Raw genomic sequence first — 54565 nt, 5'->3', positions numbered from 1 at the left:
GGAAATCCAACGGTACATTCATGAACTCGGGAATGAGGGACGACTCATTTCCATGCAAATGGAAGAACTTGTGGGTACAACGGAAGAAGAAGCCTGGTTATTGTATAAAGACTATGCCCGTGACGACAGTGATGACAAAATCCGTGAAATTATCGTGGGACTGAAAAGATTGTCGGACGATGAGTTGCTGGATGCACATCATATTGTCCGTCTGCTCGGCTATCCTTCATCAGCGGCTACTTCAGAGGATTCGGTTGCCCCTCGTGGATTCCGGGTATTAAATAAGATCCCCCGCCTGCCCAATGTCATTATCCATAATCTGGTGGATCAATTCGAACAATTGCCTCATGTTATTATGGCTACAATTGAAGAACTGGACGAAGTGGACGGTATTGGTGAAGTTCGTGCCCGGACCATTAAGGAAGGCCTCAAACGTTTGCAGGAGCAAATGTTTATCGACAGACAGATGTAAGGGTTTGCCTATATAAAGGCTTGAAATGGATGAGGTGAAACAACGATGCTAACCAGATTCATTCCGAATCTCTTTACCCTGGGTAATCTGTTTCTTGGAATGATGGCAATTTTGCTTGCGATTGATGGAAATTACAGTTTGGCTGCCATTATGGTCATTGTAGCGATGCTACTGGATGGTCTGGATGGCCGAGTGGCACGTGCACTTAATGCTCAAAGTGAATTCGGTAAGGAACTGGATTCCTTGTCTGACATGGTTTCCTTTGGTGCAGCACCAGCCCTGATCATATTTATGGTGTCGTTTCAAGATTCAATGCCGATCCTCGCCTGGATCGCAACAGCGGCTTTTCCGATCTGTGGAGCCATTCGTCTTGCACGGTTTAACGTTCGTCCGGGTATTCCCGGATACTTCACAGGTCTGCCGATACCGGCAGCCGGCGGGGTACTGGCCACACTGTCCTTGTTCAATAAGGATATTGGCCCAGTTAGCATGATGATTGCTACATTGCTGTTATCGTATCTGATGGTGAGTTCGCTTAAATATCCCAATTTCAAAAAGGTCGGGTTGCCACGCAAGGCAATCTGGATTGCACCATGGGTTGTGTTATTTGCCATAGCCGTAGCCGTTATTTTCCCAGAGCAGTTATCCAAATTGATCTTTATTCCGCTGGTGTTATACGCCTTGTATGGAATGAAGCATAATGTGCGAACAGCGGCCTCGCGTAGTCGGGCGAAAAAGCGCAAGGATGAGAAATCCTCCCGTCCTTCCGATCGTTAAGTCGCCTTGGGGACAACACTATACAAAGAAAGCACGTACTCTCCTGAACTGGAGAATGCGTGCTTTTTGTTTATTCAGATCTATTTACGGTAAAAGAAACCCTTACGGACGACATACATATCTTCTTACGACAGATTAAACATCCCTAACGTTGAACACTTCTGTGATTCGTGATTTACGACCTCTTCCATGTTAATGTCCAGCAGATTGCAGAGAGCCGACATGTAGAACAGGTTCCGCCCTAGCTCAGAGCTGATGACCTCTCTGCAGTTCTCACACAACTCACCTTCCACATGCGTTTCCAGCAGGCCCTTGGTTTGAGCGATATCGCTCTCCGGGGCATATTTCTGCTTGGTGGCGTGCAGCTCGATGCAGCCGCATTCGGTAATGGCTTTGGACACGGCACGGTTAACAGACGCTCCGGCTTGTCCCGTTTTGGACAGTACATCAATCAGGCTGCGATGACGCAACAACAGTTCAGAAACTTGATCCTGGAAAGCCTGTAAACTTAGCGTACTCATTTTGCCACTCACCTCGGGATATGAATTGAATTCATTATATGCCAATAATTTACCTACTTTCAACTGACGATTGCAACATTTCCAAAAAGTTCTTCCAGATGGGATTAGTAATTCAGGAATTGGATCATACTGGATATAAAGATCAAGATACATTGAAGGAGGTGCAGGGACTAATGTGGAAAAAAGGCATTTTAACTTTTACAGGATTGTGCGGTGCATGGTTCGGCTACACGGCATATCATCTGGCAGGAAAATCGGTCCCATGGATGGCGGAGTGGATTCAGTCAGCAGGATTACTGGGAGCTGGTATATCGACGCTGCTGGGAGCTGTAATGTTTATGGCTGTATGTAATATTGGTGGAACATTGATGGCAGACAGGCTGCATAGTGGAATTAATTCATTGGCAAAAGTACCTATGAACGAATTGGCTGCAGGTGCTGCAGGTACAGTTGCAGGATTGCTCGTGGCCTTGTTGCTCTACCCTGTTGTGGGATGGATGGGGACGGCAGGAGAAGTGCTGCAAGTGGCGCTGACGGTGATTAGTGCTTATTCCGGTTATGCCCTTGCCATGGCGAAGAAAGACGATCTAGGGGCCTTCTGGATGACTGGACGATGGGGTCATCCCGAGGTGGACGAGGACAGACGGATGGAAGAACATAAAATTCTGGATACCAGTGTTATTATCGATGGGCGTATCGCTGATATATGCAAAACCGGATTTATTGAAGGCACGATCGTAATTCCGGAATTTGTTCTGGAGGAGTTACAGCATATTGCCGATTCATCGGATCTGCTCAAGCGGAACAGAGGACGGCGTGGACTGGACATTTTGAACAAAATCCAGAAGGAACTTGATGTAAAAGTCCTGATCTACGAGGGGGATTTCGAGGAAATCTCCGAGGTGGACAGCAAACTGGTTAAACTGGCTAAAGTGCTTCAGGGCAAAGTGGTCACCAATGACTTTAACCTGAACAAAGTGTGCGAACTCCAGGGTGTATCTGTGTTGAATATTAATGATCTCGCCAATGCGGTTAAGCCGGTTGTTCTGCCAGGTGAGGAGATCATGGTGCAGATCATCAAGGATGGCAAGGAGCATGGTCAAGGTGTAGCCTATCTGGATGATGGCACAATGATCGTTGTGGAGGGCGGACGCGAGTATATCGGCATGATGATGGAAGTGCTGGTGACCAGTGTGTTGCAGACTTCAGCGGGACGAATGATTTTTGCCAAGCCGAAACTGTTGGAAAAAGCCCAATAAAGCGGTATGATGGGTAGTGTATCGTTGAATGATATTGTATATCTTTGGACGATAAACTGACAGACAAGGCAGGGATTGCGGCATGGATAAAGGGTGGGGCGTTGTCATTGTGGCAGCAGGTCGCGGAACCCGGATGGGGACGACCGAGAGCAAACAGTTTCTGTTGCTGCAGGACAAGCCCGTTTTCATACATACGCTTGAGGTATTTGCTGCGCTGGACGAGATCCGCGAGATGGTGCTGGTCACAGGAACCGCAGATGTTGAACGCTGCCAGGATTGGGTAAAAGAATACCAACTGGATTCACGTGTCCGTGTTATCCCCGGAGGGAAAGAGAGACAACATTCTGTCCATAAAGGCCTTGAGGCACTTGGGACGGATTGGGTTCTCGTTCACGACGGGGTACGTCCTTTTGTGAACCATGAGCAGATCAAGGGATGCATGGCGGCCGCCATAGCCGGTGGTGGAGCAGCTGTACTGGCGGTTCCCGTGAAGGATACGATCAAACAAGTGAATGCGGAAGGAGTCGTTACGGCGACGCCAGACCGCAGCAGTCTGTGGAGCATTCAAACCCCGCAGGCTTTTCGTCTTTCTTCCCTGCTCTCCGCCTACGAATCAGCTGAGCAGGACGGATTTCTGGGAACAGATGATGCCATGCTGGCTGAACGTCAGGGAATGTCGGTCAAGGTTGTGGAAGGCAATTATACCAATATCAAATTAACAACGCCGGAAGATTTGAAATATGCTGCGTTTTTGCTGGGGGGAGAGAAGAAGCGATGATACGTGTAGGACAGGGATTTGATGTACATCAGCTGGTAGAGGGACGCCCGTGTATTATTGGCGGAGTAACGATTCCTTATGAAAAAGGCCTGCTGGGTCACTCGGACGCAGACGTGCTGTTGCACGCGATCAGTGATGCCATTTTGGGTGCACTGGCACTTGGGGATATTGGCAAGCACTTCCCGGATACCGATCCGGAATTCAAAGATGCCGACAGCCTGAAATTGCTGGAGCATGTATGGCAGCTTGTGAAGGATCGCGGGTATAAGCTAGGGAATATCGATTCAACGATTATTGCCCAGAAGCCAAAGATGGCTCCTTATATCCCACAGATGGCTGAGGTTATTGCCAAGGCACTGGAAGCGGATGTAACACAGGTGAACGTGAAAGCAACAACGACAGAGCAACTGGGATTCCCGGGACGGGGAGAGGGCATTGCCGCTCAATCCGTTGTTTGCCTTGTACGTGTGTGATATCATCAATCAATTAGTGACGGAGGGGATCATATGAGCACGGATATTCGTGTGCGTTACGCGCCGAGCCCAACGGGACACCTGCATATCGGGAATGCCCGTACGGCGTTGTTTAACTATTTATATGCCAAACATAATAACGGTAAATTCATTATTCGTATTGAAGATACGGACGTGAAACGGAATATTGCCGGTGGTGAAGAAAGCCAGCTGAAATACCTGAAATGGCTCGGAATTGAGTGGGACGAAAGTATTGACGTGGGCGGAGAATACGGACCATACCGTCAAACGGAACGTCTGGACCTCTATCGTAAATATACGCAGGAATTGCTGGATAAAGGTCTGGCTTACCGTTGCTTCTGCACGGAAGAAGAATTGGAGCAAGAGCGCGAGGAACAGTCTTCACGTGGAGAAACACCGCGTTATTCTGGCAAACACCGTGACCTGACTCCAGAGCAAATTAGTGCGTTTGAAGCGGAAGGCCGCGTAGCGAGTATTCGTTTCCGTGTGCCGGAAGAGCGCACATATACGTTTGATGATATGGTTAAAGGCACAATCTCGTTCAACAGCAAGGAATCCGGTGACTTCGTCATTGTGAAAAAAGACGGCATTCCCACATACAACTATGCCGTTGCTGTGGATGATCACTTGATGAAGATCTCCCATGTCCTGCGTGGGGAAGATCACATCTCAAACACGCCGCGTCAACTGATGATCTATGAAGCGCTTGGCTGGGAGCCACCGCAATTCGGTCATATGACGTTGATCGTGAATGAAAATCACAAGAAGCTGAGTAAACGGGATGAGTCCGTTATCCAGTTTATTGAGCAGTATGATCAGCTCGGCTATTTGCCTGAAGCGATGTTTAACTTTATTTCCTTACTCGGCTGGTCGCCGGAAGGGGAAGAAGAGATCTTCTCGCAAGAGCAACTGATCTCCATTTTTGATACGAAACGTTTGTCCAAGAGCCCTGCGGTATTTGATACCCACAAGCTGGCTCACTTGAACAATCACTATATCAAACATGCTGACCCGGAACGTATTGCCGAAATGGCCATTCCGCATCTGCAAAAGGCTGGACGTATTTCTTCCGAGCTGTCTGCTGAACAAAAAGAATGGGCTTATACTCTGGTACACCTGTACCAAGAGCAGATGAATTCTGCCTCCGATATTGTCGAATTGTCGGAAGTATTCTTCCGTTCCAATCTGGAGCTTGAAAGTGAAGGAGAAGCAGTGCTTGCGGAGGAGCAGGTGCCAACTGTACTGAAGGCATTTGCGGATAAAGTACAGGCGAGCGAAGAGTTTACTCCAAGCAAAATGGCTGGATTGATCAAGGAAGTACAGAAAGAAACCGGCTTTAAGGGCAAACAGCTCTTTATGCCAATTCGTGTAGCCTTGACTGGACAGACGCATGGACGGGATCTGAACCAAACGATCGTGCTTCTGGGTCGTGATACGGTGATCGAACGTTTGCTTGCACAAGTAAAATAATCTTAGTCGAAGACATTCCGTTTATTTGGAATCTGAACACAGTCCTACGATGGATAGATTACGTAGGAGGCTGTTGTCAGTCTGAGGCCTTTTCGCTATAATAACAACACAACGAATAATTGATATGATGTATCTAATAGAACAGCAAAGATCGGGAGGAGTAGACTGACCCGGACAGATTCAGAGAGGATGGTCCCGTAGCAAAGAGAGATTTCTTTGGATGCGGTGGCTGTGAACCATCCACTGTCCATCAGTCGAAATGCGCCCGTGAGCTGCACAGCCGAATCCGGCCCCGCCTTTGTCGATCATGACATGGGAAAACGTTAGGATAGGTTGTGACGATTGGTTTCCGTTACCAAACCGCTTGAGGGCTCATTCTATTTAAGAATGGACCGAGCAGAGTGGGACCGCGATAAACGCCTCTGCAGCTAAATGCTGCAGGGGCGTTTTTTTGTTTAGGCGAGTGTGCAGTACACTACCAAGGAACGCGCCGTCCGGTAAGCCGGAGGACGGGAACCTGAACAAGAGGGGAACGAGCATGTTCAAGAAGATCAGATCAGATATCCAGGCGGTGTTTGAAAACGATCCGGCGGCCCGAGGTTGGTTTGAGGTGGTATTCACCTACTCAGGGCTGCATGCGATATGGGCACACCGGATCGCTCATTTTTTATACAAGCGAAGATGGTTCTCGGTTGCCCGGTTCATTTCGCAGGTTAGCCGTTTTATGACAGGAATTGAGATACATCCTGGAGCTACGATCGGAAATCGGTTGTTTATTGACCACGGAATGGGCGTCGTTATTGGAGAAACATGTGAGATTGGCGATGATGTCGTTATCTATCAGGGGGTTACCCTGGGCGGAACAGGGAAAGAAAAAGGAAAGAGACATCCGACCATTGGTAATAATGTGGTTATCTCATCCGGAGCCAAGGTGCTGGGTTCATTTAGCGTGGGGGATCAATGTAACATTGGTGCGAACTCTGTTGTGCTTAAGGAGGTCCCTTCCAATAGTACCGTAGTAGGTATACCGGGCAGAATTGTTAAACAGGATGGCCGACGGGTAGATCGCCTCAGTCAGCAATTGCCCGATCCGGTCGTTGACTCCTTGCGCGGTATGCAAAAAGAACTCGAACGATTGCAAGAAGAAGTACGTACACTGCAAAATGCCCGTGAAAATGAGACTGTGCGTGATACGTGATACAATAAATAAAGGCAGTATAGGATGAAAGGATAAGTGACCATGACGCTTCAGATTTATAATACGATGAGTCGTACCAAAGAGGAATTTGTTCCTCAAGAGCCAGGGAAAGTAAAAATGTATGTCTGCGGACCAACGGTATATGACTACATTCATATCGGGAATGCACGCCCGGTTATCTTTTTCGACACGGTTCGTGGATACCTGGAACAGACAGGGCATGATGTGAACTATGTGGTGAACTTCACGGATGTGGACGATAAGTTGATTCGCAAAGCAGAACAACTTGGAACAGACGTTCCTCACGTGGCTGAGAAATTTATAGCTGCCTATTATGAAGACATTGAGGGATTGGGTATTCCCAAGGCAAGCAGCAATCCGAGAGTAACGGAAAACATGCCGCTGATCATTGATTTTATCCGTGAGCTGGTTGAAAAAGGATTTGCGTATGAAAATGGCGGCGACGTCTATTATCGCACAGGCAAATTCAGCGAATATGGCAAACTTTCGAAACAAAACCTGCAGGAGCTGCAATTTGGAATCCGTGTGGGTGTGGACGAGCGCAAAGAGCATCCCGAAGATTTTGTGCTCTGGAAGGCTGCCAAACCAGGTGAGATCTATTGGTCCAGTCCTTGGGGCGATGGTCGACCAGGCTGGCATATTGAGTGCTCCGCCATGGCTAGGGAGTACCTTGGGGATACACTGGACATTCACGGGGGCGGACAGGATTTGCAGTTCCCGCACCATGAGTGCGAATGCGCCCAATCCGAGGTATTAACAGGTAAACCACTTGCGAACTACTGGATGCATAATGGATTCATCCGGATTGATAACGAGAAGATGTCGAAATCACTCGGTAATGGTGTTCTGGTTAAAGACTTGCGGAATCAATATAAACGCGAAGCGATTCGTTATTTCATGTTGTCTACCCACTATCGCAATCCATTGAACTTCACGGATGATACGATGGAGCAGGCACAGAACAGTGTGGACCGGATTGCAAATGCGGTAGGTAACCTGAACCATCGTCTGAATGCAGTAACTGTTGATCAGGACATCACAGCAGAGTTTGCGGCAAGACTCGACCAAATTCGTCAGCAGTATCACGAGAAGATGCAGGATGATTTCAATACTCCTGATGCAATTACTGCGATGTTTGAGTGGGCAGGGGAAGCCAACCAACTGTTGCAGCAAGAAGTGGTTAATGCGGCAGACATTCGTGCACTCCTCGAATTGTTCAGTGAATTGAATGCTGTACTGCGCATTTATACTGACGCAGAGCCAGAACTTCTGGATGAGGAAGTAGAACGTCTGATTGAAGAGCGTGTAGAAGCGCGCAAGTCCAAAAACTGGGCAAGAGCGGATGAAATTCGTGATGAATTGTCTGCACGTGGCATTCTGCTTGAAGATACGGCGCAGGGCATGAGATGGCGGCGCAAATGAGCGAAGGACATCCAAATACACCAAAACAACGGGACCAGGTCACAGAGGGAGGGTGGTTCCCTTATCCTCCTTCCAGACCTGCGAGGTTGATTCCACCTATTGCACTGGCCTATATTGGTGATGCGGTATATGAGGTAGCTGTTCGTCAATATCTGTTGTCGAAGGCAAACATGCGTCCCAATCATTTGCACCGTAGTGCAACCGGGTTGGTATCAGCGAAGGCACAGAGCCGCATACTTACAACGATTGAGGATGAACTGACAGAGGAAGAACGGGATATCGTCCGGCAAGGGCGGAATGCCAAGTCGGGTAGTGTACCCAAAAATGCAGATGTATTGGAGTACAGACATGCTACGGCTTTTGAATGTCTCATTGGTTACCTCTATAGCAGTGGTCATCATGATCGCATGATTGAACTGATCGGGCTTGGCATTGAGCACGCGGAACAACAATCGCCATCACCGACAAAAAAATAGAAATTTCAACAAAACAACGCATTACAGAGAGGATCGAACAACGATGGAAGAAGAATGGATCGCCGGTAAACACTCCGTGACGGAGGCGCTGCGTTCAGGCCGGACCATTAATAAAATATGGATTGCCGATACAGCACAGAAACATCTGACTCAACCTATTATCTCGGAAGCTAAAAAACTAGGTATTGTCATTCAACACGTGGACAAGCGTAAGTTGGATCAAACGGTACCAGGCATTCAGCATCAGGGGGTAGTTGCACAAGCTGCACCTTACGCTTATGTGGAGGTAGAAGATATTCTTGCCGCAGCAAAAGCGAAGAATGAGCATCCTTTCCTGATTCTGCTGGATGAGATTGAAGATCCTCATAACCTGGGGTCGATTTTGCGGACAGCAGATTGCACGGGTGCGCATGGCGTCATTGTACCCAAACGTCGCTCGGCAGCGGTAACCGTGACCGTATCCAAAACATCAGCAGGCGCTGTGGAGTACGTGCCAGTGGCTCGGGTAAGTAATCTTGGACAGACCATTGATCGCCTCAAAGAGGAAGGTGTATGGGTTGTAGGGACAGATGTCACGGCTCATGAAGGTGTCTTTGGTAATGGAGTCTTTACTGGCCCTGTGGCATTGGTAATCGGAAATGAGAACAAGGGAATGGGACGACTTATTCGTGAGAAATGCGATGTGCTTATCAAACTACCAATGCAAGGTCAGATTAATTCCCTGAATGCTTCCGTGGCAGCGGGGGTTGTCATGTACGAAGTGCTCCGCTCGCGTCAAGCGCAGGAATAGAAGGTATGGCTGATTCCCGTGATGTGCTTCTTGTAGACGGGTACAACATGATTGGCGACTGGCCGGAATTAACCAAACTGGCGGAAAGTGGGCTCGAAGAGGCACGTAACAGGCTTCTCTTTCGTCTTGCAGACTACCAGGCTTTCTCCGGCCGTCGAGTCATTGTTGTGTTTGACGCCTACCTCGTGCCTGGACTCGGTAAATCCTTTACTCAGAGCAAAGTGCAGATCTATTTTACAAAGGAAAAAGAGACGGCAGACGAATGCATTGAGAGACTCGTTCGGGAACTAAGCATGCGAAGACGCCAAATCTATGTGGCTACGAGCGATATGGTAGAGCAACATGTCATTTTTGGACAGGGAGCGCTACGTGTATCTGCAAGGGAGTTGCTAATTGAAGTTGAGCAGAACGAAAAAGAATTAAAAAAACGACTGGAAGAAGATCAGGCGAAGACCACGCGTAACACACTCGGGGGTAAGTTAAGTCCCGATGTATTGAAAGAGTTTGAGCGATGGCGCCGGGAATAACAGCACGTTTTTACAAAATTTAGAATATTGAAACTCTTGACATTTATGTTATTGATGTTCTTTTTTAGGCAGAGCGTGGTTGACGGTGTGAGGTACCATCATATATACTGATCCTATATTTCATAGAGTAGAGTAACGGGGTACCTTGCGTTGCAGCCGGAGGGATTGTCTGTGAGTGTCGACCTCAAAGATATCATGTTATCTAAGTATGATTACCAAAGTGACGAAGACATTGTCGAAGCTTTCCGTGAAGGCGAAAGCGAAGCGTTAGAGTTTCTAATTAACAAATATCGTAACTTTGTACGCGCCAAGGCAAGATCTTATTTTCTGATTGGGGCAGACCGGGAAGATATTATTCAAGAAGGAATGATTGGCCTCTACAAATCCATTCGAGATTTCAAAGGGGACAAACTGGCTTCGTTCAAGGCTTTTGCCGAACTGTGTATTACAAGACAGATCATCACGGCGATTAAGACAGCAACACGTCAGAAGCATATTCCGCTTAATTCTTATGTATCTCTGGACAAGCCTATTTATGACGAAGAGTCTGATCGTACGTTACTCGATGTGATTTGTGGAACCCAGGTCAGTGATCCGGAAGAACTTATCATCAATCAGGAAGAGTTTGTGGGCCTGGAAGATAAAATGTCCGAGATTCTGAGTGATCTGGAACGTAAAGTATTGATGTTGTATCTGGACGGGAGATCTTATCAAGAGATTGCAGTAGATTTGGACAGACATGTGAAGTCCATTGATAATGCACTTCAGCGCGTCAAGCGCAAGCTTGAAAAGTACCTGGAAGTTCGAGATAATTAAACACATGTTGTCGTTGACGGAAAAGGCTCGGTGTTTGAGTCTTTTTTTAGTGTCTCAAGTTTATAAAATCTAAGAATGTTTATACTAGTAATCGCTCGGTCCAAGCAGGAGAAGAGAAAAACAGAGATGAGAAACGAATGTACGTTGACGGAAGTAATACCCAATGAATGAAAGACTATTCTTTCATTGACATGGTTATACCCTTGTGATAAAGTGTTTTAGGTAGGCCTAAATTTATGGCTTTTTTTCAGGATCAATTTAGAGACTCTGCTTGAATGTGGAAGTCTTCGGGAGGTGTACATCATGCGGGTAATTATTACTTTGGCTTGTACTAACTGCAAACAAAGAAATTACACTACGACAAAAAACAAGCGTAATCACCCCGACCGCATGGAGATGAAGAAATTTTGCAAGTTTTGTAACGAGCAGACTTCTCATCGCGAAACCAGATAGTTTTTGGAGGTGTCGGCGTGAAACGAAGTTTCAAATCTCTGATTTCCTTTTTCTCAGAAAGCTGGGCTGAACTTAAAAAAGTTCGCTGGCCTAATCGTAAAGAGCTGACCAACTACACATTGATCGTACTTGGTACTGTTGTGGTTATGACGCTGTTTTTTTGGGTCATTGACATTGGCATCTCCTTTGTGATCGAAGCGATTATTTAAGAAGGGTTCCGGTGGCTTGATATGGAAAAAAGATGGTACGTCGTTCATACCTATTCAGGGTATGAGAACAAGGTCAAAGCCAATTTGGAAAAACGCGTAGAGTCTATGGGCATGGAAGACAAGATATTCCGCGTTCTTGTTCCTATGGAAGAAGAAGTGGTAAACAAGGACGGTAAGAAAAAAACCGTTATGCGTAAAGTTTACCCCGGTTATGTCTTGGTGGAAATGGTACAGACGGATGATTCTTGGTATGTTGTTCGCAACACACCAGGGGTTACAGGATTTGTCGGTTCGACAGGTTCTGGGTCCAAACCAACTGCATTGTTGCCTGAAGAAGTGGAACAAATTCTGAAGCACATGGGAATGGTTGAACCTAAGCCGAAAATTGAGTTCGATATTAAGGAATCCGTGCGTATTAAAGTCGGTCCTTTTGCGAATTTCGTAGGCTCCGTGGAAGAGATTTTGGTAGAGAAAAGCAAGTTGAAAGTGCACGTGAACATGTTTGGACGGGAAACACCACTTGAGTTGGAATACACGCAAGTGGAGAAGATATAGTTTCTTCAAGTTTCTTGTGGGAGGGTTGAAAAACCCGTTAACCACTATTTTGCAAGGAGGTGTCAATCATGGCGAAAAAAGTTATTAAAATGGTAAAACTGCAGATTCCAGCAGGTAAAGCAAACCCAGCACCACCAGTAGGTCCAGCTTTGGGTCAAGCAGGTGTCAACATCATGGCATTCTGTAAAGAATTCAACGCTCGTACAGCTGATCAAGCGGGATTGATTATTCCAGTTGAAATTTCTGTATTCGAGGACCGTTCCTTTACTTTCATCACTAAAACTCCACCAGCAGCAGTTCTGTTGAAAGTGGCAGCTAAAGTTGAAAAAGGATCCGGCGAACCGAACAAGAAAAAAGTTGCTACTGTTAAACGTGATGCGGTACGTCAAATCGCAGAAACAAAAATGCCTGACCTGAATGCAGCAGACGTTGAGTCCGCTATGCGTATGGTCGAAGGTACTGCCCGCAGCATGGGTATCACCATCGAAGACTAATTTTCATAAGAAACATGGCTTCGTAAAACCGGTCGATTCGCGACCGGTTGATGTGGGAGGTATATCCGCTAACACCACAAAGGAGGAATAAAACATGGCTAAACACGGTAAAAAATACCTGGAAGCTGCTAAGCTGATTGACAGCGAAGCAACTTACGAGCCTTCAGAAGCTGTAGAGCTTGTGAAAAAGGCAGCTACTGCAAAATTCGATGAAACAATCGAAGCAGCAGTTCGTTTGGGTGTAGACCCTCGTAAGCAAGACCAGGCTGTACGTGGTGTTGTTGTCTTGCCACACGGCACAGGTAAAACACAACGCGTATTGGTATTTGCAAAAGGTGACAAAGCGAAAGAAGCGGAAGCGGCTGGCGCGGACTATGTTGGTGATGCAGACATGATCAACAAAATCCAACAAGGCTGGTTCGAATTCGACGTCTGCGTAGCGACACCAGATATGATGAGTGAAGTAGGTAAATTGGGCCGATTGCTCGGCGGTAAAGGTCTGATGCCTAACCCTAAAGCCGGAACGGTAACTTTCGATGTAACTAAGGCTGTTCAAGAAATTAAAGCCGGTAAAATCGAATATCGTCTGGATCGTGCAGGTCAAATTCATGCACCGATTGGTAAAGCTTCTTTCTCTTCTGAGCAACTTAATGAGAACTTCAAAGCTCTCATGGAAGCTCTGAATCGTGCTAAACCAGCGGCAGCAAAAGGTGTTTATCTGAAGAATGTTAGTCTTTCTTCCACGATGGGCCCTGGCGCACGCGTGAACGCAGCAGCTTTTAGATAATATCTCTTGACAGGCTTGTCCTGTTTTTGATAAGATATAAAAGTTGTGAGTCCGAGTGACTGACCGTTGACATTTGAATATGCTTGCCGTAGACAGTAGGTGCCATTTGGCTTAATTTCCTGCCGAGGTGTGATTATAGAACTTAGAACGATGCAAATCGATGATGAGTATATATCAAGCCTTCGTGATTCTACGGAGGCTTTTCTTAATGGGATAAATTTGATCAGGAGGTGTACAGATTGGCAAACGCAAAAGTGATTCAAGCAAAACAAGAATCCGTTGATGCAGTAACAGCAAAATTGCGCGAGAGCGTTACAACTGTTGTTGTTGACTATCGCGGATTGAACGTTGCCCAAGTAACTGAGTTGCGTAAGCAACTTCGTGAAGCAGGGATCGAATTCCAAGTGCTGAAAAACTCGTTGCTTCGCCGTGCAGCTGCAGCAGCAGAACTGACAGAACTTGAAAATGTTCTTACAGGTCCTACTGCAATTGCATTCAGCGTAAATGACGTTGTGGCTCCAGCTAAAATTCTGAACGACTTCGCGAAAAAGAACGATGCACTGGAATTGAAAGGTGCAGTCGTAGAAGGTCGCGTAATCGGAGTAGAAGAAGTTAAGGCATTGGCAGAACTGCCATCCCGCGATGGACTCCTCTCCATGCTCCTCAGCGTGCTTCAAGCGCCAGTGCGCAACTTCGCGCTTGCGGTTAAAGCAGTTGCAGAAAAAGAAGAACAAGGCGCGTAAGCAACTTGATCTGAATGCTGCTTAGGCGGCAAATGAATTAAAAAAAATAATATTATATATGGAGGTTCACTCATGAGTAAAGAGCAAATCTTGGAAGCAATCAAAGGCATGACTGTACTGGAATTGAACGATCTTGTTAAAGCAATCGAAGAAGAATTCGGCGTAACTGCTGCAGCTCCAGTAGCTGCTGCAGGTGCAGTAGCTTCTGCTGAAGCTGAGCAATCCGAGTTCGACGTAATCTTGACTAGCGCTGGTGCTTCCAAAATCAACGTTATCAAAGCAGTTCGCGAAATCACAGGTCTTGGCCTGAAAGAAGCAAAAGAATTGGTTGACAACGCTCCAAAAGCATTGAAAGAAAAAGTTGCTAAAGAAGAAGCAGAAGCGGTTAAAGCTAAGCTTGAAGAAGCAGGCGCTTCAGTTGAAGTTAAATAATTTAGCTATTACAAGCTAAATGAACAAAACAACAAACCCCTTGACTTATATCAAGGGGTTTGTTGCTGTAATTGTAAATGGAAAGTGAGTGAGGGCATGTCCAATCATTATTATTCGGACAAACCACAAGTGGCGCATGATCGCAGAGCAACTGAAGTGGTTCTTCGCGGATTCAGTCTGCGATTCGTGACGGATGCCGGTGTGTTTTCCAAAAACGGAATCGATTATGGCAGCAGAGTATTGATTGATGCGATAGAGTTGCCATCAGGGGCTCATGTTCTCGATGTGGGCTGTGGATACGGGCCAATGGGTCTTACAGCAGCCAAACTTGTACCGGATGGGCATGTCACCATGATCGATATCAACGAGAGAGCCGTTGAACTTTCCAGGGAAAATGCAAAAGCGAACGGAATTAACAATGTTACGGTATTGCAAAGTAATCTACTGGCTGAAGTAAAAAAGCAAGATTTTGACGTTATCCTAACCAACCCGCCTATACGGGCTGGGAAAGAGACGGTTCATACTATTTTCGAACAGGCACATCGCCATCTGAAGGTAGGCGGTTCGTTGTGGATTGTCATTCAGAAGAAACAAGGAGCCCCGTCAGCGAAAGCAAAATTGGAATCTTTGTTTGGAAGAGTGGAAGAAGTGACGAAGGATAAAGGCTATCGGATTTTCAAAGCGGTGAAATCGGAAGAGGTATCTACTAAAAGCTGAATCCGAGTTTGTAAAGTAAGCAGGGGATCATTTTTTTTGCAATAGGACTATTGACTTGAAATTCAGGTCGTGGTATAGTTGTAAAATGTCAGTATTAAGATGCCCTACTTGGCTTTAGCTAACTAAAAATGTCAACCTTTTTTTACGCCGAACGGGCTTATTATGCCTACGTTTGGCGTATAATATGTACATTTTGGGCAAACTGGGGATAAGAATGATTTGGAAAGACATCCGCCGATCAAAGTTGCTCTTTTTTCGAACGACATTTCGAGTAAGGGCTTTTCTTTATTTGTGGATGCATTGCTTTGCTCTGTATGTGTACCATTATAAGGTTACAAACAGAGGTTCGCAACGAAATTTTTAAAGTGAGTAGACATTGAGGGGTGAGTTTAAGTTGGCAGGACATCTTGTTCAATATGGTCGACGCACTCGGCGCAGTTATGCACGAATTAACGAGATACTCGAAGTTCCGAACCTGATTGAAATCCAACAAAAATCCTATGATTGGTTTTTGGAGGAAGGGTTGCGCGAAATGTTCCAGGATATCTCGCCGATCCAGGATTTTACAGGTAACTTGATTTTGGAATTTATCGATTACAGTCTCGGTGAACCGAAGTATACAGTAGACGACGCAAAAGAGCGTGACGTTACGTATGCAGCACCGCTTCGGGTCAAAGTCCGGCTCATTAATAAGGAAACCGGCGAAGTCAAAGAGCAGGAAGTATTCATGGGAGATTTCCCGCTGATGACCAACACGGGCACATTTATTATTAATGGTGCGGAACGGGTTATTGTCAGCCAGTTGGTTCGCTCTCCTAGCGTTTACTTCAGTACCAAAGTAGATAAAAACGCCAAAAAAACGTATACCGCTACAGTTATTCCTAACCGCGGCGCTTGGTTGGAACTGGAGATGGACGCGAAGGATGTTGTTTACGTCCGGATCGACCGTACACGTAAAATACCGGTTACGGTTCTCCTGCGTTCACTTGGTTTTGGCACAGATGCTGAGATTCTGGATCTGCTCGGTAATGACGAATATATCCGCAACACACTGGACAAAGATAACACGGATTCCACGGAGAAAGCACTCATTGAGATCTATGAGCGTCTTCGTCCGGGCGAGCCGCCAACGCTGGATAATGCGAAAAGCTTGCTCGTAGCACGTTTCTTTGATCCAAAACGTTATGACCTGGCTAATGTAGGTCGTTACAAAATGAACAAAAAGCTTCACATCAAAAACCGTTTGTTTAACCAGCGTTTGGCTGAATCACTTGTTGACGCTGAAACAGGCGAGATTATTGCTGAAGCAGGTCAAATGGTGGATCGTCGCTTGTTGGATGAAATCATGCCGTATCTGGAGAAGAGCGTTGGTTTCCGCACGTACCACGTGGGTAACGGTGTTCTGGATGCTAATGATGTTCCTATGCAAACGATCGATGTATTTTCACCAACAGAAGATGGTAAAGTAGTCAAACTGATTGCCAATGGAATCATTGACAAGTCCGTTAAAAACGTGACACCGGCGGATATCATTTCGTCCATCAGTTATTTCCTTAACCTTCTGCAGGGAATTGGTAGCACGGATGATATCGATCATCTGGGTAACCGTCGTTTGCGTTCGGTGGGTGAACTCCTGCAGAACCAGTTCCGTATTGGTTTGTCCCGTATGGAACGTGTGGTTCGTGAGAGAATGTCCATTCAGGATGCTAACGTAATTACACCACAGGCCTTGATTAACATACGTCCTGTTATTGCATCCATTAAAGAGTTCTTTGGTAGCTCTCAGTTGTCACAGTTTATGGATCAAACGAACCCGCTGGGTGAGTTGACACATAAACGTCGTTTGTCCGCACTCGGACCCGGTGGTTTGACGCGTGAGCGCGCAGGCATGGAAGTGCGTGACGTCCATCCATCCCACTATGGCCGTATGTGTCCAATCGAGACGCCAGAGGGACCAAACATCGGTTTGATCAACTCCTTGTCTACGTTCGCCCGTGTGAATGAATATGGCTTTATTGAAGCTCCATATCGTTGGGTTGATCCGAAGACAGGTATTGTAACCGAGCAAATTGATTACCTGACAGCGGACGAAGAGGACAACTATGTTATCGCGCAAGCGAATGCGAAGCTGAATGAAGATAGTACATTTGAAGAAGAAGCGATCATTGTACGTTATAACAAACAGTCGGATAACATCCTTACGATGCCGAGTGAGCGCGTTGACTACATGGACGTATCTCCTAAGCAAGTTGTATCCGTCGCTACAGCGCTTATTCCGTTCCTTGAGAACGATGACTCCAACCGTGCGCTCATGGGATCAAACATGCAGCGGCAGGCCGTTCCACTTTTGATTCCTAAAGCACCACTTGTGGGAACAGGTATGGAACACAAAGCCGCGAAAGATTCCGGTGTATGTATTGTCTCCGATTATGACGGAATTATTGAACGATCTACTGCGAACGAGATTTGGGTCCGTCGTGTTGAAGAAGTGGACGGTCAGGAAGTTAAAGGCGATATCGTTAAATATAAATTACACAAATTTATGCGTTCGAACCAAGGAACATGCATTAACCAGCGTCCGATTGTTAAAAGAGGTGCGGCTGTCAAAGCTGGCGATATCCTCGCTGATGGTCCTTCAACGGAAATGGGTGAATTGGCTCTGGGACGTAACGTTGTTGTTGCCTTCATGACTTGGGAAGGTTACAACTACGAGGATGCGATCTTGCTCAGTGAAAAACTCGTTAAGGAAGATGTATACACATCCATCCATATCGAGGAGTATGAGTCAGAAGCACGTGATACCAAGCTTGGACCTGAAGAGATCACACGTGATATCCCTAACGTTGGGGAAGAAGCGTTGCGTAACTTGGATGAGCGCGGTATTATCCGCATCGGTGCTGAGATCAGTGCTGGCGACATTCTGGTTGGTAAAGTAACACCTAAGGGTGTAACAGAGCTGACAGCAGAAGAACGTCTCTTGCATGCGATCTTTGGTGAGAAAGCACGTGAAGTACGTGATACTTCCTTGCGTGTACCACATGGTACTGACGGTATCGTAGTAGACGTGAAAGTATTTACCCGTGAAAACGGTGATGAGCTGCCTCCAGGTGTTAACCAACTCGTTCGTGTATATATCGCTCAAAAACGGAAAATTTCCGAGGGTGATAAAATGGCCGGACGTCACGGTAACAAAGGGGTCGTGGCCCGCATCTTGCCGGAAGAAGATATGCCTTTCCTGCCAGACGGTACACCGGTTCAGATCGTTCTTAACCCACTGGGCGTACCTTCCCGGATGAATATCGGTCAAGTACTCGAGGTTCACTTGGGTATGGCGGCGATGCAACTGGGTATTCACGTAGCAACTCCTGTATTCGACGGAGCGAAGGAGTATGACGTCTTCGATACGATGGAAGAAGCGGGTATGCAACGTAATGGTAAAACTGTCCTGTATGATGGTCGTACAGGTGAAGAGTTTGAACGTGAAGTTACCGTAGGTGTCATGCACATGATCAAACTGGCACACATGGTTGATGATAAAATCCATGCCCGTTCCACGGGTCCTTACTCACTTGTTACGCAACAGCCATTGGGCGGTAAAGCCCAATTTGGTGGACAGCGTTTCGGGGAGATGGAAGTATGGGCGCTTGAGGCATACGGTGCTGCTTATACGCTGCAAGAAATCTTGACTGTTAAATCCGATGACGTTGTTGGTCGGGTTAAAACGTATGAATCCATTGTCAAAGGTGAGAATGTTCCGGAACCAGGTGTTCCTGAATCATTCAAAGTATTGATCAAAGAGCTGCAAAGCTTGGGTATGGACGTTAAGATTTTGAGTGAAGATGAGCAAGAGATTGAAATGAGAGAAATGGACGATGAAGATGACGCTGCGAGCGATAAGCTCAGCCTCAACCTTGAGGGTACAGAGGTCGGAGCGGAATAAACCGCTTCGAGCGCATGATGACCGGCGTTTTTCATCAGGCTCACGTCTTGCTCCGGCTTCGGCCGGAGTGGGCGTAACCTAGATTACAGGAATTGGTTAAGGAGGGTTGCTCCTTGTTGGACGTCAACAATTTCGAATACATGAAGATCGGGCTTGCTTCCCCAGAGAAAATTCGTTCTTGGTCCCGCGGAGAAGTGAAAAAACCGGAAACGATCAACTATCGTACGTTGAAACCGGAAAAAGAAGGGCTGTTCTGCGAAAAGATTTTTGGCCCTACAAAAGACTGGGAATGTCATTGCGGTAAATACAAACGCGTCCGTTATAAAGGCGTTGTCTGTGATCGTTGTGGCGTTGAAGTAACACGTGCGAAAGTACGCCGCGAACGGATGGGCCACATTGAGCTCGCTGCTCCGGTATCGCATATCTGGTACTTCAAAGGTATTCCGAGCCGTATGGGTCTTGCTCTGGATATGTCTCCAAGATCTCTTGAAGAGATTATTTATTTTGCATCATATGTTGTAACTGATCCAGGAGAAACTCCACTGGAGAAAAAACAGCTGTTGTCCGAGAAAGAATACCGCAGCTACCGTGAAAAATACGGTTATGGTTTCCATGCTGGCATGGGCGCAGAAGCGGTTAAAAAATTACTTCAAGACCTTGACATAGACAAAGAGCTCGAGTTCCTGAAAGAAGAGCTCCGGACTGCGCAAGGACAACGTCGTAATCGTGCAATCAAACGTCTGGAAGTTATCGAAGCATTCCGCAACTCCGGCAACAAGCCAGAGTGGATGATCATGGATGTACTTCCTGTTATCCCGCCGGAACTTCGTCCAATGGTACAGTTGGATGGTGGACGTTTTGCAACGTCTGACCTGAATGACTTGTACCGTCGTGTAATCAACCGGAATAACCGTCTGAAACGTCTGCTTGATCTGGGCGCGCCAGATATTATCGTGCAAAATGAAAAACGGATGTTGCAGGAAGCTGTTGACGCATTGATCGATAATGGTCGTCGTGGCCGCCCGGTAACGGGTCCTGGTAACCGTCCATTGAAATCTCTCAGCCACATGCTGAAAGGTAAACAAGGACGTTTCCGTCAAAACTTGCTCGGTAAACGGGTTGACTATTCTGGTCGTTCCGTTATCGTTGTTGGACCTTACCTGAAAATGTATCAGTGTGGTCTGCCAAAAGATATGGCACTTGAATTGTTCAAGCCTTTTGTTATGAAAGAGCTTGTAAATAAAGGGCTTGCCCACAACATCAAGAGCGCGAAACGTAAAGTTGAGCGTGTAAGTCCTGAAGTATGGGATGTTCTTGAAGAAGTAATCAAGGAGCATCCGGTTCTGTTGAACCGTGCCCCTACGCTTCACAGACTCGGTATTCAAGCATTTGAACCGATTCTCGTTGAAGGTAAAGCAATTCGTCTTCACCCGCTCGTATGTACGGCATACAATGCCGACTTTGACGGTGACCAAATGGCCGTGCACGTTCCGTTGTCCGCTGAAGCTCAAGCGGAAGCACGTATCCTGATGCTTGCATCGGGTAACATTTTGAACCCGAAAGACGGTAAACCGGTTGTTACTCCTTCCCAGGATATGGTGCTTGGTTCTTACTACCTCACTATGGATAACAAGGAAGAAAAGGGCACAGGTATGATCTTGCGTACAGTTAACGAAGCTGTATCGGCATACCAACGTGGTACTGCTGGTCTGCATGCGCGTGTAGCTATTCCGGTTAAGGCGCTTGGTAAAACAAGCTTCACGGAAGAACAACAAGAAGGAATGTTGCTGACAACTGTCGGTAAAATTATCTTCAATGAAATTTTCCCGGCAAGCTTCCCGTATATCAATGATGCGACTCGTGCTAACCTGTACCAAGGTACTGCAGATCACTCATTTGTATATGAAAAAGGTGCTGATCTCAGAGAAGCTATTATGAATGCCCCTCTGGCTGGCGGTGTCGGTAAAGAATACCTCGGCTCCATCATTGCACGTTGTTTTGAAATTTATCACACAACGGAAACAGCCGTTATTTTGGATAAAATCAAACAACTTGGTTTCACATACTCTACACGTGCCGGTATTACGGTTGCGGTATCTGATGTTATCGTTCCACCTGAGAAGTTTGAAATTCTTAGACAATCTGAGGAAAAAGCACAAATCGTTACGAATCAGTACCGTCGTGGTCTGATTACGAATGAGGAGCGCTATGACCGTATCATTGATATCTGGTCAAAATCCAAAGATGACATCACTGAGATTCTGATGAAGTCCATGGATCGTTACAACTCGATCATGATGATGGTAGACTCCAAAGCACGGGGTAACAAATCGCAAATCACCCAATTGGGCGGTATGCGTGGTCTGATGGCCAACCCATCCGGTCGAATTATCGAACTCCCAATCAAATCGAACTTCCGTGAAGGTCTGACGGTACTCGAGTACTTTATCTCCACTCACGGAGCGCGTAAAGGTTTGGCGGATACAGCCCTGCGTACAGCCGATTCAGGTTACCTGACTCGTCGTCTCGTAGACGTAGCCCAAGACGTAATCGTGCGTGATGATGATTGTGGTACAGATAAAGGCTTTACGGTGAGTCGTATTCAGGATGGTAAAGAGGTTATCGAAGACCTCTACGACCGTATTGAAGGCAGATACTGCTTCGAGACTCTTCGTCATCCGGAAACGAAAGAAATCATTGTAGGTCGCAATGAATTGATTGACTCCGATAAAGCAGAAGCGATTATCAAAGCAGGTATTACTAAATTGCAAATCCGCTCCGTCCTCAGCTGCCGTGCAAGTCATGGTGTCTGCAAGAAGTGTTATGGTCGCAACCTCGCGACTGGTAAACACGTGGAGATTGGTGAAGCAGTTGGTATTATCGCAGCACAGTCCATTGGTGAGCCAGGAACACAGCTTACAATGCGTACGTTCCATACCGGTGGTGTAGCCGGAGACGATATTACGCAAGGTTTGCCACGTATCCAGGAGTTGTTCGAAGCTCGTAATCCTAAGGGTCAAGCAACGATCAGTGAAATCGATGGTGTGGTTAAAGAGATTCGCGAAGCGAAAGATCGTCGTGAAATCGAAATTCAAGGTGAAGCGGAATCCAAAGTATACGCCGTTACCTACGGTTCCCGTGTGCGCGTAAGCGAAGGCGCGGAAGTTGAAGCGGGTGACGAGTTGACAGACGGTTCCATTGATCCAAAAGAGATGTTACGGATTAAAGGTATACGTGGTGTACAAAACTACATTCTGCAGGAAGTACAACGCGTATATCGTAACCAAGGCGTAGAAATTAACGATAAGCACGTTGAAGTTATGATCCGTCAAATGCTGCGTAAAATCCGTATCGTAGATGCAGGAGATACAACGCTGTTGCCAGGATCGTTCGTGGATATGCATGAGTACGAAAGAGCTAACAAAATTGCGATTCTTAGTGATAAAGAGCCGGCGGTTGCTAAACCAATCCTGCTCGGTATTACGAAAGCATCCCTAGAAACAGACTCCTTCCTCTCGGCGGCTTCGTTCCAAGAAACTACACGTGTATTGACAGATGCAGCGATCAAAGGTAAAGTCGATCAGTTGCTCGGTCTGAAGGAAAATGTAATCATCGGTAAATTGATTCCTGCAGGTACAGGTATGCACCGTTACCGCAGCATCAAATTTGCTGAGCCAGAAGATGGCCAATCTTCAGTAGAAGAACTTGAGCCAGTTTCGGTTGATTAAATATATTTCTCCTCATTAGAGGAGAGTGAAAGTTTTGTGCGTCAGGAGACGGACGTTTGTATGATACAGGCGGACGAATCCTGATGCACGTAAACTTTTAAAAAATGTTTTAGGATTAGCATTGACAATGCTTGCGCTAGATGCTAATATATCAAAGGTGCGTGGGCAGCTGATTGTACATGGTTCTATTCGGAGGAATACACAATGTCTAATGAAAAAGCCTTGCAAGATGCTCATGTCAAAATAGGTACCAAACAGACCATGCGGATGGTGCAGACAGGTATGGCTTCTGAAGTCTATGTCGCAGAAGATAGTGATCCGCAGCTTACTTCCAAAATCATTGCTTTGTGTGAACAACACAATGTAAAATGCACGAAAGTGGATACAATGAAAAATCTCGGCAAGGCTTGCGGGATTGGAGTAGGAGCAGCTATGGCTGCTGTCGTAAAATCATAGGGTAAGGAACGTTTTTGTCCGAGAACTTTTAAGGATTCTCCAAGGCAAAAACTTTTCATTTGTCTTTTTATGAACCGCCTGGGTCTGTGGACTTAGTGCAAAGAGGTTTGTAAAGAAACATGAATATTTGAGGAAGGGGGTGGCAATCACATGCCAACTATTAACCAACTGGTTCGTAAAGGACGTCAAGCAAAAGTTGAGAAGTCAAAATCTCCAGCTTTGCAAAAAGGATTCAACGCTTTGAAACGTGAATCTACTAACATCAGTGCCCCACAAAAACGTGGTGTCTGCACTCGTGTAGGTACAATGACTCCACGTAAACCAAACTCTGCACTTCGTAAGTATGCCCGTGTTCGTTTGACGAACCGTCTCGAGGTTACTGCTTATATCCCGGGAATCGGACATAACCTTCAAGAGCACAGTGTGGTATTGATCCGCGGAGGTAAAGTTAAAGACCTTGCAGGAGTTCGTTATCACATCGTTCGTGGAGCTCTCGATACTGCTGGTGTAAACAACCGTATGCAAGCTCGTTCGAAATACGGCGCTAAGCGTCCAAAAGCTAAAAAAGCCTAAACTATTATAGGCAGATAGCCTGAAAGCCTTCTGGTCTAAGTCTGGAAGGTACAGGATCTGCTGAACAAGAAAGAAAGGGGGATATCCATGCCACGCAAAGGTCCAGTTACGAAAAGAGACGTTCTGCCTGATCCGTTATATAACAGCAAGTTGGTTACTCGTTTAATCAACCGCATCATGATCGGCGGAAAACGCGGTGTTGCTCAAAGCATTCTGTATAATGCGTTCAAGTTGATTCAAGAACGTACGGGTAATGACCCTATGGAAGTATTTGAAGCAGCAATCAAGAACATCATGCCAGTCCTGGAAGTTAAAGCTCGCCGTGTCGGCGGTGCCAACTACCAAGTACCAATCGAGGTGAAACCAGAGAGACGTACTGCTCTGGGATTACGTTGGCTCGTGAACTACTCCCGCAACCGCGGTGAGAAAACAATGGAAGAGCGTTTGGCGGCTGAGATCATCGACGCTTCCAACAACACAGGCGCTTCCGTTAAAAAACGTGAAGATACGCACAAAATGGCTGAAGCGAACAAAGCGTTTGCTCACTACCGTTGGTAGGATTCAGTTCACAATAAAAAAACTTCAATTTTGAAGGGAGACCCATTTCATGGCTAGAGAGTTCTCCTTAAAAAATACACGTAATATCGGGATCATGGCTCATATTGATGCGGGTAAAACCACGACAACTGAGCGGATCCTGTTTTACACAGGACGTACGCACAAAATCGGTGAAGTACACGAAGGCGCTGCGACAATGGACTGGATGGAACAGGAACAGGAGCGCGGAATTACGATTACTTCCGCTGCAACTACCGCTGCTTGGAAAGGCCACCGCGTTAATATTATTGATACCCCGGGACACGTTGACTTCACTGTTGAAGTTGAACGTTCCCTTCGTGTATTGGACGGAGCAGTTGGTGTATTCAGTGCGAAAGAAGGCGTTGAGCCTCAGTCCGAAACCGTATGGAGACAGGCTGACAAGTACGGCGTACCTCGTATCGCATATGTAAACAAAATGGATATCATCGGTGCTGACTTCCTGAACGTTGTATCTGACATGCGTGATCGCCTTCAAGCGAACGCTGTTGCGATTCAACTTCCAATCGGCGCTGAAAATGATTTCAAAGGTATCATCGATATCGTTGCACAAAGAGCTCATATGTACAAAGATGACCTTGGTCAAGATATCGAAGAAACCGACATTCCTGCAGAGTTTGCAGATCAAGTTGAAGAACTTCGCAACGAGTTGATTGAGCGCGTTGCTGAACTGGATGAAGATTTGACAATGAAATACCTGGAAGGCGAAGAGATCACAATTGATGAGATCAAAACCGTACTCCGTAAAGGTGTTGTAGATGTTAAGATCTTCCCAGTTATCTGTGGATCCTCATATCGTAACAAAGGTGTTCAACTGATGTTGGATGCTGTTATCGACTACTTGCCAGCTCCAACAGATGTTGCATCGATCACGGGACATCTTGAAGATGGAACTGAAGCAATTCGTAAGTCATCCGATGAAGAGCCATTCTCCGCATTGGCATTCAAAATTATGACTGACCCTTACGTTGGTAAATTGACATTCTTCCGCGTATACTCTGGTGTTCTTCAATCCGGATCATATGTATTGAATGCCACTAAAAACAAACGTGAGCGTATCGGTCGTATCCTTCAAATGCATGCGAACAGCCGTCAAGAAATCACTGTAGTTTACTCCGGTGATATTGCAGCTGCCGTAGGTTTGAAAGATACAGGTACAGGTGATACACTATGTGATGAGAAAAATCCGGTTATCCTGGAGTCAATGAACTTCCCTGATCCGGTTATCGAAATCGCTGTTGAACCTAAAACCAAAGCTGACCAGGATAAACTGGGTGTTGCTCTCGGTAAGTTGACTGAAGAGGATCCAACTCTTCGTGCTCATACTGACGAAGAAACAGGCCAAACGATCTTGGCAGGTATGGGTGAGCTTCACCTTGATATCATCATCGACCGTATGCGTCGTGAGTTCAAGGTTGAAACTACTGTGGGTAAACCACAAGTAGCTTACCGTGAAACATTCCGTGCTCCAGCGCGCGTTGAAGGTAAATTCGTACGTCAATCCGGTGGTCGTGGTCAATACGGTCACGTATGGGTTGAATTCGAACCTCTCGAGCCGGGTACAGGCAGCCAGTTCGAAAGTAAGGTTGTCGGTGGTTCCGTACCAAGAGAATACATTCAACCTGCACTGTCAGGGATTGAAGAGCAAATGAAAAACGGCGTTATTGCAGGCTTCCCGCTTGTTGACGTTAAGGCTACAATCGTAGACGGATCTTACCATGATGTCGATTCCAATGAGATGGCATTTAAAATTGCCGGATCTATGGCGCTTAAAGCGGCTAAAGACAAGTGTAAACCAGTTCTGCTTGAGCCTATCATGAAAGTAGAAGTAACTGTTCCAGAAGAGTACATGGGTGACGTAATGGGTATGTTGAACTCCCGTCGTGGCCGCATCGAAGGTATGGATTCCCGTAGTGGAGCTCAAATCATCCGTGCTAAGGTACCTCTGTCTGAAATGTTTGGTTACTCTACAACTCTTCGTTCCGGTACTCAAGGACGCGGCGTATTCTCCATGGAACTCTCTCACTATGAAGAAGTTCCTAAGAGCATCGCTGAAGAAATCGTTGCCAAAACAAAAGGCACCGAGTAGTTTTCTCACACTGGATGCAAGTGCATAAGAATTAAATTCGGAGCACTTCATTCAGTGAAAACATAAAATTATAATTTTAAGGAGGCCACGTTCAAATGGCAAAGGCTAAATACGAACGTAATAAACCCCACGTTAACATCGGTACTATTGGTCACGTCGATCACGGTAAAACAACTCTGACTGCTGCAATCACAACTGTATTGTCCAAAACTTACGGTGGTGCTGCAATTGCATTCGACCAAATCGACAAAGCTCCAGAAGAGCGCGAACGCGGTATCACAATCTCCACATCACACGTTGAGTACGAAACTGACACTCGTCACTACGCTCACGTTGACTGCCCAGGTCACGCCGACTATGTTAAAAACATGATCACTGGCGCGGCTCAAATGGATGGAGCTATCTTGGTAGTATCCGCAGCAGACGGCCCAATGCCACAAACTCGTGAGCACATCTTGCTCTCCCGTCAAGTAGGCGTACCTTACATTGTTGTGTTCTTGAACAAATGTGACATGGTTGAAGACGAAGAGTTGTTGGAATTGGTTGAGATGGAAGTTCGCGACCTTCTTAACGAATATGAGTTCCCAGGTGACGATACTCCAATCACTCGTGGATCCGCTCGTGAAGCTCTGGCAAACCCAGATGGCGAATGGGCTCAAAAAATCGTTGAGATGTTCAAAGAGATCGACACTTACATCCCACTGCCTGAGCGTCAAACTGACAAGCCTTTCTTGATGCCTGTCGAGGACGTATTCTCCATCACTGGTCGTGGTACTGTTGCTACTGGCCGTGTAGAGCGTGGTACTGTTAAAGTCGGCGAAGAGATCGAAATCGTTGGTATCACTGAAGAAACTAAAAAATCCGTTGTAACAGGCGTTGAGATGTTCCGTAAATTGTTGGATTCCGCTCAAGCGGGTGACAACATCGGTGCATTGTTGCGTGGTGTTGACCGTACTCAAATCGAGCGTGGTCAAGTACTTGCAAAACCAGGTTCTGTTAAGCCACACACAGAATTCACAGCTCAAATCTACGTTCTGACTAAAGAAGAGGGCGGACGTCACAAACCATTCTTCACTGGTTACCGTCCACAGTTCTACTTCCGTACAACTGACGTAACAGGCATCATCAACTTGCCTGAAGGTACTGAAATGGTAATGCCTGGTGATAACATCACTGTTACTGTTTCCCTGATCTCCCCAATCGCGATTGAAGAAGGAACTAAATTCTCCATTCGTGAAGGCGGACGTACAGTAGGTGCCGGTTCCGTAGCATCTATCCAAAAATAATTTGGCTTAACGCTGAATAAAGCATATGTAACAGTGTACTGGAACGAGTAACATTGTATTGTAACGAAGCTTCGGAAGAGTTCTTTATCCGACATCGGATAGAGAACTCTTTTATTATGTTTAAAGTTCGGAACCTGCGTCATACGAAATGAACATCATTTACGTGTTTAGAAGGATTGGCAAGGCAGCCTGGATATTGAAGATTAACACTGCAATAAACGAAGTCATTTCATCAGAAAAGATAAGTTTAAATGTTTTTCTTAAATATGCTTGCAATACGCCTATCTTTTCTATATAATAATGAATGTTGTTCTGTGACGTTGCGATGATGTGAGAGGTTACTGGCACACCCGGCCCCTTTGCCATGGGAGAGTGGCTAGAAAATTTTCACGGAGTATGTCCGATAAAAAATTGGGCGATAGAAGGAGGGACTAAAATGGCAAAGCAAAAAATTCGTATTCGTTTGAAAGCTTACGACCACAGAATTCTTGATCAATCCGCGGAGAAAATTGTTGAAACAGCAAAACGTTCGGGTGCTGGTGTATCCGGTCCGATTCCGCTTCCTACTGAAAAACAAATCATTACTATTCTTCGTGCGGTGCACAAGTACAAGGATTCTCGGGAACAATTCGAACAACGTACACATAAACGTTTGATCGACATCGTTAACCCGACTCCACAAACTGTGGATGCCTTGATGCGCTTGGATCTGCCGTCCGGTGTAGATATCGAAATTAAATTGTAATATAAGCTACAACAAAGACCATGTATAAAGGAAAAGAGGTGTCAACATGAAAGCAATCTTAGGAAAAAAACTCGGAATGACTCAAGTATTTACTCCTGAAGGTAACGTCGTTCCAGTAACGGTTATCGAAGCAGGCCCTTGTGTTGTTTTGCAAAAGAAAGACATTGAGAACGATGGCTACGAAGCAATTCAAATCGGTTACTCCGATAAGAAAGAGAAAAATGCTAACAAGCCAGAAGCAGGTCACGCTAAAAAAGCGAACACTGCCCCTAAGCGCTACGTTCGTGAAGTTCGCGGTATCAACATCGCAGAATATGAAGTTGGCCAAGAACTGAAAGCTGACATTTTCGCTGAAGGCGAATTCGTTGACGTAACGGGTATTTCTAAAGGTAAAGGTTTTGCCGGCGTTATCAAACGTTGGGGACAAAGCACTGGACCTATGTCACACGGTTCGCGTTACCACCGTGGCCCTGGTTCAATGGGTTCGATCCAAGCTAACCGCGTTCCTAAAGGCAAACGCCTGCCAGGACACATGGGACATGATACTATTACAATCCAACGTCTTGAAGTAGTTAAAGTAGACGCTGAGCGTAACGTGTTGCTCGTGAAAGGTTCCATTCCTGGACCGAAAAACAGTCTCATTAGAGTTAAAGAAACGGTGAAAAAATAACCACTGAAGAAAGGAGGAACACAAAATGCCAAAAGTATCAGTTTACAATGTAGATGGTAGCCAAGTAGGCGAAGTTGAATTGAACGATGCGGTTTTCGGAATTGAGCCGAACCAACACGTTCTGTACGATGCAGTTCTTATGCAACGCGCTTCCCTTCGTCAAGGTACCCACAAAGTAAAAGGACGTTCTGAAGTTCGTGGCGGTGGACGTAAGCCTTGGAAACAAAAAGGTACAGGTCGCGCTCGTCAAGGTTCAATTCGTTCACCACAATGGAAAGGCGGCGGTATCGTATTTGGTCCAACACCACGGAGCTATGCGTATAAACTGCCTAAGAAAGTTCGCCGCTTGGCGATCAAATCAGCCCTTTCATCCAAAGTGCTTGACAATGACATTATCGTTTTGGACGCTCTCACGTTGAGCACGCCTAAAACTAAAGAATTTGCAGCCATCTTGAGTAACCTCAAAGTGGGACGTAAAGCTTTGATCGTAGCTCCTAGCTATGATGATAATGTAGCTCTTTCCGCACGGAATATTCCAGGCGTGAAATTCGTAGCTGCTGACGGTATTAATGTTCTTGACGTGCTTTCGCACGACAAATTGATCATTACGAAAGAAGCAGTTCAGAAGGTAGAGGAGGTGCTCGCGTAATGAAGGATCCTCGTGATATTGTAAAACGTCCGATTATTACGGAACGTACTGCTGACATGATGAACGACTTGAAATATGTATTTGAAGTCGATATCCGTGCAAACAAAACCGAGATCAAAAAGGCAGTAGAAGCTATTTTCAATGTAAAAGTGAAAAACGTGAACACGCTTCGTGTTCCAGCTAAGCCGAAACGGTACGGACGTTATTCCGGATATACTAGCGAATGGAAAAAAGCGTTTGTAACGTTGACAAAAGACAGCAAAACGCTTGAGTTCTTTGAAACTGTATAATTGAATTTTTGAAGTAAGGAGGGAAACCCAGTGCCAATCAAAAAGTATAAACCAACATCCCCGGCAAGACGGAACATGTCCGTTTCTACATTTGAGGAAATCACCACAAATCAGCCGGAGAAATCGTTGTTGGCCCCGTTGAGCAAACAAGCAGGCCGCAACAACCAAGGTAAAATTACAGTTCGTCACCATGGTGGTGGACACAAACGTAAATACCGTATCATTGACTTCAAACGTACTAAAGATGGAATACCGGGCCGCGTTGCTACGATTGAGTATGACCCGAACCGTACATCCAACATCGCTCTTATTCACTATGCTGATGGTGAAAAGCGTTATATCATCGCTCCTAAAGGTTTGAAAGTTGGAGATCAAGTATTCTCCGGACCTGAATCAGACATCAAAATCGGTAACGCACTGCCACTCGAAAACATTCCAGTAGGTACCGTTATCCACAACATCGAGTTGAAACCAGGTAAAGGCGGACAATTGGTTCGTGCTGCTGGTACAGAAGCTCAATTGCTTGGTAAAGAAGAAAAATACGTTTCCGTTCGTCTCTCTTCCGGAGAAGTTCGTCGTATTTTGAAAGTTTGCCGCGCGACAATCGGATCTGTAGGTAACCAAGACCACGAGCTCATCAAAATCGGTAAAGCCGGTCGTAGCCGTTGGTTGGGTAAACGTCCTGAGGTTCGTGGTGTAGTAATGAACCCTAACGATCACCCACACGGTGGTGGTGAAGGTCGTGCTCCAATCGGACGTAAATCGCCAATGTCACCATGGGGTAAACCTACACTTGGTTACAAAACGCGTAAGAAAAATAAAGCTTCTGATAAATACATCATTCGCCGCCGCACGAAGTAATACACACTGTGCATAACTTCGTGAGGCATCTGCGGATGCATAATAGCTATGTTTGAAGGGAGGATCTCCACATGGGTCGCAGTTTGAAAAAAGGGCCATTCATTGATGGCTACATGCTTAAAAAGGTAGAAGAGATGGAAGCTTCAGGTAAGAAGAATGTGATCAAAACCTGGTCCCGTCGTTCTACAATTTTCCCGCAATTCATCGGACACACATTTGGCGTTTACGATGGTCGTAAACACGTGCCAGTGTATGTAACTGAGGACATGGTCGGACACAAACTGGGTGAGTTCGCTCCAACCCGTACGTACAAAGGCCATACTGCTGATGATAAGAAAACAAGAAGATAAATGAATATCTTTAATGTTTGAAAGGAGGTTACACAATGGAAGCAAAAGCACATGCTAAGTTTATCCGGATTGCTCCTCGTAAAGCTCAACTCGTTGTTGACTTGATTCGTGGCAAGCAAGTAGGTGAGGCGGTTGCCATTCTCCGTCACACTCCGAAATCTGCTTCTCCAATCGTTGAGAAGTTGCTTAACTCCGCTATTGCGAATGCGGAACATAACTATTCTTTGGATGTTAACAAATTGGTTATCTCGCAAGCTTACGTGAACCAAGGACCGACAATGAAACGTTTCCGCCCTCGTGCAATGGGACGTGCAAGTCGTATTAACAAACGTACTAGCCACATTACTTTGGTGGTATCTGAGAAGTAGAAGGAGGGGAAATGTGTGGGCCAAAAGGTAAATCCAGTCGGACTCCGTGTCGGAATTATCCGTGACTGGGAATCTAAGTGGTATGCAGGCAAAGACTTCGGTGATCTTTTGATGGAAGACGTGAGAATTCGTGAATTCCTGAAAAATAAATTGAAAGACTCCGCTTTATCTCGTGTAGAAATTGAGAGAGCGGCTAACCGCGTAAACGTAACGATTCACACTGCTAAACCAGGTATGGTTATTGGTAAGGGTGGTTCGGAAGTTGAAAATCTTCGTAACCAAATTACGAAAATTGCTGGCGGTAAAAAAGTACACATCAACATTTCTGAAATTAAGAACCAAGACTTGGACGCTGTTCTTGTAGCTGAAAGCATTGCACAACAATTGGAACGTCGTGTTTCTTTCCGTCGTGCTCTGAAACAAGCAATTCAAAGAACTATGCGCTCCGGTGCTAAAGGTATCAAAACTCAAGTAGGCGGACGTCTTGGCGGTGCTGAGATCGCACGTTCTGAAGGCTACAGCGAAGGAACTGTTCCACTGCACACACTGCGTGCTGACATTGACTACGGTACAGCAGAGGCTCATACTACTTACGGACTTATCGGCGTAAAAGTATGGATCTATCGTGGAGAGGTTCTTCCTACGGCTAAGAAACAAGCTGCTAAGGAAGGAGGCAACTAATCATGTTGGTACCAAAACGCGTAAAACACCGTAAGCAACAACGTGGACATATGAAAGGCCAAGCTAAAGGCGGAACGACTCTGAACTTTGGCGAATACGGTCTGCAAGCTACGGAACCGGCTTGGATTACGAACCGTCAAATCGAAGCGGCTCGTATTGCGATGACTCGTTACATCAAACGTGGTGGTAAAGTTTGGATCAAAATTTTCCCAGACAAACCAATCACTCAAAAGCCTCTCGAGGTTCGGATGGGTAGCGGTAAAGGTAACGTAGAAAAATGGGTTGCAGTAGTGAAACCAGGTAAGATCATGTTTGAACTTGCTGGTGTACCGGAGGAAATTGCACGCGAAGCAATGCGTCTTGCCGCTCACAAACTGCCAATCAAAACGAAGTTCGTGAAACGTGAAGAATTGGGTGGTGAAGCAAATGAAAGCTAGTGAATTTCGCAACCTAACCTCTGCTGAAATCGAGCAAAAGATTGCCGGATTTAAAGAAGAACTCTTTAACCTCCGCTTTCAATTAGCTACCGGTCAGCTGGATAACCCGACTCGCATCCGTGATGTGCGGAAAGAAATAGCTCGTGCTAAAACCATTATCCGTGAGAGAGAATTGGGAATCGGTTAATTAGGGATAGGATGGACAATCCGTCCGTAATCAGGAAGGAGGCCAACAATGAGCGAAGAACGTAACGCACGTAAAGTGCAAACTGGTAAAGTGGTCAGCGATAAAATGGACAAAACGATTGTTGTTGCTGTAGAAACTTACAAAAAACACAACTTGTACCATAAACGCATTAAGGTTACTAAAAAATTCAAAGCGCATGACGAAGAAAACACTGCGAAAATCGGTGACACGGTGAAAATCATGGAGACTCGTCCGCTTTCGAAAGATAAACGCTGGAGACTTACTGAAATCGTAGAAAAAGCGGTTATCATCTAATGCATCAGCAGCATTGCTGAAAGGAGGAATACTAAATGATTCAACCATTTACACGTTTGACTGTGGCCGACAACTCCGGTGCGAAGGAACTGATGTGTATCCGCGTACTCGGCGGTACGGGACGTCGTACAGCTCAAATCGGTGATCTGATCGTTTGTTCTGTTAAACAAGCAACACCAGGCGGCGTTGTCAAAAAAGGTGATGTAGTTAGAGCGGTTGTCGTTCGTACGAAACGTTCTGTACGTCGTAAAGACGGTTCCTACATCGGTTTTGATGAAAATGCAGCGGTTGTTGTAAAAGACGACAGAAGCCCACGTGGAACACGTATTTTCGGACCAGTTGCTCGCGAACTTCGCGATAAAGACTTCATGAAAATCGTTTCCTTGGCTCCAGAAGTTATCTAAAGCTTAATCTCGTGATGTTAGAAACAGGAGGTGTACGAAATGCCAAGAGTGAAAAAAGTTCTGGAATCCCATAACAACAAACTTCACGTTAAAAAGGAAGATACGGTTATGGTGATCAGCGGTAAAGACAAAGGTAAAAAAGGCCGTGTCATCGCTGCTTATCCTCGTGAGAACCGCGTCCTTGTGGAAGGTGTTAACATGGTGAAAAAACACCAGAAGCCTAACCAGCAAAATCCGCAAGGCGGCATTATCGAGAAGGAAGCTCCGATTCACGTTTCCAACGTAATGCACATCGATCCGAAGAGCGGAAAAGTAACCCGTGTAGGTTACAAAGTTTTGGATAACGGTAAGAAAGTGCGCGTTGCTAAACGTTCCGGAGAAATTATCGACTAATTGAACCGAATGAGAAAGGAGGGCTATGATTCATGGCATCAAGAATGAAAGAACGTTACCTGCAAGAAATCGCTCCTGCTTTGATGCAGAAGTTTAACTATACAACGGTAATGCAAGTGCCGAAAATCGAGAAAATCGTTATCAACATGGGTGTGGGCGACGCTGTCCAAAACTCTAAAGTGTTGGATTCTGCAGTAAACGATTTGCAACTGATCGCGGGTCAAAAACCTGTAATCACTCGTGCTAAAAAATCTATCGCAGGTTTCAAACTGCGTGAGAATATGCCTATCGGTGCGAAAGTTACATTACGCGGTGAGCGTATGTACTTCTTCCTAGATAAGCTGCTCAACGTAACGCTTCCTCGTGTCCGCGACTTCCGCGGTGTATCGAGTAATGCTTTTGATGGACGTGGTAACTATACACTGGGTCTGAAAGAGCAATTGATCTTCCCGGAGATCGAATACGATAAAGTTGATAAAGTCCGCGGTATGGATATTGTCATTGTAACAACGGCGAAAACAGACGAAGAGTCCCGTGAATTGCTTACGCAAATGGGAATGCCTTTCGTTAAGTAATGTTGGCATAACGTTTCCGGGTGTCTGGAAAGACTCCCTTTTCTCCGAAATTATTTAGGAGGTGTCAGGCTAAGTGGCAAAAACTTCGATGAAAGTTAAACAACAACGTACACCTAAGTTTAAAGTACGTGCATATACACGCTGTGAGCGTTGCGGACGTCCACATTCGGTCCTGCAAAAGTTCAAAATTTGCAGAATTTGTTTCCGTGAATTAGCTTATAAAGGCCAGATCCCTGGCGTGAAAAAAGCAAGCTGGTAAAAAGTCCTGAACGGGAAGGAGGTTAACTCACAATGACTATGTCTGATCCAATTGCAGATATGCTTACTCGTATTCGTAACGCGAACACTGTTCGTCACGAAACGGTAGAAATGCCTGCTTCAACAATGAAAAAACAAATCGCCGATATCCTGAAGCGTGAAGGTTTCATCCGTGACGCTGAAGTTATCGATGATAACAAACAAGGGATTATCCGTGTTTTCCTGAAATACGGTCAAAATAACGAGCGCGTTATCACTGGTCTGAAAAGAATCAGTAAACCTGGTCTTCGTGTTTACACGAAAAGCAACGAAGTACCTCGTGTACTTGGTGGCCTGGGAATCGCGATCATCTCGACATCTAAAGGTATCATGACGGACAAAGAAGCTCGTCAATCGAAATCCGGCGGAGAAGTCGTTTGCTACGTTTGGTAATATAACGTCACAAGATAGGAGGTGCAACATATGTCTCGTATTGGTCGCAAACCAATCACAGTACCAAGTGGTGTAGACATCACCCTGGACAACACCGTTATTACGGTAAAAGGACCTAAAGGAACTTTGACTCGTGAGCTTCATAAAGACATGAAGGTTACAGTTGAAAATAACGAAATCACAGTTGTGCGTCCTTCCGATAACAAAACTCACCGTTCTTTGCACGGCACAACGCGTAGCGTTGTAAACAATATGGTGAGCGGCGTTACTGAAGGATTCGCGAAATCTCTGGAATTGGTTGGGGTCGGATATCGTGCAAGCAAATCCGGAGATAAAATCGTTCTGAACGTTGGTTACTCTCACCCGGTTGAAATTACACCGGAAGCGGGAATCGAATTCGAAGTACCTTCGAATACAAAAATCATCGTTCGCGGAATTGACAAAGAGCGTGTAGGTGCTTACGCTGCTAAAATCCGTTCCGTACGTGAACCTGAGCCGTACAAAGGTAAAGGTATTAAATATGAAGGCGAGCGTATCATCCGTAAGGAAGGTAAAGCCGGTAAGAAGAAATAAGATTTCTCTTACCGCCTTTGCGCGGCTTTCGGCTTGCTTGCTTCGTGTGTTTCTAATATACCCCGTGGCTTCTGCTTTGAAGCCAGCGAGGTAACCTGAAAGGAGTGAATCTTTGAGATGATTACGAAACCAGATAAAAATAAGGCTCGTCTGAAAAGACACCTTCGTGTTCGTAAGAAAATCCAAGGAACGGCAGCACGTCCTCGTTTGAACGTATTCCGTTCTGGTAAACATATGTATGCTCAAATCATCGATGATGTTGCTGGTGTAACAATCGCTTCCGCGTCTACCGTAGACAAAGAATTGAGCACTGACATCAAAAATGGTGCATCTGTTGAATCAGCTCGTAAAGTTGGCGAACTCGTTGCTAAACGTGCGAAAGACAAAGGTGTTTCCAACATCGTATTTGACCGTAGCGGTTATCTGTACCATGGTCGTATCGCAGCATTGGCTGAAGCGGCTCGTGAAGCAGGACTTGAGTTTTAAGATATTTTTCAAAAGGAGGTTAACGACTTGCGTGTAGATCCGAATACTTTGGAACTGACTGAAAGAGTTGTAAATATTAATCGCGTAGCTAAAGTAGTAAAAGGCGGACGCCGTTTCAGCTTTAGCGCACTGGTTGTAGTCGGCGACGGCAACGGCTGGGTTGGAGCTGGTATCGGTAAAGCGGGCGAAGTACCTGATGCAATTCGCAAAGGTATTGAAGACGCTAAGAAAAACCTTGTACACGTTCCACTCGTAGGAACATCGATTCCTCACTTGGTAACAGGTAAGTTCGGCGCAGGACGCGTGCTGTTGAAACCAGCATCTGAAGGTACTGGTGTTATCGCTGGTGGTCCTGTACGTGCGGTTCTCGAACTTGCTGGTGTAGGTGACATTTTGACAAAATCTCTGGGTTCTTCGAATTCCATGAACATGGTCAATGCGACTTTGGAAGGTTTGTCCCGTTTGAAGCGTGCTGAAGACGTGGCTAAACTGCGCGGAAAATCCGTCGAAGAGCTTCTGGGTTAAGGAGGGAATTCTCATGGCTAAATTAGAAATTACCCTCGTCCGCAGCTTGATCGGACGTCCGGAGACGCAAAGAACAACTGTGAAAACATTGGGTTTGCGCAAAATCAATAGCAAAGTGGTACAAAACGATAATCCTGCCATCCGTGGTATGATTAACAAAGTAAGCCACTTGGTTGCTGTTAAAGAAGTAGAAGCTTAATATCGGGTTAATCCCACAAATCTTTAAGGAGGTGCAACGAACGATGAAGTTACATGAGCTTTCACCATCTCCTGGATCCCGCAAAGAACGTAAACGTCTTGGTCGCGGTCCAAGTAGTGGTACAGGTAAAACATCAGGTCGCGGTCACAAAGGACAAAATTCTCGTTCTGGCGGTGGAGTACGTCCAGGCTTCGAAGGTGGACAAAATCCATTGTATCGTCGCTTGCCAAAACGTGGTTTTGTAAACCCAACTCGCAAAGAATATGCAGTTGTGAATACTGAAGACCTGAACAGTTTTGCTGCGGGTACTGAAGTAACTCCAGAATTCTTGATGACGAACGGCGTAGTTAAAAACGCTAAATCCGGAATCAAAATCCTGGGTAACGGTGATGTCACTGTGAAGCTGACTGTTAAAGCTAACAAGTTTTCTCAATCTGCTATTGAGAAAATTGAAGCTGCCGGCGGTACAACCGAGGTGATTTAATGTTCAAGACCCTAAAGAATATCTGGCGGGTTGAAGATCTGCGCAAAAGGGTATTATTTACCCTTTTTGTACTGATCATTTACCGCATCGGCTCCTTTGTTCCCGTACCGGGAGTTAACAAAGACGTGTTCGAAGCGACAAATTCTGCGGGTAAAGAAGTTTTTGGACTTCTCAATACGTTCTCGGGTGGAGCGCTCTTCCAGTTCTCGATATTTGCGCTCGGGATCGTGCCTTACATCACTGCGTCTATCATAGTACAGTTGCTTTCCATGGACGTTATTCCTAAATTAGCGGAGTGGGCAAAGCAAGGTGAACAAGGTAAGAAGAAATCTGCACAATTGACCCGTTATTTAACGATTGGCCTGGCATTGATTCAAGCGTTTGGTACGTCGATCGGATTCAACCGCTTGTACAATACAGACATGATTCCTAACGCTACATTTGCAGATTATATCTTGATCGCGATTGTACTTACGGCCGGTACTTCATTCCTGATGTGGCTTGGTGAGCAGATCACCGAGAAGGGCATAGGAAACGGGATTTCAATCTTGATCTTTGCGGGTATCCTATCTACGGTGCCTAACATTATCAAACAAACGATCGAATCCGACTTCATTCAACCTGACCAACTGTTTATGAATATTCTTAAAGGTGTTATCATCGCAATTGTTATTGTGTTGATCATCATAGGGGTCATTTACATTCAGCAGGCGATTCGGAAAATTCCGGTACAGTACGCTAAACGTGTCGTAGGTAACAAAATGTACGGTGGACAGAATACACATATCCCGCTGAAAATTAATGCAGCAGGTGTTATCCCTGTCATCTTCGCATCATCGCTGTTGATGTTCCCGACGATCATCGCCAACTTCTGGGCAGATCGCCTTTGGGCACAGTGGATCGGACAGAACCTGACTACACACAAACCTCTGGGTATGTTGTTGTATGTCGTGATGATCTTCGGTTTCACATTCTTCTATACTTTCGTACAGATGAATCCACAGCAGATGGCTGATAATATGAAAAAGAACGGCGGTTACATCCCAGGCATTCGCCCGGGTAAAGCAACCGAGAAATATCTGACCCGTGTCATGACTCGTTTGACAATGGCCGGTGCCATGTTCTTGGCAGTCATTTCCGTTCTGCCTGTAATCTTGGGGGCACTGTCTGGTTTGCCTCAATCTGCGCAAATTGGAGGAACATCCCTCCTGATCGTTATCGGTGTTGCGCTGGATACGATGAAGCAAATCGAAAGCCAATTGATCAAACGCCACTACAAAGGTTTTATCAATAAATAGGCAATAGGTACCGGTCGAGTGAAGATTTACTTGCCGGCACCTATTGTGCTGTTTGTTGATGTAGGGTAGTCTTGGAGGGAGTGACATAACGTGAACATCCTATTCATGGGCCCTCCGGGGGCAGGAAAAGGAACGCAAGCAGACGTCATCGTGAAAGAGTTCGGTATTCCCCATATTTCAACAGGCGATGCATTTCGTCTCGCGATCAAACAGGGAACTCCCATTGGCATGAAAGCCAAGGAATATATGGATCAAGGATTGCTTGTACCAGATGATGTAACCATTGGCATCGTTGAAGAACGTTTGCAGCAGCCTGACTGCAGAGAAGGTTTCCTCTTGGACGGATTTCCAAGAACCCTTTCGCAAGCAGAAGCGCTCGATGGCATTCTGGATCGATTGAACTCAGGTCTCGATCATGTAATCAACCTGAAAGTGGATCGCAACAAATTGCTCGCTCGTTTGACGGGTCGTCGAATTTGTAAAAACTGTGGTTCCACTTATCATGTGGTATTCAATCCGCCTAAGCAGGAAGGTATTTGTGATAAATGCGCTGGTGAGTTGTATCAACGCTCTGATGATAATGAAGAGAGTGTAGGTACACGACTGGACGAGTATATCAACAAAACAGCACCACTCCTCACGTTCTATGAGACTAAAGGTCTTCTTCGTCAAATGAACGGAGAACAGGATATCGATCAAGTTTCTCAAGAAATCGTGTCCTTACTGAGAGGTTAATTGATGATCATTGGTAAGTCCGAAACGGAACTGGGCTTGATGAGGGAAGCAGGGAGAATTGTTGCGGAAACGCATCGTCTCTTGGCAGAGCATATCGCTCCCGGTATTACGACTGGAGAACTTGACCATATGGCTGATCAATATATCCGCAGTCAAGGAGCTGTGCCGTCTTTCAAAGGTTATAACGGTTTCCCTGCCAGTGTGTGCGCTTCAGTCAATGAAGAGTTGGTACATGGATTTCCCGGCAAACGCAAGTTGAACGAGGGCGATATCGTTACGTTTGACATTGGCGCGCAGTACCAGGGGTATCATGGAGATTCCGCCTGGACTTATCCGGTCGGCCGTATTTCCGAAGAAGCCCGTCGTCTTCTGGACGTTACCGAGGCTTCGTTATACGCAGGTCTGGCGCTGGTAAAACCGGACGTTCGCTTGTTTACAATATCTCATGCGATTCAGAAATATATTGAAGATGAAGGGTTCTCCGTAGTTCGTGAATATGTCGGTCACGGCATAGGCGCAGATCTGCACGAAGAACCACAGATTCCGAACTATGGTCTTCCCGATCGGGGACCACGGCTTAAAGCGGGCATGGTGCTGGCCATAGAGCCGATGGTTAACGTAGGTAGACGGTATGTGAAAACGTTGGAAGATAACTGGACTGTCGTCACGGTTGATGGTAAGTTATGTGCACACTTTGAACACACCGTAGCAGTTACACCAGATGGTATGGAAATTTTCACGAAACTGAATGCGTAGGTGATGAGGCATGAACAGTCAGTCTAATCCGCAGCTCGGTCAACTTGTGAAGATCCGTAAAGGCCGCAATGCGGACCAAGCCGCAGTAATTGTTGCTATAGCGGACGGTAAGTTCGTATATATTGCGGATGGAGACAAACGTAAGTTTGATCAACCAAAGAAGAAGAATCTTCTTCATCTTGAGCTCCAGCCCATGATTAGCAGCGAGGTTGTGAACAGTTTAAACGAGAGTGGTCGGGTGACAAATGGAAAGCTCCGTTACGCGGTTCATTCATTTCTGGAATCCACCAACATTCAAGCTGAAGAGAAAGGAGACTGACTAATGGCTAAGGAAGATGTCATTGAAGTGGAAGGTACGGTTCTCGAACCGCTACCGAATGCAACATTCAAGGTTGAGCTTGAGAACGGTCATCAAATTCTCGCTCATGTTTCCGGAAAACTGCGGATGCACTTTATCCGTATCCTGACTGGAGACAAAGTAGTTGTTCAGTTGTCGCCTTATGATTTAACAAAAGGTCGCATAACTTACCGTAAATAGTAGTAGACAGTTGCAATGAACTGTGAAGCTTATGTAGCGGGTTTTGCCCGGCAAAACTTGCGAAAGCTTCGAAGCCGGTTTTACAATAGTAGAACAAGGTCAATGCTTACGAAGAGGGTTTTGCTTAGCAAAACTTTGAGGAGGTAATTCACATGAAGGTAAGACCTTCGGTCAAGCCGATTTGCGAAAAGTGCAAAGTCATTCGCCGCAAAGGGAATGTTATGGTTATCTGTGAAAATCCGAAACACAAACAAAAACAAGGTTAAAGAAGGGGGTGTAGCGTAAAATGGCACGTATATCTGGTGTGGATTTGCCACGTGATAAGCGCGTTGAGATCGCCTTGACTTATATTTTCGGAATCGGTAAAACGACTTCCCAGAAAATTCTGAGCACAACAGGCATCAATCCGGACACTCGTGTTCGTGATTTGACGGAAGATGAAGTCAGCAAATTGCGTGAAAGTATCGATAAAGAGGTCAAAGTAGAAGGTGACCTGCGTCGAGAAATCTCTTTGAATATTAAACGTTTGACGGAGATCGGTTGTTACCGTGGAGTTCGTCATCGTCGTGGTCTGCCTGTTCGTGGACAACGTACGAAAACGAATGCTCGTACTCGTAAAGGTCCTCGTCGTACAGTAGCGAACAAGAAGAAATAATAAGGGGGGATAAGAGAAAATGGCTAAACCGAAAAAAGTCGTACGTACTAAACGTCGTGACCGTAAGAATATTGAATCTGGCGTGGCGCATATCCGTTCCACTTTCAATAACACTATCGTTACTATTACGGATCCTCACGGAAACGCAATTTCGTGGGCAAGCTCCGGCGGCCTCGGATTCAGAGGTTCCCGTAAATCGACTCCGTTTGCTGCACAAATGGCTGCTGAGACTGCTGCCAAAGCTGCAATGGAACATGGGATGAAAGCCGTTGAGGTTATGGTTAAAGGACCAGGCGCAGGCCGTGAAGCAGCGATCCGCTCTTTGCAAGCTGCTGGTCTTGAAGTTAACCTGATCAAAGACGTAACTCCAGTCCCGCATAACGGATGCCGTCCTCCAAAACGTCGTCGTGTCTAATGAGATTTGCCCCTGCGTGTGGTATATTTCCGGCACAATCTGCTAATAATGGTTGTTTAGGCATACTACTACATGTTTTCGCAAGAGAAGGTAAATGTTTCATAGAGGACCGACGTTTTGAAGGAGGGGTATTGCAGTGATTGAAATCGAAAAGCCGAAAATTGAGACGGTAGACGTCAACGATGATGGCACCTATGGGAAATTCGTAGTAGAACCGCTTGAGCGCGGATACGGTACGACGCTTGGAAACTCGCTTCGCCGAATCTTGCTCTCGTCACTGCCGGGTGCGGCAGTGTCTTCGGTTCAAATCGATGGCGTTCTGCATGAATTTGCTACAGTTCCTGGCGTAATGGAAGATGTAACGGAGGTTATTCTTAACCTGAAAGCTTTGTCGCTTAAGATTCATTCAGACGAGGAGAAAGTGCTCGAGATTGATGCTGAAGGCGAAGGGGCAATTACGGCTGGAGATATCCGTGCTGACTCCGATGTGGAAATCCTTAACCCGGATTTGCACATTGCTACGCTCGGACCAGGTTCGAGACTTCACATGCGTATTTTTGCCAATCGCGGTCGCGGCTACGTCCAGGCAGATCGGAATAAACGCGATGACCAGCCGATCGGCGTCATCCCAGTCGATTCCATCTTCACCCCGATCAGTCGCGTTAACTACGCCGTGGAAAATACGCGTGTCGGTCAAGTGACCAACTATGACAAGCTTACGTTGGAAGTTTGGACTGATGGAAGTATTCGTCCTGAAGAGGCTGTAAGCCTCGGCGCTAAAATTTTGACTGAGCATTTGATGCTCTTCGTGGGTCTTACAGACGAAGCGAAAGATGCAGAAATCATGGTCGAAAAAGAAGAAGACAAAAAAGAAAAAGTACTCGAAATGACGATCGAAGAGCTGGATCTCTCTGTTCGTTCCTACAACTGCCTCAAACGTGCCGGTATTAATACCGTGCAAGAGCTGACTACGAAAACGGAAGAAGACATGATGAAAGTCCGTAACCTCGGACGCAAGTCTTTGGAAGAAGTTCAAGAGAAGCTTGAGGAACTTGGTTTGGGACTCCGTACAGAAGAATAGACAGCCGAGTGCTTGAAGTGAAGGAGGGAAAACAATGGCATACCAAAAGTTGGGCCGTAATTCCAGCGCACGTAAAGCTTTGTTCCGTGACCTGGTAACCGACCTGTTCTTATACGAACGCATTCAGACAACTGAAGCGAAAGCAAAAGAGGTTCGCTCTATTGCTGAAAAACTGATCACTAAAGCGAAAAAGGGAGATCTTCATGCCCGTCGCCAAGTGGCAGCTTATGTTCGCCGCGAAACTATCGATGGTGAGCAAGATGCAATCCAAAAACTGTTTAGCGAATTGTCCGGTCGTTACGCTGAGCGTCCAGGTGGATACACTCGTATCTTGAAACTGGGACCTCGTCGTGGTGACGCAGCGCCAATGGTTTACTTGGAACTGGTAGACCGCGCGTAAAACAGATGAGATGAGGAAAGGGGACAGAATCAACGGTTCTGGATTAACCCTTTTTTTCTCTTCATTTCGGAATTCGTGCTGTAATAGAAGCTCCGTAAGGGGCTTCTTTTGCTGTTCGGGATAGGGATATGTATAGTATGGAACAAAGGTGTGGTAATAATGCGGAACTTATGTATGACGTTAACTTATGATGGCACTGCCTATTTCGGCTTCCAAGTACAGCCGGGTGGGAATACCATTCAGGATCATCTTGAAGATGCGATTCGTGCTTTAACCGGTGAGAAGGTTAAAATTACAGGTTCAGGCCGAACAGATGCAGGTGTTCACGCCCGCAGACAAATCTTCAATTTTCCTACGGAGTCCCAGATCCCGATTGAACGTTGGTGTATTGCACTCAACTCCAGATTACCCTCCGATATTGTCGTTATTGATGCGATTGAAGTTTCGGCTGATTTTCATTCTCGCTATGCAGCGAAAAAGAAAACGTATCGTTATACAGTCAATGCGAATCAATTTCCGGATGTATTCAACAGAAGACTGCAATATCATCATCATGCGAAGCTTGATATTATGGCAATGCAGGAGGGCTTACGACATTTCATAGGGACGTATGATTTTACTTCTTTTGCTTCACGCAAGTCTCAGAAAGAGAATCATGTCCGTTCGGTGTATGAAGCATGGATGGAAGTGGACCGATCAATGTGCAGAGACCATCCGCGCGATCAGGGTGTCATTCACATTTATGTGAGTGGTAACGGCTTTTTGCAGCATATGGTTCGTATCATTGTAGGGACACTGCTGGAGATCGGAGAGGGCAAACGGAAAGCCTCTGATGTACCAAATATGATTGCTGCATGTAATCGATCTGCTGCAGGACCTACTGCAGTTAGCTGCGGTTTAATGCTCTGGGATCTTGAATACAAAAAAGATTAAATTTGGTGAGTGAAAAGCTTAATTAACACTTGCGATTTAATCGCCTATCATGTAATATAAAAGTTGTGTTTTCTTAATGGCTTTCCCACAGCCCCAATTAAGAGGTTCACATCAAATTTACAATCCATCAACACCTAAAGTTATAACTTAACGAACGAAGATAAATGAAAATGATGATTTTGAACATTTTAAGGAGGAACTTTTCATGCGTACTACGTACATGGCGAAGCCTAACGAAGTTGAGCGCCAATGGCACATCATTGATGCTGAAGGCAAAACCCTCGGACGTTTGGCGAGCGAAGCAGCAGCTTTGATTCGCGGCAAACACAAGCCACAATTCACTCCACATGTGGACACTGGCGATTTCGTTGTTATCATCAATGCTGAGAAAATCGTATTGACTGGTAAGAAAATGCAAGGTAAAAAATACTACCGTCACTCAATGCACCCAGGTGGTTTGAAAGTAACTACAGCTGAAGAGATGGTTAAAAACAAACCTGAGCGTATGTTGGAATTGGCTGTTCGCGGTATGCTTCCTAAAACTCGCATGGGCGAGAAAATGAAGTTGAGACTTAAAGCGTACAGAGGCACTGAGCATCCACATGCAGCACAAAAACCAGAAGTTTACGAACTTCGCGGTTAATTAAAAGGAGGACAGTTTCATGGCACAAGTACAATACTATGGGACAGGTCGTCGTAAACATTCGGTAGCACGTGTTCGCCTTGTACCGGGTGAAGGACGCATTGTCATCAATAAACGTGATATTAATGAATACTTCGGTTTGGAAACACTCAAACTGATCGTAAAACAACCACTGAACTTGACAGAAACGCTCAACAACTATGACGTTCTTGTTATTGCTCATGGTGGCGGAATCTCCGGTCAAGCCGGCGCAATCCGTCATGGTATCTCCCGCGCTCTGCTCAAAGCAGATCCGGAATACCGTGCATCCCTGAAAAAAGCAGGATTCCTGACTCGTGACCCACGTATGAAAGAACGTAAAAAATACGGTCTTAAAGCGGCTCGTCGCGCACCTCAGTTCTCCAAACGTTAATATTAAAAGCCTTTGGCCTCGGTCAAAGGCTTTTTTATATATTCATGATTATTACGCCATATATTATATTAGTTTATGCGGTAGCTCTTATATTTCTGATGTCTCTCCCCAAGCTTCTGCATTTTTCCTTCATTGCCTTTTCAATGTGCCCTTAATGTCCCTCAATACAGTCCTATAATATGTACGTTAATACATCCACATTTTACTGAACCTCTCTAATCGTTTAGATCATTGAATATGCTCATACCCATCGCTCACCACTCACCACTCACCACTCACCACTCACCACTCACCACTCACCACTCACCACTCACCACACATTTTATAACAGCTCTTTTATAATCATCGATTAGAACTCATGCGTGATTTCTTGAATGCACTCGGCTTACTGTTTTTGCACTTAATTCTTTATTGCAAACCTTATCAGTATTTCTTATGGAAACGATAAAAGTCCCTTACATATCAACAGCTAAAATTCGCAACGTTGCTCCCCTTAAAACTTTAGCTTTTCTTCCTTTATTTTCAATCACCCAGTGTTTTTTTGATGCAGTTCTCGATGACAAGAACTGTCCAAACCCAGTAACAGCAAAGGTTTCCCAGGCTAAGCGATGTATTTTTACCTGTCTAATGACCTGGGCCAACATCATTGTTTTTATCTCATTAACAGAGAAATGGATAAATTGAACCAAAATAATGTTTGAGAGCGACGATAAGTAATGGGCAAAAACTGATTTATTTTACCATATGGCAGGCATTGACATCCCCAATGAAAGATTTATACTAAACATAATTCATATTAGATTAGTCGGCTTTAAGATGTATTGAATTGCAGAATGGGGGAAATTCACAGATGAACTTGTTGGAGAAAGAAGATTTGGCACGGACGAAGGCAGAGGAACTGGAACATGCTAGTCCAGAGGATATTATTCGGTATGCTATTGAAACATTCCCAAATATCACTTTTGCATGTAGCTTTGGTGCAGAAGATGTTGTACTTGTAGATATGGTGCAGAAAATCAGCCCATCCACAGATATTTTTTATCTGGATACAGATTTTCACTTTAAAGAAACATACGAAACACGTGATAAGATGCAGGAGAACTACAATCTTGAATTTGTACGTGTGTCTCCTAAGATTACTCCGGAAGAGCAGGCAGCTGAGCACGGTGAAGAGTTGTGGAAGTCTGATCCCAATGGGTGCTGTAACATTCGCAAAGTCGAACCGTTAACACGTATTCTTTCTCAGTATGATGCATGGATCACAGGTATACGTAGAGATCAAGCACCAACTCGTGCAAACTCAAAGAAGGTTGAATATGATTCCAAATTTGGCCTGATGAAGTTTAATCCGATTGCACACTGGACGACTGAGGATGTATGGCAATATATTCGTGACAATAACGTTTTATATAACCCTCTTCATGATCAGAACTACCCAAGTATTGGTTGTGAGCATTGCACACGTCAAGTGATGCCTGGAGAGGACCCACGTGCCGGACGCTGGTCTGGTAATGATAAAACGGAATGTGGCCTTCATAAATAATAGCTATACAAGGAGCTGACAAGATGACATCGATTCTGCCTCATGGAGGTACGTTGGTTCAACGTATCGTACAAGGAGAAGAACGGGAGCAATTGTTACAAGACAGTAAAAACTTATCCTCTTTGCGTATTAATACCTGGACAATATCAGATTTGGATCTAATTGGTGTAGGTGCGTTCTCACCACTTCAAGGTTTCTTGAATGAGGAAGATTACCTTTCGGTGGTGTCTCGCATGCGTCTCGCCGATGGAACAGTCTGGAGTATACCGATTACACTTGCTGTTGACGATAAACAAGCCGCATCCCTCCAGATTGGTGAACGTGTGAAACTTGTTGGTGATCAAGATGGAGTCACTTATGGATTGCTCGAAGTCCAAAGTATATACCAGGTGGATCAGGGTGAAGAAGCCCGGCGTGTATTCAAAACAGATGATCCCGAGCACCCGGGCGTTAAAAAACTTTTGGAGCGTCCTGCAACATACGTAGGAGGTCCAATCCAAGTGTTGAACCGTCCAAAACCTTCGAAATTTGAGGAATTCTATTATGATCCTGCAGATACCCGGAAGATTTTTCAGGAGAAGGGTTGGAAGACCGTAGTTGGTTTTCAGACACGTAATCCGGTCCATCGGGCTCATGAATACATTCAGAAGAGCGCTATGGAGATTGTAGATGCACTCTTCCTGAATCCGCTTGTTGGAGAGACGAAGTCGGACGATGTACCTGCAGATGTTCGGATGAAGAGTTATCTGGTATTACTGGAGAACTATTACCCGGCTGATCGTGCGTTCCTTGGTGTGTTCCCCGCAGCCATGCGGTATGCTGGTCCACGTGAAGCTATTTTCCATGCGATGGTTCGCAAAAATTACGGGTGTACCCACTTTATTGTTGGTCGTGACCATGCGGGTGTTGGTGATTATTATGGAACATATGAAGCACAGGAGATCTTTACTAACTTTACAGCAGAGGAACTGGGGATCACTCCGTTGTTCTTCGAACATAGTTTCTTCTGTACCAAATGTGGAAACATGGCATCGAGTAAAACTTGCCCACATGATAAAGAACATCATATGGCGCTTTCCGGCACCAAAGTACGCGGGTTGCTCCGTGACGGCCAGTGCCCTCCACCTGAATTTACACGTCCTGAGGTAGCTGAGGTGCTGATTGAAGGAATGGCGGAGCAAGTCCGCTCCTAGCGGTATATTTGTCCATCTTGTCCCATATAGATGATTAGAGTCATTTATAGGGACGAGGTGGTTTTTTTATGCGTAAAAATATGGGGAAACACTTTGTAGTCTGGATTAGGCTAAAAACAATCAAAAGGGTCATGCTGAGTCTCTGTCTACTGGCCATGTTAGTGGCGGTAATGTCCTATGAACTGCCTTCCGCTAAGACGTCAGGTTATTGGAGTTTGCCGATGGCGGGTAAAGTCATTGCCATTGATGCAGGACACGGAGGTCCAGATGGAGGAGCGGTAAGTAAACAGGGGGTTATTGAAAAAGATATCAATCTGTCTATCGCCCTGTATGTGAGAGATTATTTGCAACAGGCAGGGGCCTTAGTGGTTATGACACGAGAAATAGACACTGATTTGGCGGAATCGGACACCAAGGGGTACTCCAAACGAAAGACGGAAGATCTGAAACAAAGAGTACGGCGGATAGAGGATAAGCAAGCAGATCTCTTTATTAGCATTCACATGAACAGTGTCCCATCCAACCGATGGAGTGGAGCGCAGGTTTTCTATACAACGAACCATCCGGATAATGAAGGTTTGGCTAATCTGCTTCAACAAGAGATGGTTCGTAACCTGGAGAATACAGATCGGATCGCCAAAACGGTGAATACGGTTTATCTGTTACAGGCTCTGAAGATCCCTTCAGCGCTGGTAGAAGTGGGTTTCCTTTCTCATCCGGAAGAGGCACGTATGCTTGCTGACGAAGCTTATCAACGTAAGGTAGCTGCTTCGATCTATAATGGAATTCTCAGATATTCCTCAGGAGAACGGCCTAAAAGTTAGTCAGAACAAGAAAGGTAATGATATAATTGGATCAGCATACCTAATTACATGCCAATAGATAAAGCTGAGGTGCTGTCTGATGTTATCAAAAGAACAGATACTTGAACTATTACAGCCATTACAAGAACCACAATTGGGAGTAAGTCTGACCGAACTGGAATGGGTTCGAGATATTATGGTGAAAGAAAATCATGTGGCTCTGACCATAGTGACACTGGAAAATCGACCTGAGGATACAACAGCCTTGACTGATGCAACGCGTAATCTGTTGTCCCAGCACGGAATGAAGGATGCCCATATTCGTGTGCGTGCAGCTTCTGAGCATGATCGTGAGAGCCTGAATATGGGACAACCCGATAATGAGCCAGATCGGGACGAAGTGCTCGTAAAAGGTCACGCAGCGGGTCTGGATGGACATGAGCTGTTAAGTCCTGAATCAGGTGTTCGTTTTATTGCTGTGGCCAGTGGTAAAGGTGGCGTTGGTAAATCAACGGTAACCGTTAATCTGGCTGCAGCCTTGGCACGTCAAGGCAAGAAAGTGGGCTTAATTGATGCGGATATCTATGGCTTCAGTGTACCCGACATGATGGGGATTGAAGAATATCCGGTCGTTGAAGATGGCGTTATTCAACCGGTTGAACGTTTTGGCGTCAAAGTCATGTCGATGGGCTTCTTTATTCGGGAGAACAATCCGGTAATCTGGCGTGGACCCATGCTAGGTCGGATGTTGCGTCAATTCTTTACGGATGTCCAGTGGGGCGAATTGGATTATATATTACTGGATTTGCCACCAGGTACGGGAGATGTTGCTTTGGATGTGCATCAGATGTTGCCACAGAGTAAGGAAATCATCGTTACCACGCCGCATGCAACGGCAGCTTTTGTCGCAGCACGTGCGGGTGCAATGGCCATTCAGACCGATCATGAGTTACTTGGTGTGGTTGAGAATATGGCTTATTATGAGTGTGGCAGTTGCGGAGAGAAGGATTATGTCTTTGGTCGTGGAGGCGGGGGAAGACTTGCGGAAAGTCTGCATACAAGCCTGCTTGCCCAGATTCCATTAGGCACGCCGGATAATCATCCTTCCGAGCCTGATTTCTCACCTTCGGTTTACAAAGCAGATTCCCGTATAGGGGCTATCTACGATGAAGTTGCCCGGTCCATTGAATCCAAATTCTAATGGTATGAGTGTTATAAATACAAATAAAGCCTGCGTCCATTTGGATGCAGGCTTTTCAGTATCTGTGGTGCGTATTAACACCTACTGTTTATGATCCGCCGCCCGAATCTCCACTGCTTCCACCATCTCCGCCATCACCACCACCTTCGCCCTGACCCTCTTGCTGTCCGCCTTGTTCTTGCCCCTGTTGTCCGCCACTTTGCACTTTAGGTTGCAATTCGTCCTGTACTACCTTCTTGAGCAAAGTGAGTACTTCCATGCGGAACAACGGGTTTTGCATCACTTCCTGCATGACAGTCATCGTCTGTTTACGATAATCCGGAGTCTTCGTCATATCCATGAACATCTTGGATACCTCAGGTGACTTCATGATGTCTTCAACAGACTTTTGATATGTGGGATCTTTAATCAATTGCATATGAAGCTGTTTACTTTGTGCGTTGATCACTTTGGCAAATTCACCCGCAAACTGCGGATCGGTCATGATCTTTTCGAATTCCTTCTTATATTCGGGAGCTGTGATGGTATCTTTTACTGCAATACGTATTTGTTCCGAAGATTGCACAGGCATTAACATTTTCATACCAATGGATCCCGAAGCACCACCCGAACCGCCGCCTTCTTCAGAACCGCTGCTTCCGCTGGATGAGCTTTGACCTGTAAGAGCTTCCTCCACCGCTTTCTTGCCTTCATCACTTTTTAAGATATCTACAACCATTGTTTTCATCTCTTTATAACTGCCCTGAGGAGGCGAAGAACTCTGATCTGAACCGCAGCCGGCAAGCATGACGGATAGCCCCAGTACGACACAGCATAGCTGCCACAAAGGCCGTTTCATGTGTACAATCCCTCCTTGATTAGATACTGGATGTAGTATGTGATGGGAAAGGGGGAAATATGTTGAGCAATGATGGTTTTTTGCTGAGAAGGTTGGTAAAATAAACACTCGGGGGTGGAAAACTTTTGAATTTACGTAAATGGTTTTTCCTGTTTTGGACAGCCTTGCTTATTGGGGCCGCGGGAGCATTGGGTACAGGATTGATTATGATGCTGGTGAACGGGGAGAAAACAAATGGATTGAATGATTTTCTTCTGTATCTTTTGATCTTATTTGGATCAGGGGTTATGATCAGCGTGTATTCACAAATGGGTTTCTTTGCATATCTGATATTGAATTATATGGGTAAAGGTGTATTTCCAAAGCGCGGTTGGCAGATCGTGCAGATTGTACTAACGGTGTTAGCCCTGCTTGACGTGATGTTTTTACGCCTGTTTGTTGGGGGAGACCGGGAACGCATATCGGATATTGTGTTAGGTATCATTATTTTGGCAGCTGCAATTGTTACCGCTTACGTTAAAGTAAAGCTGACTCATATCTCCGCGCTTGTACCTACACTCTTTTTCATGATTGCCGTCACCATAGTGGAGACGATCGGCGTATTACGTATTGATGTGAATGCTGCAACCATATTTATTGTGGTTCCCTTGCTCCTATGTAATGCATACCAAATGCTGATATTGCACAGGCTGGTGGATGTATCGACGAACCGGAGTGTAAGTGGAAAGGCAGAACAGTTGAAAGAAAGCCGAGCATAGAATTCATTTTGCACAAAAAACATACCAAAAAGAGCTAACCTGGTTAGCTCTTTTCAACTTTTAAGCACCTATTTGAGCTATAGCTCATAATTGAGTAATCATTGACCGCTGGCTTGGTCACGAACTTCCTTACCTTCCACACTGGAATGGTTGAGCAACTCAGACACGGTAACAAATTCATAGCCCTGATTTTTCAACTTGTCGATAATTACAGGGAGTGCTTCATGCGTTTGTTTGGAGGAATCGCTTGCATGCAGCAGTACGATGTCCCCTGGATGTGCCTTGCTTACTACGCGATCAACAATGGTCTGTACACCAGGGTTTTTCCAATCCAAGGAGTCGGTATCCCACTGCACAACCTGATAATTCAGACTATTGGCTACCTGAAGCACTCGCTTGTCAAAGTCCCCGTTGGGCAGACGTAGTAATTTCGGTTCTTTTCCCGTTAAATCGGTTAAAATGCTATGAGCTGTCGAAATTTCTTTGCGAATTTCTTCTTCAGTCAGGCTGCTGTAGTTCTCATGTCTGTGACCATGGCTGCCAATTTCATATCCTGCCTCTTTGATGGCAGTAACAATTTCGGGGTGTGTCTTGCTCCAGGGGGAGGAAAGGAAAAAGGTTGCCTTCTGCACTTTATTCTCCTGAAGAACTTTCAGAATCGGCTCTGTCCGTTTATCCCCCCAGCTAATGTCAAAGGTAAGTGCGATTACCTTCTTCTCGGTTGGAACGCTGTAGACGGCGGATGGTGCTTCCTCCGAGAATACGGAGACATTGCCTCTCTCCAGATAGATAATACCGATCGCAAAGATGGCAGCAACGAGGACAATCAGGTACCGTTTAATCTTTTTGCCGCTAAATACATAGAACGAGTTCATTTCAATAAGCGCCCCTCTCCCATAAGAAATGCTTGTTTACTCTCCAATGTATGCTCGTACTGCCCAGTTATTCGTCACTGATCCTTGTTTGTCCATCATTTTAGATTCTACAGGAGGTTATTATGTTAAAATTCAGTACATTTCTTAAAGATCTTGGTTCCATCCGTAGTGCATTAATCTGGTCCGTAGTTTTGTTTGCTGTTGGTATAGGGGCAGGATGGGTGAGTACAGGGCCACTGGAAGAACTGTTGTTGAACCAAATCGGAGGATTACGTGAAGTCAGTGAACGGCTGGAGCAGGGGGGCAATGTGCAATGGAACTTCTTTCTGTTTATCTTTTTCAATAATGCCATCAAAAGTGTACTTGTCATCTATGCCGGTATATTCTTCGGAATTCTGCCTGTCATCTTCCTGCTGATCAATGGGATGGTCCTTGGATTTGTGGTGCACACCACGATGAATTATGGAGCAAGCTTCTATGACATTGTGGTTAAAGGTTTACTTCCGCATGGCATTATTGAGATTCCGGTCATTATCATTGCTTGCGCCTTCGGACTGAAGTTTGGTGGTCTGGTTATCAAAAGCCTTGCACAACTTGGAAGTGACAAGCGAAATACGATGGGTACCCGGTGGAGAGCATTCATGAATAGGACGCTAACGGCATCCTTTTGGGTTGTCATCTTGCTTCTTGTTGCAGCAATCATCGAAAGCACACTTACGTATACTCTGGTGAGAGGATAAAATTTTGTGATGGTTGGCATTCATAAATTTTCAGAAAGTTGACCATAACAATAAAACGGGTTTCAGCAGCACCCACAAAAGCGAGAATGCACGGGGTGTTGCATGAAACTTGTGTAAGTGTGATAAAGAGGCTATGCACAAAAAGGAGAACTCTAATGCTGGGTATGTTGTTTAACGAGAAGGAATGCAAGGAACTAGACTATGTGCTGCGTAAAGAATTAGATGAGATGCTTTTCGATCTAAGTGATAATCGTCTTGACCAAGAGATCAAATATGCTATCGCGAGCCGATATAAGACTGTGTTCCGCATGTATGCACGCTTTGCCCCGCCAAAAGAGTTGTCCAAGTACGCCAGAGGTGGGAAGCTGAAAAAGTCGAAGCCATAATGCTGAAGCTGGTCATATATTCGATTTACAGTAGTGGAAGGGAGGTGCGGCTCTTCATAGCGGGTGCTGTACCTCTGAACTATGAGAATGTGAAATTGCTGAGGGGTTCATACTTTTTGTCGAAAAAGGGTTGACCTTTCTAATTTCATATGGTAAATTAATTTTCGTTCCTTTTTTAGGAGCGGTTCACGGAAACAAGCATGAAAATAAAGCGATTGAAAATAATCGAAAAAATAATGCTTGCAAAGAGAACTTCAACATGATATATTATAAAAGTCGCCGCTGAAACGACGACAACATGAAAAACAGCACTAAATTGAATGTTTGATCTTTGAAAACTGAACAACGAGTGAGTAAACATTCTGCTTGCAGAATGAACGCGAAAGTTTGAAACAAGCCT

Annotated in this window: 73 protein-coding genes and 1 other annotated feature (1 of these 74 cut by a window edge); of the genes, 68 read left to right on the top strand and 5 right to left on the bottom strand. The window is 45.6% G+C overall.

All coding sequences use genetic code 11. The annotated features are described in order from the left end of the window. Nucleotides 1–472 carry the final stretch of a DNA integrity scanning diadenylate cyclase DisA gene (disA, locus tag C161_RS16695; protein ID WP_036607144.1) on the top strand. Its footprint begins 605 nt before the window's first position, so only the last 472 of its 1077 coding nucleotides appear in the window; its start codon lies off the left edge, out of view; the stop codon is at nucleotides 470–472. 45 nt (nucleotides 473–517) lie between these two features. After that, on the top strand, nucleotides 518–1249 hold the full coding sequence (gene pssA / locus C161_RS16690; RefSeq protein ID WP_017692048.1) for a CDP-diacylglycerol--serine O-phosphatidyltransferase: 732 nt from the start codon (nucleotides 518–520) through the stop codon (nucleotides 1247–1249). Between the two features lie 125 nt (nucleotides 1250–1374). Here pssA and C161_RS16685 read toward each other — a convergent pair whose 3' ends face one another. Continuing rightward, on the bottom strand, nucleotides 1375–1770 hold the full coding sequence (locus tag C161_RS16685; RefSeq protein WP_017692049.1) for a hypothetical protein: 396 nt from the start codon (nucleotides 1768–1770) through the stop codon (nucleotides 1375–1377). Between the two features lie 173 nt (nucleotides 1771–1943). On the opposite strand from C161_RS16685, the gene C161_RS16680 reads away from it, so the two are divergent. From C161_RS16680 to rpsI, 59 genes are all read left to right on the top strand, one after another. Continuing rightward, nucleotides 1944–3029, top strand: a complete 1086-nt coding sequence (locus C161_RS16680) for a PIN/TRAM domain-containing protein (RefSeq protein ID WP_036607148.1) — start codon at nucleotides 1944–1946, stop codon at nucleotides 3027–3029. 82 nt (nucleotides 3030–3111) lie between these two features. Next, nucleotides 3112–3807 carry a 2-C-methyl-D-erythritol 4-phosphate cytidylyltransferase gene (gene ispD, locus C161_RS16675; protein ID WP_036607150.1) on the top strand — a complete coding sequence of 232 codons (696 nt, stop codon included), beginning with the start codon at nucleotides 3112–3114 and terminating at the stop codon, nucleotides 3805–3807. Next, nucleotides 3804–4280: a 2-C-methyl-D-erythritol 2,4-cyclodiphosphate synthase gene (gene ispF, locus C161_RS16670; RefSeq protein ID WP_017692052.1), complete on the top strand. Its 477-nt coding sequence runs from the start codon at nucleotides 3804–3806 to the stop codon at nucleotides 4278–4280. The genes ispD and ispF overlap by 4 nt, the downstream gene beginning before the upstream one ends. Before the next feature lie 33 nt (nucleotides 4281–4313). After that, the gene (gltX, locus tag C161_RS16665) at nucleotides 4314–5771 is read left to right on the top strand and encodes a glutamate--tRNA ligase (RefSeq protein WP_036671577.1); all 1458 of its coding nucleotides are present in this window, start codon (nucleotides 4314–4316) and stop codon (nucleotides 5769–5771) included. A gap of 538 nt (nucleotides 5772–6309) precedes the next feature. Next, entirely contained in the window at nucleotides 6310–6969 is a 660-nt protein-coding gene (cysE, locus tag C161_RS16660) for a serine O-acetyltransferase (RefSeq protein WP_036607155.1), read from the top strand. A gap of 42 nt (nucleotides 6970–7011) precedes the next feature. Further along, nucleotides 7012–8412: a cysteine--tRNA ligase gene (cysS, locus tag C161_RS16655; protein WP_036607158.1), complete on the top strand. Its 1401-nt coding sequence runs from the start codon at nucleotides 7012–7014 to the stop codon at nucleotides 8410–8412. Continuing rightward, the gene (locus C161_RS16650; protein WP_036671576.1) at nucleotides 8409–8888 is read left to right on the top strand and encodes a Mini-ribonuclease 3; all 480 of its coding nucleotides are present in this window, start codon (nucleotides 8409–8411) and stop codon (nucleotides 8886–8888) included. Before cysS ends, C161_RS16650 begins: the two co-directional genes overlap by 4 nt. Before the next feature lie 43 nt (nucleotides 8889–8931). Beyond that, nucleotides 8932–9678: a 23S rRNA (guanosine(2251)-2'-O)-methyltransferase RlmB gene (rlmB, locus tag C161_RS16645; RefSeq protein ID WP_017692057.1), complete on the top strand. Its 747-nt coding sequence runs from the start codon at nucleotides 8932–8934 to the stop codon at nucleotides 9676–9678. Nucleotides 9679–9683: 5 nt separating this feature from the next. Next, nucleotides 9684–10205 carry an NYN domain-containing protein gene (locus tag C161_RS16640; RefSeq protein ID WP_036607162.1) on the top strand — a complete coding sequence of 174 codons (522 nt, stop codon included), beginning with the start codon at nucleotides 9684–9686 and terminating at the stop codon, nucleotides 10203–10205. Nucleotides 10206–10376: 171 nt separating this feature from the next. Continuing rightward, nucleotides 10377–11021: an RNA polymerase sporulation sigma factor SigH gene (gene sigH / locus C161_RS16635; protein ID WP_017692059.1), complete on the top strand. Its 645-nt coding sequence runs from the start codon at nucleotides 10377–10379 to the stop codon at nucleotides 11019–11021. A 303-nt stretch (nucleotides 11022–11324) separates the two neighbouring features. Then, on the top strand, nucleotides 11325–11474 hold the full coding sequence (rpmG, locus tag C161_RS31980) for a 50S ribosomal protein L33 (protein WP_072735843.1): 150 nt from the start codon (nucleotides 11325–11327) through the stop codon (nucleotides 11472–11474). Between the two features lie 17 nt (nucleotides 11475–11491). Next, entirely contained in the window at nucleotides 11492–11683 is a 192-nt protein-coding gene (secE, locus tag C161_RS16630) for a preprotein translocase subunit SecE (RefSeq protein ID WP_017692060.1), read from the top strand. Between the two features lie 21 nt (nucleotides 11684–11704). Continuing rightward, nucleotides 11705–12238, top strand: a complete 534-nt coding sequence (gene nusG / locus C161_RS16625; RefSeq protein ID WP_036607165.1) for a transcription termination/antitermination protein NusG — start codon at nucleotides 11705–11707, stop codon at nucleotides 12236–12238. 68 nt (nucleotides 12239–12306) lie between these two features. After that, nucleotides 12307–12732: a 50S ribosomal protein L11 gene (gene rplK / locus C161_RS16620; protein ID WP_017692062.1), complete on the top strand. Its 426-nt coding sequence runs from the start codon at nucleotides 12307–12309 to the stop codon at nucleotides 12730–12732. Between the two features lie 94 nt (nucleotides 12733–12826). Then, nucleotides 12827–13519 carry a 50S ribosomal protein L1 gene (gene rplA, locus C161_RS16615; RefSeq protein ID WP_017692063.1) on the top strand — a complete coding sequence of 231 codons (693 nt, stop codon included), beginning with the start codon at nucleotides 12827–12829 and terminating at the stop codon, nucleotides 13517–13519. A 68-nt stretch (nucleotides 13520–13587) separates the two neighbouring features. Next, nucleotides 13588–13734: a sequence feature (ribosomal protein L10 leader region), on the top strand. A gap of 24 nt (nucleotides 13735–13758) precedes the next feature. Beyond that, nucleotides 13759–14262, top strand: a complete 504-nt coding sequence (gene rplJ, locus C161_RS16610) for a 50S ribosomal protein L10 (RefSeq protein ID WP_036607167.1) — start codon at nucleotides 13759–13761, stop codon at nucleotides 14260–14262. A 72-nt stretch (nucleotides 14263–14334) separates the two neighbouring features. Next, on the top strand, nucleotides 14335–14694 hold the full coding sequence (gene rplL / locus C161_RS16605) for a 50S ribosomal protein L7/L12 (RefSeq protein WP_017692065.1): 360 nt from the start codon (nucleotides 14335–14337) through the stop codon (nucleotides 14692–14694). A 96-nt stretch (nucleotides 14695–14790) separates the two neighbouring features. Further along, nucleotides 14791–15411 (top strand): class I SAM-dependent methyltransferase, encoded by a 621-nt coding sequence (locus C161_RS16600; protein WP_036671575.1) that lies wholly within the window; start codon nucleotides 14791–14793, stop codon nucleotides 15409–15411. Nucleotides 15412–15805: 394 nt separating this feature from the next. After that, nucleotides 15806–19351 (top strand): DNA-directed RNA polymerase subunit beta, encoded by a 3546-nt coding sequence (rpoB, locus tag C161_RS16595; protein ID WP_036671573.1) that lies wholly within the window; start codon nucleotides 15806–15808, stop codon nucleotides 19349–19351. Between the two features lie 113 nt (nucleotides 19352–19464). Next, entirely contained in the window at nucleotides 19465–23079 is a 3615-nt protein-coding gene (gene rpoC / locus C161_RS16590) for a DNA-directed RNA polymerase subunit beta' (RefSeq protein ID WP_036607173.1), read from the top strand. 204 nt (nucleotides 23080–23283) lie between these two features. Next, a complete protein-coding gene (locus tag C161_RS16585) occupies nucleotides 23284–23535 on the top strand; it encodes a ribosomal L7Ae/L30e/S12e/Gadd45 family protein (RefSeq protein WP_036607175.1) in 252 nt (83 codons plus the stop codon). 150 nt (nucleotides 23536–23685) lie between these two features. Beyond that, nucleotides 23686–24108 carry a 30S ribosomal protein S12 gene (gene rpsL, locus C161_RS16580; protein WP_017692070.1) on the top strand — a complete coding sequence of 141 codons (423 nt, stop codon included), beginning with the start codon at nucleotides 23686–23688 and terminating at the stop codon, nucleotides 24106–24108. Nucleotides 24109–24195: 87 nt separating this feature from the next. Beyond that, nucleotides 24196–24666: a 30S ribosomal protein S7 gene (gene rpsG / locus C161_RS16575; protein ID WP_017692071.1), complete on the top strand. Its 471-nt coding sequence runs from the start codon at nucleotides 24196–24198 to the stop codon at nucleotides 24664–24666. A 49-nt stretch (nucleotides 24667–24715) separates the two neighbouring features. Further along, nucleotides 24716–26794 (top strand): elongation factor G, encoded by a 2079-nt coding sequence (gene fusA, locus C161_RS16570; RefSeq protein ID WP_036607177.1) that lies wholly within the window; start codon nucleotides 24716–24718, stop codon nucleotides 26792–26794. A gap of 95 nt (nucleotides 26795–26889) precedes the next feature. Beyond that, nucleotides 26890–28080, top strand: a complete 1191-nt coding sequence (gene tuf / locus C161_RS16565; protein ID WP_017692073.1) for an elongation factor Tu — start codon at nucleotides 26890–26892, stop codon at nucleotides 28078–28080. Nucleotides 28081–28516: 436 nt separating this feature from the next. Continuing rightward, nucleotides 28517–28825, top strand: coding sequence for a 30S ribosomal protein S10 (gene rpsJ, locus C161_RS16560; RefSeq protein WP_017692074.1), 309 nt, complete (start codon nucleotides 28517–28519; stop codon nucleotides 28823–28825). Nucleotides 28826–28871: 46 nt separating this feature from the next. Further along, entirely contained in the window at nucleotides 28872–29495 is a 624-nt protein-coding gene (gene rplC / locus C161_RS16555) for a 50S ribosomal protein L3 (protein ID WP_017692075.1), read from the top strand. Between the two features lie 25 nt (nucleotides 29496–29520). Next, nucleotides 29521–30144 (top strand): 50S ribosomal protein L4, encoded by a 624-nt coding sequence (rplD, locus tag C161_RS16550; RefSeq protein ID WP_017692076.1) that lies wholly within the window; start codon nucleotides 29521–29523, stop codon nucleotides 30142–30144. Beyond that, nucleotides 30144–30434 (top strand): 50S ribosomal protein L23, encoded by a 291-nt coding sequence (rplW, locus tag C161_RS16545; protein WP_017692077.1) that lies wholly within the window; start codon nucleotides 30144–30146, stop codon nucleotides 30432–30434. Before rplD ends, rplW begins: the two co-directional genes overlap by 1 nt. A gap of 30 nt (nucleotides 30435–30464) precedes the next feature. Then, the gene (gene rplB / locus C161_RS16540; RefSeq protein WP_017692078.1) at nucleotides 30465–31295 is read left to right on the top strand and encodes a 50S ribosomal protein L2; all 831 of its coding nucleotides are present in this window, start codon (nucleotides 30465–30467) and stop codon (nucleotides 31293–31295) included. 71 nt (nucleotides 31296–31366) lie between these two features. Further along, the gene (rpsS, locus tag C161_RS16535) at nucleotides 31367–31645 is read left to right on the top strand and encodes a 30S ribosomal protein S19 (protein WP_017692079.1); all 279 of its coding nucleotides are present in this window, start codon (nucleotides 31367–31369) and stop codon (nucleotides 31643–31645) included. A 35-nt stretch (nucleotides 31646–31680) separates the two neighbouring features. Then, on the top strand, nucleotides 31681–32013 hold the full coding sequence (rplV, locus tag C161_RS16530; protein WP_036607180.1) for a 50S ribosomal protein L22: 333 nt from the start codon (nucleotides 31681–31683) through the stop codon (nucleotides 32011–32013). A 15-nt stretch (nucleotides 32014–32028) separates the two neighbouring features. Then, nucleotides 32029–32694, top strand: a complete 666-nt coding sequence (gene rpsC, locus C161_RS16525; RefSeq protein ID WP_036607182.1) for a 30S ribosomal protein S3 — start codon at nucleotides 32029–32031, stop codon at nucleotides 32692–32694. A gap of 2 nt (nucleotides 32695–32696) precedes the next feature. After that, complete coding sequence (gene rplP, locus C161_RS16520) at nucleotides 32697–33131, top strand: 50S ribosomal protein L16 (protein ID WP_017692082.1); 435 nt, start codon at nucleotides 32697–32699, stop codon at nucleotides 33129–33131. Further along, nucleotides 33121–33318: a 50S ribosomal protein L29 gene (rpmC, locus tag C161_RS16515; protein ID WP_017692083.1), complete on the top strand. Its 198-nt coding sequence runs from the start codon at nucleotides 33121–33123 to the stop codon at nucleotides 33316–33318. The genes rplP and rpmC overlap by 11 nt, the downstream gene beginning before the upstream one ends. 48 nt (nucleotides 33319–33366) lie before the next feature. After that, entirely contained in the window at nucleotides 33367–33633 is a 267-nt protein-coding gene (gene rpsQ / locus C161_RS16510; RefSeq protein ID WP_017692084.1) for a 30S ribosomal protein S17, read from the top strand. A gap of 35 nt (nucleotides 33634–33668) precedes the next feature. Then, complete coding sequence (gene rplN, locus C161_RS16505; RefSeq protein WP_017692085.1) at nucleotides 33669–34037, top strand: 50S ribosomal protein L14; 369 nt, start codon at nucleotides 33669–33671, stop codon at nucleotides 34035–34037. Nucleotides 34038–34076: 39 nt separating this feature from the next. Beyond that, entirely contained in the window at nucleotides 34077–34430 is a 354-nt protein-coding gene (gene rplX, locus C161_RS16500) for a 50S ribosomal protein L24 (protein WP_017692086.1), read from the top strand. 32 nt (nucleotides 34431–34462) lie between these two features. Then, the gene (rplE, locus tag C161_RS16495) at nucleotides 34463–35005 is read left to right on the top strand and encodes a 50S ribosomal protein L5 (protein WP_017692087.1); all 543 of its coding nucleotides are present in this window, start codon (nucleotides 34463–34465) and stop codon (nucleotides 35003–35005) included. Nucleotides 35006–35078: 73 nt separating this feature from the next. Further along, nucleotides 35079–35264, top strand: coding sequence for a type Z 30S ribosomal protein S14 (locus tag C161_RS16490; RefSeq protein ID WP_013312154.1), 186 nt, complete (start codon nucleotides 35079–35081; stop codon nucleotides 35262–35264). A 32-nt stretch (nucleotides 35265–35296) separates the two neighbouring features. Next, nucleotides 35297–35695: a 30S ribosomal protein S8 gene (gene rpsH / locus C161_RS16485; RefSeq protein WP_017692088.1), complete on the top strand. Its 399-nt coding sequence runs from the start codon at nucleotides 35297–35299 to the stop codon at nucleotides 35693–35695. 30 nt (nucleotides 35696–35725) lie between these two features. Then, entirely contained in the window at nucleotides 35726–36268 is a 543-nt protein-coding gene (gene rplF, locus C161_RS16480) for a 50S ribosomal protein L6 (RefSeq protein ID WP_017692089.1), read from the top strand. A 117-nt stretch (nucleotides 36269–36385) separates the two neighbouring features. Continuing rightward, nucleotides 36386–36754 carry a 50S ribosomal protein L18 gene (gene rplR, locus C161_RS16475; RefSeq protein ID WP_017692090.1) on the top strand — a complete coding sequence of 123 codons (369 nt, stop codon included), beginning with the start codon at nucleotides 36386–36388 and terminating at the stop codon, nucleotides 36752–36754. A gap of 27 nt (nucleotides 36755–36781) precedes the next feature. After that, on the top strand, nucleotides 36782–37279 hold the full coding sequence (rpsE, locus tag C161_RS16470) for a 30S ribosomal protein S5 (RefSeq protein WP_017692091.1): 498 nt from the start codon (nucleotides 36782–36784) through the stop codon (nucleotides 37277–37279). A gap of 13 nt (nucleotides 37280–37292) precedes the next feature. Then, complete coding sequence (rpmD, locus tag C161_RS16465; protein ID WP_017692092.1) at nucleotides 37293–37478, top strand: 50S ribosomal protein L30; 186 nt, start codon at nucleotides 37293–37295, stop codon at nucleotides 37476–37478. 43 nt (nucleotides 37479–37521) lie between these two features. Beyond that, the gene (rplO, locus tag C161_RS16460; RefSeq protein ID WP_017692093.1) at nucleotides 37522–37962 is read left to right on the top strand and encodes a 50S ribosomal protein L15; all 441 of its coding nucleotides are present in this window, start codon (nucleotides 37522–37524) and stop codon (nucleotides 37960–37962) included. After that, on the top strand, nucleotides 37962–39260 hold the full coding sequence (secY, locus tag C161_RS16455; RefSeq protein WP_017692094.1) for a preprotein translocase subunit SecY: 1299 nt from the start codon (nucleotides 37962–37964) through the stop codon (nucleotides 39258–39260). Before rplO ends, secY begins: the two co-directional genes overlap by 1 nt. Before the next feature lie 90 nt (nucleotides 39261–39350). Beyond that, nucleotides 39351–39995 (top strand): adenylate kinase, encoded by a 645-nt coding sequence (locus tag C161_RS16450; protein WP_036607188.1) that lies wholly within the window; start codon nucleotides 39351–39353, stop codon nucleotides 39993–39995. Between the two features lie 3 nt (nucleotides 39996–39998). Then, nucleotides 39999–40751, top strand: coding sequence for a type I methionyl aminopeptidase (gene map, locus C161_RS16445; protein WP_036607191.1), 753 nt, complete (start codon nucleotides 39999–40001; stop codon nucleotides 40749–40751). Between the two features lie 10 nt (nucleotides 40752–40761). Beyond that, a complete protein-coding gene (locus C161_RS16440) occupies nucleotides 40762–41070 on the top strand; it encodes a KOW domain-containing RNA-binding protein (RefSeq protein ID WP_036607194.1) in 309 nt (102 codons plus the stop codon). A gap of 3 nt (nucleotides 41071–41073) precedes the next feature. Further along, entirely contained in the window at nucleotides 41074–41289 is a 216-nt protein-coding gene (gene infA / locus C161_RS16435; RefSeq protein WP_017692098.1) for a translation initiation factor IF-1, read from the top strand. A 152-nt stretch (nucleotides 41290–41441) separates the two neighbouring features. Further along, on the top strand, nucleotides 41442–41555 hold the full coding sequence (rpmJ, locus tag C161_RS16430; protein WP_003333770.1) for a 50S ribosomal protein L36: 114 nt from the start codon (nucleotides 41442–41444) through the stop codon (nucleotides 41553–41555). Between the two features lie 20 nt (nucleotides 41556–41575). Continuing rightward, entirely contained in the window at nucleotides 41576–41944 is a 369-nt protein-coding gene (rpsM, locus tag C161_RS16425) for a 30S ribosomal protein S13 (protein ID WP_036607200.1), read from the top strand. 19 nt (nucleotides 41945–41963) lie between these two features. Beyond that, nucleotides 41964–42359, top strand: coding sequence for a 30S ribosomal protein S11 (gene rpsK / locus C161_RS16420; RefSeq protein ID WP_017692100.1), 396 nt, complete (start codon nucleotides 41964–41966; stop codon nucleotides 42357–42359). Nucleotides 42360–42495: 136 nt separating this feature from the next. After that, on the top strand, nucleotides 42496–43440 hold the full coding sequence (locus C161_RS16415; RefSeq protein ID WP_017692101.1) for a DNA-directed RNA polymerase subunit alpha: 945 nt from the start codon (nucleotides 42496–42498) through the stop codon (nucleotides 43438–43440). Between the two features lie 34 nt (nucleotides 43441–43474). Continuing rightward, complete coding sequence (rplQ, locus tag C161_RS16410) at nucleotides 43475–43840, top strand: 50S ribosomal protein L17 (RefSeq protein WP_017692102.1); 366 nt, start codon at nucleotides 43475–43477, stop codon at nucleotides 43838–43840. Between the two features lie 159 nt (nucleotides 43841–43999). Continuing rightward, on the top strand, nucleotides 44000–44773 hold the full coding sequence (gene truA / locus C161_RS16405; protein ID WP_017692103.1) for a tRNA pseudouridine(38-40) synthase TruA: 774 nt from the start codon (nucleotides 44000–44002) through the stop codon (nucleotides 44771–44773). 205 nt (nucleotides 44774–44978) lie between these two features. Then, entirely contained in the window at nucleotides 44979–45416 is a 438-nt protein-coding gene (gene rplM, locus C161_RS16400) for a 50S ribosomal protein L13 (protein ID WP_024633564.1), read from the top strand. Between the two features lie 19 nt (nucleotides 45417–45435). Further along, nucleotides 45436–45828, top strand: a complete 393-nt coding sequence (rpsI, locus tag C161_RS16395; protein ID WP_017692105.1) for a 30S ribosomal protein S9 — start codon at nucleotides 45436–45438, stop codon at nucleotides 45826–45828. 455 nt (nucleotides 45829–46283) lie between these two features. On the opposite strand, the gene C161_RS16390 is transcribed toward rpsI, so the two are convergent. After that, nucleotides 46284–46517 (bottom strand): hypothetical protein, encoded by a 234-nt coding sequence (locus C161_RS16390; RefSeq protein ID WP_235193841.1) that lies wholly within the window; start codon nucleotides 46515–46517, stop codon nucleotides 46284–46286. 161 nt (nucleotides 46518–46678) lie between these two features. On the opposite strand from C161_RS16390, the gene C161_RS16385 reads away from it, so the two are divergent. The 4 genes from C161_RS16385 (at nucleotide 46679) to C161_RS16370 (ending at nucleotide 50568) form a co-directional block, all read left to right on the top strand. After that, nucleotides 46679–47371, top strand: coding sequence for a phosphoadenylyl-sulfate reductase (locus tag C161_RS16385; RefSeq protein WP_036607207.1), 693 nt, complete (start codon nucleotides 46679–46681; stop codon nucleotides 47369–47371). A gap of 23 nt (nucleotides 47372–47394) precedes the next feature. Further along, complete coding sequence (gene sat / locus C161_RS16380; protein WP_036607210.1) at nucleotides 47395–48564, top strand: sulfate adenylyltransferase; 1170 nt, start codon at nucleotides 47395–47397, stop codon at nucleotides 48562–48564. A 68-nt stretch (nucleotides 48565–48632) separates the two neighbouring features. Then, nucleotides 48633–49388, top strand: a complete 756-nt coding sequence (cwlD, locus tag C161_RS16375) for an N-acetylmuramoyl-L-alanine amidase CwlD (RefSeq protein WP_036607212.1) — start codon at nucleotides 48633–48635, stop codon at nucleotides 49386–49388. Nucleotides 49389–49467: 79 nt separating this feature from the next. Continuing rightward, nucleotides 49468–50568, top strand: a complete 1101-nt coding sequence (locus C161_RS16370; protein WP_036607214.1) for an Mrp/NBP35 family ATP-binding protein — start codon at nucleotides 49468–49470, stop codon at nucleotides 50566–50568. An 88-nt stretch (nucleotides 50569–50656) separates the two neighbouring features. Here C161_RS16370 and gerD read toward each other — a convergent pair whose 3' ends face one another. After that, nucleotides 50657–51406, bottom strand: coding sequence for a spore germination lipoprotein GerD (gene gerD / locus C161_RS16365; protein ID WP_036607216.1), 750 nt, complete (start codon nucleotides 51404–51406; stop codon nucleotides 50657–50659). A 125-nt stretch (nucleotides 51407–51531) separates the two neighbouring features. Between gerD and C161_RS16360 the strand changes: the two genes are divergently transcribed. Beyond that, nucleotides 51532–52164, top strand: a complete 633-nt coding sequence (locus C161_RS16360; protein ID WP_036607218.1) for a KinB-signaling pathway activation protein — start codon at nucleotides 51532–51534, stop codon at nucleotides 52162–52164. A gap of 98 nt (nucleotides 52165–52262) precedes the next feature. Here the strand turns inward: C161_RS16360 and pdaB are convergent, their stop codons facing one another. Next, nucleotides 52263–53039, bottom strand: coding sequence for a polysaccharide deacetylase family sporulation protein PdaB (gene pdaB, locus C161_RS16355; protein ID WP_036607219.1), 777 nt, complete (start codon nucleotides 53037–53039; stop codon nucleotides 52263–52265). A gap of 122 nt (nucleotides 53040–53161) precedes the next feature. Here pdaB and C161_RS16350 point away from each other — a divergent pair, with 122 nt between their 5' ends. Beyond that, nucleotides 53162–53779 carry a stage II sporulation protein M gene (locus C161_RS16350; RefSeq protein ID WP_036607221.1) on the top strand — a complete coding sequence of 206 codons (618 nt, stop codon included), beginning with the start codon at nucleotides 53162–53164 and terminating at the stop codon, nucleotides 53777–53779. Between the two features lie 155 nt (nucleotides 53780–53934). Beyond that, entirely contained in the window at nucleotides 53935–54165 is a 231-nt protein-coding gene (locus tag C161_RS16345) for a hypothetical protein (protein ID WP_017692114.1), read from the top strand. Nucleotides 54166–54340: 175 nt separating this feature from the next. Here C161_RS16345 and C161_RS33005 read toward each other — a convergent pair. After that, the coding region (locus C161_RS33005) for a hypothetical protein (protein WP_235193840.1) at nucleotides 54341–54565 on the bottom strand (225 nt) is incomplete at its 5' end.

The sequence above is a fragment of the Paenibacillus sp. FSL R5-192 genome, assembly GCF_000517845.1.
Classification (GTDB): domain Bacteria; phylum Bacillota; class Bacilli; order Paenibacillales; family Paenibacillaceae; genus Paenibacillus; species Paenibacillus amylolyticus.
Note: the sequence above shows the minus strand (reverse complement) of the source record. Positions and strands in the feature narration are given on the sequence as shown.

What these genes read in the sequence shown, in the direction of transcription:
- pssA (WP_017692048.1), top strand. Translation starts at nt 518, where the DNA reads ATGCTAACCAGATTCATTCCGAATCTCTTTACCCTGGGTAATCTGTTT.
- C161_RS16685 (WP_017692049.1), bottom strand. Translation starts at nt 1,770, where the DNA reads ATGAGTACGCTAAGTTTACAGGCTTTCCAGGATCAAGTTTCTGAACTG.
- C161_RS16680 (WP_036607148.1), top strand. Translation starts at nt 1,944, where the DNA reads ATGTGGAAAAAAGGCATTTTAACTTTTACAGGATTGTGCGGTGCATGG.
- ispD (WP_036607150.1), top strand. Translation starts at nt 3,112, where the DNA reads ATGGATAAAGGGTGGGGCGTTGTCATTGTGGCAGCAGGTCGCGGAACC.
- ispF (WP_017692052.1), top strand. Translation starts at nt 3,804, where the DNA reads ATGATACGTGTAGGACAGGGATTTGATGTACATCAGCTGGTAGAGGGA.
- gltX (WP_036671577.1), top strand. Translation starts at nt 4,314, where the DNA reads ATGAGCACGGATATTCGTGTGCGTTACGCGCCGAGCCCAACGGGACAC.
- cysE (WP_036607155.1), top strand. Translation starts at nt 6,310, where the DNA reads ATGTTCAAGAAGATCAGATCAGATATCCAGGCGGTGTTTGAAAACGAT.
- cysS (WP_036607158.1), top strand. Translation starts at nt 7,012, where the DNA reads ATGACGCTTCAGATTTATAATACGATGAGTCGTACCAAAGAGGAATTT.
- C161_RS16650 (WP_036671576.1), top strand. Translation starts at nt 8,409, where the DNA reads ATGAGCGAAGGACATCCAAATACACCAAAACAACGGGACCAGGTCACA.
- rlmB (WP_017692057.1), top strand. Translation starts at nt 8,932, where the DNA reads ATGGAAGAAGAATGGATCGCCGGTAAACACTCCGTGACGGAGGCGCTG.
- C161_RS16640 (WP_036607162.1), top strand. Translation starts at nt 9,684, where the DNA reads ATGGCTGATTCCCGTGATGTGCTTCTTGTAGACGGGTACAACATGATT.
- rpmG (WP_072735843.1), top strand. Translation starts at nt 11,325, where the DNA reads ATGCGGGTAATTATTACTTTGGCTTGTACTAACTGCAAACAAAGAAAT.
- nusG (WP_036607165.1), top strand. Translation starts at nt 11,705, where the DNA reads ATGGAAAAAAGATGGTACGTCGTTCATACCTATTCAGGGTATGAGAAC.
- rplK (WP_017692062.1), top strand. Translation starts at nt 12,307, where the DNA reads ATGGCGAAAAAAGTTATTAAAATGGTAAAACTGCAGATTCCAGCAGGT.
- rplA (WP_017692063.1), top strand. Translation starts at nt 12,827, where the DNA reads ATGGCTAAACACGGTAAAAAATACCTGGAAGCTGCTAAGCTGATTGAC.
- rplL (WP_017692065.1), top strand. Translation starts at nt 14,335, where the DNA reads ATGAGTAAAGAGCAAATCTTGGAAGCAATCAAAGGCATGACTGTACTG.
- C161_RS16600 (WP_036671575.1), top strand. Translation starts at nt 14,791, where the DNA reads ATGTCCAATCATTATTATTCGGACAAACCACAAGTGGCGCATGATCGC.
- C161_RS16585 (WP_036607175.1), top strand. Translation starts at nt 23,284, where the DNA reads ATGTCTAATGAAAAAGCCTTGCAAGATGCTCATGTCAAAATAGGTACC.
- rpsL (WP_017692070.1), top strand. Translation starts at nt 23,686, where the DNA reads ATGCCAACTATTAACCAACTGGTTCGTAAAGGACGTCAAGCAAAAGTT.
- rpsG (WP_017692071.1), top strand. Translation starts at nt 24,196, where the DNA reads ATGCCACGCAAAGGTCCAGTTACGAAAAGAGACGTTCTGCCTGATCCG.
- fusA (WP_036607177.1), top strand. Translation starts at nt 24,716, where the DNA reads ATGGCTAGAGAGTTCTCCTTAAAAAATACACGTAATATCGGGATCATG.
- tuf (WP_017692073.1), top strand. Translation starts at nt 26,890, where the DNA reads ATGGCAAAGGCTAAATACGAACGTAATAAACCCCACGTTAACATCGGT.
- rpsJ (WP_017692074.1), top strand. Translation starts at nt 28,517, where the DNA reads ATGGCAAAGCAAAAAATTCGTATTCGTTTGAAAGCTTACGACCACAGA.
- rplC (WP_017692075.1), top strand. Translation starts at nt 28,872, where the DNA reads ATGAAAGCAATCTTAGGAAAAAAACTCGGAATGACTCAAGTATTTACT.
- rplD (WP_017692076.1), top strand. Translation starts at nt 29,521, where the DNA reads ATGCCAAAAGTATCAGTTTACAATGTAGATGGTAGCCAAGTAGGCGAA.
- rplW (WP_017692077.1), top strand. Translation starts at nt 30,144, where the DNA reads ATGAAGGATCCTCGTGATATTGTAAAACGTCCGATTATTACGGAACGT.
- rpsS (WP_017692079.1), top strand. Translation starts at nt 31,367, where the DNA reads ATGGGTCGCAGTTTGAAAAAAGGGCCATTCATTGATGGCTACATGCTT.
- rplV (WP_036607180.1), top strand. Translation starts at nt 31,681, where the DNA reads ATGGAAGCAAAAGCACATGCTAAGTTTATCCGGATTGCTCCTCGTAAA.
- rplP (WP_017692082.1), top strand. Translation starts at nt 32,697, where the DNA reads ATGTTGGTACCAAAACGCGTAAAACACCGTAAGCAACAACGTGGACAT.
- rpmC (WP_017692083.1), top strand. Translation starts at nt 33,121, where the DNA reads ATGAAAGCTAGTGAATTTCGCAACCTAACCTCTGCTGAAATCGAGCAA.
- rpsQ (WP_017692084.1), top strand. Translation starts at nt 33,367, where the DNA reads ATGAGCGAAGAACGTAACGCACGTAAAGTGCAAACTGGTAAAGTGGTC.
- rplN (WP_017692085.1), top strand. Translation starts at nt 33,669, where the DNA reads ATGATTCAACCATTTACACGTTTGACTGTGGCCGACAACTCCGGTGCG.
- rplX (WP_017692086.1), top strand. Translation starts at nt 34,077, where the DNA reads ATGCCAAGAGTGAAAAAAGTTCTGGAATCCCATAACAACAAACTTCAC.
- rplE (WP_017692087.1), top strand. Translation starts at nt 34,463, where the DNA reads ATGGCATCAAGAATGAAAGAACGTTACCTGCAAGAAATCGCTCCTGCT.
- rpsH (WP_017692088.1), top strand. Translation starts at nt 35,297, where the DNA reads ATGACTATGTCTGATCCAATTGCAGATATGCTTACTCGTATTCGTAAC.
- rplF (WP_017692089.1), top strand. Translation starts at nt 35,726, where the DNA reads ATGTCTCGTATTGGTCGCAAACCAATCACAGTACCAAGTGGTGTAGAC.
- rplR (WP_017692090.1), top strand. Translation starts at nt 36,386, where the DNA reads ATGATTACGAAACCAGATAAAAATAAGGCTCGTCTGAAAAGACACCTT.
- rpmD (WP_017692092.1), top strand. Translation starts at nt 37,293, where the DNA reads ATGGCTAAATTAGAAATTACCCTCGTCCGCAGCTTGATCGGACGTCCG.
- rplO (WP_017692093.1), top strand. Translation starts at nt 37,522, where the DNA reads ATGAAGTTACATGAGCTTTCACCATCTCCTGGATCCCGCAAAGAACGT.
- secY (WP_017692094.1), top strand. Translation starts at nt 37,962, where the DNA reads ATGTTCAAGACCCTAAAGAATATCTGGCGGGTTGAAGATCTGCGCAAA.
- map (WP_036607191.1), top strand. Translation starts at nt 39,999, where the DNA reads ATGATCATTGGTAAGTCCGAAACGGAACTGGGCTTGATGAGGGAAGCA.
- C161_RS16440 (WP_036607194.1), top strand. Translation starts at nt 40,762, where the DNA reads ATGAACAGTCAGTCTAATCCGCAGCTCGGTCAACTTGTGAAGATCCGT.
- infA (WP_017692098.1), top strand. Translation starts at nt 41,074, where the DNA reads ATGGCTAAGGAAGATGTCATTGAAGTGGAAGGTACGGTTCTCGAACCG.
- rpmJ (WP_003333770.1), top strand. Translation starts at nt 41,442, where the DNA reads ATGAAGGTAAGACCTTCGGTCAAGCCGATTTGCGAAAAGTGCAAAGTC.
- rpsM (WP_036607200.1), top strand. Translation starts at nt 41,576, where the DNA reads ATGGCACGTATATCTGGTGTGGATTTGCCACGTGATAAGCGCGTTGAG.
- rpsK (WP_017692100.1), top strand. Translation starts at nt 41,964, where the DNA reads ATGGCTAAACCGAAAAAAGTCGTACGTACTAAACGTCGTGACCGTAAG.
- rplQ (WP_017692102.1), top strand. Translation starts at nt 43,475, where the DNA reads ATGGCATACCAAAAGTTGGGCCGTAATTCCAGCGCACGTAAAGCTTTG.
- truA (WP_017692103.1), top strand. Translation starts at nt 44,000, where the DNA reads ATGCGGAACTTATGTATGACGTTAACTTATGATGGCACTGCCTATTTC.
- rplM (WP_024633564.1), top strand. Translation starts at nt 44,979, where the DNA reads ATGCGTACTACGTACATGGCGAAGCCTAACGAAGTTGAGCGCCAATGG.
- rpsI (WP_017692105.1), top strand. Translation starts at nt 45,436, where the DNA reads ATGGCACAAGTACAATACTATGGGACAGGTCGTCGTAAACATTCGGTA.
- C161_RS16385 (WP_036607207.1), top strand. Translation starts at nt 46,679, where the DNA reads ATGAACTTGTTGGAGAAAGAAGATTTGGCACGGACGAAGGCAGAGGAA.
- sat (WP_036607210.1), top strand. Translation starts at nt 47,395, where the DNA reads ATGACATCGATTCTGCCTCATGGAGGTACGTTGGTTCAACGTATCGTA.
- cwlD (WP_036607212.1), top strand. Translation starts at nt 48,633, where the DNA reads ATGCGTAAAAATATGGGGAAACACTTTGTAGTCTGGATTAGGCTAAAA.
- C161_RS16370 (WP_036607214.1), top strand. Translation starts at nt 49,468, where the DNA reads ATGTTATCAAAAGAACAGATACTTGAACTATTACAGCCATTACAAGAA.
- gerD (WP_036607216.1), bottom strand. Translation starts at nt 51,406, where the DNA reads ATGAAACGGCCTTTGTGGCAGCTATGCTGTGTCGTACTGGGGCTATCC.
- pdaB (WP_036607219.1), bottom strand. Translation starts at nt 53,039, where the DNA reads ATGAACTCGTTCTATGTATTTAGCGGCAAAAAGATTAAACGGTACCTG.
- C161_RS16350 (WP_036607221.1), top strand. Translation starts at nt 53,162, where the DNA reads ATGTTAAAATTCAGTACATTTCTTAAAGATCTTGGTTCCATCCGTAGT.
- C161_RS16345 (WP_017692114.1), top strand. Translation starts at nt 53,935, where the DNA reads ATGCTGGGTATGTTGTTTAACGAGAAGGAATGCAAGGAACTAGACTAT.